Here is a 56,528-nt window from a genome sequence, read left to right as displayed (position 1 = left end):
TCGCCTCGCGGCGCCATGACGGATCTCACCTGACGCGCTCCAGACAGCCGGTCGTCTTAGCACTACCCAGCGACAGTATGGGGCATGACGCGTGATCGGCGGGAGAAGATCACGGTTACCGCGCCGAAAAGCGTGCGGTATGCGGGTTCCCGGGCGATATCTCCCGAGGGCAGGGCCCTCGGCGGCGCCCGCCGGCGCCGCCGGATCCGGTCAGGACGGGCCCCGGTCCCGCGGTCAGGACGGGCCCAGGTCCCGCGGTCGGGACGGGGCCCCGATCCCGGTCAGCAGGAGGTCCACGACGGTCTCCGCGTAGCCCTCCGGGAAGGTCTCCTGCGGGGTCTTGGTGGACAGCGACCCGGTCAGCATCGAGATGCCCGCCTCGATGTCGAGGTCGGCGCGCAGCTCCCCCGTCTCGACGCCGCGCCGCAGCACCTCGCGGATGACGGCGCGGCGCGGCTCGATGACGTCCTGCTTGTAGCGGGCGTACAGCTCGGGGTACTTCTCCGCGCCGCCGACCACGTTCCAGAAGCAGCGCGAGTACCGCTTCTTGCGTTCGGCGGCGAAGGTCCGCGCGATCTCCAGGAGGTCCTCGCGGGCGGACGCGCCGGACGGCGCGGGCAGCTCGCCCTTCGCCGCGCCGAGCGCGCCCACGATCAGCGCCTCCTTGCTGGGCCAGCGCCGGTAGATCGTCGTCTTGCCGACGCCGGCCCGGGCGGCGACCGCCTCGATGGAGACGCCGGCCACCCCGGACTCCGCGGCGAGCAGGTCGAGGGTGGCCTCGATGATGGCCTTCTCGGCCCGCTCGCTGCGCGGACGTCCCGGGGCGCGGTTGGTCGTCGTGTCGTTCATGGCATGCTCACGTTCTCACACGCGGGCCTTCTCCGGTTCGGGAGCCGCCTGCTCCGCCGGCTCGGCCTCGGCCGGGGCGGCGGCGCGTCCGGGCATCCACTTCAGCACGACCAGGGCGCCGAGGAAGGACACGACGGCCGCGGCGATCGACGCGGTGTGCATGGCGTGCACGAACGCGGTGTCGGCGGGGCCGATCAGGCCGTGGCCCGCGGTGCCCAGCCGGGCGGCGACGGCGTGCGCGCCCTCGATGGACTCGCCGGCGGCCTGCCGGGCGCCGGCGGGCAGCGCGGCGAGCCGGTCGTGCAGGTCGCCGCGGTAGACGGACGCGACGACGGAGCCGAGGACGGCGACGCCCATCGCGACCGCGACCTGCCGGGCGACGTTGTTGACGGCCGATCCGGCGCCGGCCTTCTCGCGCGGCAGCGCGGACATGACCGACTCGGTGGCGGGCGGCATCACGTTGGCCATCCCGGCGCCCTGCACGAAGAAGATCACGCCGAGGATCCACATCGGGGTGTCGGTGCCGACGAACTGGTAGCTCGCCAGCGCGACGGTGACCAGCAGCAGCCCGGACGTGCAGACGGCCTTGGCGCCGAACCGGCGGACCATGCCCGCGCTGCGCGGGGAGAAGATCAGCTGGGCTGCGGCGAAGGGCAGCACCATCGCGCCGGACTCCAGCGCGCTGAGCCCCCGCACGGACTGCATGTAGAAGCTGGTGAAGAAGAACACGCCGGTGGCGGCGAAGAAGCACAGCGCGATGGACGCGACGGCGGCCGACATGCGGGCGTCCTTGAACAGCCGGACGTCGAAGGCGGGCGAGGCGGTGCGGGCCTCGTGCCAGACGAACAGGGCGAGGACGGCGAGCCCGGCGAGGATCGGGCCGAGCGTGCCCAGGGTCAGCCATTCGCCCTTGTCGCCGCCCTGGATGATGCCGTACGACACCACGACCAGGCCGACGACCGACAGCAGGACGCCGATCGGGTCGAGCCGTCCGGGGTTCGGGTTGCGCGACTCGGGCACCAGGAAGGCGATCAGCGTGACGCCGGCGACGATGACCGGCACGTTGATGAGGAAGACCGAGCCCCACCAGAAGTGGGCGAGCAGCAGGCCGCCGGTGAGCGGGCCGATGGCGACGCCGAGGCCGACGGCGCCGGCCCAGATGCCGATGGCGCGGGCGCGCTCGTGCGGCTCGAAGACGTTGGAGATGATCGACAGCGTCTGCGGCATGATCGCGGCGCCGCCGAGGCCCATCAGGGCGCGGGCGTAGACGAGCTGGTCGGGCGACTGGGCGTACGCCGACGCCAGCGAGGCGAGGGCGAACACGGCCATGCCGCCCATCAGCACGCGCTTGCGGCCGATCCGGTCGCCGATCACCCCGAAGGTGAACAGCAGCCCGGCGAAGACCAGCGTGTAGGAGTTGATCGACCACTCGAGCTGGCTCTGGGTGGCGCCGAGGCCCTTCTCGGGGTCGGCGATGGTCTTGAGCGCGACGTTGAGGATGGTGTTGTCGAGCACCACCACCAGCAGGCTCACGGTCAGCACGCCGAGGATGTACCACCGGCGCCGCTGGACGGTCTGGGAGTCCACAGCGCTCCTTGGATCGTGGACGGAGGGAATGCGATACGGGTACGTCTCGTTTCGTAAGGAGCGTACGCCGCTCTACACCGATACGCAACCGTAGCGTTTCGTAATTTGTTCCGGCCGGCGCCCGGAAGATCCGGGAATCTCGGGGGCTACCCGAATCGTTTTCGAAGTGGCACCATCGGATCCGTCTGGGTACGCCACCGTGGCGCCTCAAGACCGGAGGTTCTGCATGTCTTCATCTGTAGCGCCGCCCGCGCAGCCGACCGCACTCTACGGCGGTACCGGCGGGCGAAGGGTCACCGTACGCGACATCGCGGCCGCCAAGGAGCGGCACGAGAAGTGGCCGATGCTCACCGCCTACGACGCCCTCACCGCGCGGATCTTCGACGAGGCCGGCATCCCCGTGCTCCTCGTCGGCGACTCCGCCGCCATGGTCGTCTACGGCTACGACTCGACGATCCCGGTCACCGTCGACGACCTGATCCCGCTCGCCGCCGCCGTCGTCCGCGGCTCCAAGCGCGCCATGGTCGTCGCCGACCTGCCGTTCGGCTCGTACCAGACCGGCGTCCCCGAGGCCCTCTCCGCCGCCACCCGGTTCCTCAAGGAGACCGGCGCGCACGCGATCAAGGTGGAGGGCGGCCGCCGCATCCTCCCGCAGGTCGAGGCGATGGTCTCCGCCGGCATCCCCGTGATGGGCCACCTCGGCCTCACCCCGCAGTCCGTCAACGTCTTCGGCGGCTACCGGGTGCAGGGCCGCGGCCAGGCCGGCGAGGAGCTGATGGCCGACGCCAAGGCGCTCGAGGCGTCCGGCGCGTTCTCCGTCGTCCTCGAGTGCGTCCCCGAGGACCTCGCCGCCCGCGTCACCTCGTCGCTGTCCATCCCGACGATCGGCATCGGCGGCGGCAACCAGACCGACGCGCAGGTGCTCGTCTGGCAGGACATGGCCGGCCTCACGCCGCACACCGCGAAGTTCGTCAAGAAGTTCGCGGACATCGGCACCGTGCTCGGCGACGCCGCGCGCAGCTACGCCGAAGAGGTCGTCAGCGGCGCCTACCCCGCCCCCGAGCACACCTACCACTGAGTCCGCCCGCCGGCCGGCGAGGGCCGGGAGGGCGGCGGCTACTGGTCCGGGTTGGAGCGGACCAGCTCGCCGCCGTTCGCCCGGCCCTCGCCGGCCTGGCCGTTGCGCGGCGCCGGGACGGCGGGCAGGGCGCCCGCCATGATCTCGTCCCGCAGCGTGTCGACGGCGGAGCGCAGCACGTCCGGGCCCGCCACGTTCATCAGCAGCAGCCCCAGGTTGAGGGCCATCTGCCCGTCGGTCATCTCGCTGCCCGCGAGCGCGTCCACCGCCGTGCGCAGGTCCGCCTGGTCCTCGGCGGAGACGTTCTGCAGCAGCCCGAGGCAGTACGTCGGCAGCGCCAGCCTCGACTTGGCGAACGAGACCCCGCGCATGATCTCCCCCGCCTCCTGCGCGCGGGTCTTGGCCTGCATCCGGTCGACGCCCCGGTCCGCGGCGGCCAGCAGCGACGTCAGCAGCGTGCTCGGCCCGACCGCGACGTCCTCGTCCCCGACCCGGACGGTGAACACCGCGCTGCGGAACACCATCATCGAGCCGAGGCTCGCGACCAGCACCTGCGTCGCCGCGGCCACGTCCGGCGCCGCCACCCCGAACCGCCAGCCGAAGGTGTGCAGGAGCAGCAGCGACCCGGCGCCCGCGCCCCCGTTGATCAGCACGTAGGCCCAGGTGCTCGGCACCCGGACCAGCGTGGTGGGACGGTCCCGGTACCGGCTGACCAGCTCGGCGACGCCGACCAGGCAGCTCAGCGAGACCGTGACGAGGTATCCGACCATCCGGTCCCGATCACCGCCCGGTCAGCCGGACGACCTCGTCGATCTCCCGCTCGATCGAGACCAGCCCGCGGTCGCGCAGCCGCTCCACCGCGCCCGCCACCTCCAGCAGCCCGAGCCCGGTCGCGTGCCGGATCTCCGCCAGCGACAGCGGCCCGTCCGCGGACCGCAGATGGTCGAGCACCCGCCCGTACACGTCACCGCCGCCGGCCTCGGCCGCCTCGCCCGCGTCGCCGCGCGCGTGCGGCGCCCCGGGGGCGTCCGGCGCGGCGGGCACCCCGGACCCGGCGGCCCGCCCCGGAGGGGCCAGGAACGTGCTCCACGGGTCCGCGGACCGGATCTGCCTCATCTTCACCTGCCCTGTCGCATGCCGATCATAGGCGGCGCCGGAGCCGGCGCGGCGGGACCGCCGCCACAGAACCCACGGCGGGCGCCGCCGTGCGCCGCGCCCGCCCGTCTCGTCCATGCCCCAACGTCAGCACTTGGACGCGCCGCGGTCGGCTACCGCTCCCGCCATTCTCGCCTTCCTGGCCGGAACGCGCCACGCCCTGTCCCCCGCCTCCCCGCGCGGCACCGACGCCCGGACCCGTCAGCCGAGCCGCACCCGCGGGTCGATGACGGCGTAGAGCAGGTCGACGACCAGGTTGAACACCACCACCGAGACCGCGGTGAGCAGCGTGACGCCGAGGACCATCGGCAGGTCGCCGCTCTGGATCGACGTGATCGCCAGCTCGCCCAGGCCGGGGATGCTGAAGGTGTTCTCCGTCAGCACCGCCCCGCCCAGCAGGAGGCCGAGGTCGAGGCCGAACACGGTGACGATCGGCGTCATGCAGGCGCGCAGGGCGTGCTTGACGACGACGGCCGCCTCCGGCAGCCCCTTGACGCGGGCGGTGCGGACGAAGTCCTCGTTCATCGTCTCGAGCATCCCCGCCCTGGTCAGCCGCGCGTACATGGCCGCGTACAGGAAGGCGAGCGTCACCCACGGGAGCACCAGCGCCCGGAACCACATCCCCGGGTCGGTGGTCAGCGGCCGGTAGCTGCCGCCGCCGGGCAGGATCCGCCACGTGTAGGAGAACAGGGCGAGCGAGACCAGGCCGGTGAAGTAGATCGGCAGCGACACTCCGCTCAACGCGACGATCATGGTCGCGCGGTCCCATAACGACCCCTTGCGCAGCGCCGACACCACCCCGGTGGCGATGCCCCCGGCGAGCCACAGGAGAGCGGCGCCCGACGCCAGCGACGCCGTCGCGGGCGCGCGGTCGAGGAGCGTCCCGAGCACCGGCTGGCTGCTCCGGAACGAGTAGCCCAGGCACGGCGCCGGGCAGTGGTCGGTGACCGGGCCCGCGTCGTAGTCCCGGCCGACCGCGATGGCCTTCAGGTAGTGCCAGTACTGGACGAGGACCGGCTGGTCGAGGCCGAGCCGCTGCTTGGTCGCCTCGATCGCCTCGGGCGTCGACGCCCGCCCGGCGTACGACGCGGCGATCTGATCGGTGGTCTGCCCGGCGAGCTTCGGCAGCCAGAAGAACGTGCCGAACGTCACCAGCGTGACCAGCAGGAGCATGACCGCGGCGCTCAGGAAGCGCCGGACGATGTAAGCGAGCACGGCAGTCCACCCCGTCGGCCCGCCGGACGGGCCCGGCCGTCGCCCGGCCGGCGCGCGTGGTCCGAGGGCCGGTCCCTCGACGGCCCATCACCGGCACCCTAACCGCGGAAGCGCGCGGCGGGCTTGGTCGGAAATGCCCAACAAACCGCCGCGGTCTTGGCCGGAAATGTCATCGGATCCGCGCAACGCGAAGGGTCGCTCCCGGCCCGGCCAGGCGCGACCCTTCGCGGACAGGCGCGACCCTTCGCGGACGGAGCGACCCTGCGCGGACAAGAGCGGCCCTTCGCGGGAGCGGCCCTTCGCGGACGGGGGCGCCCGTCAGACGTCGGTGATGCGCAGGCCGGCGTGGGCCTTGTAGCGGCGGTTCATCGAGATCAGGTTCGCGGTGAACGCCTCGACCTGCCCGGCGTTGTGCAGCCGGCCGCCGTAGACGCCGCGCATGCCGGGGATGCGCCCGGCGAGCGCCTGCACCAGGTCGGTGGCCTCGCGGTCGTTGCCGAGGACGAGGACGTCCAGCTCCATCTCGTCCACCTCGGGGTCCAGCAGCAGCTTGGCGGACACGTGGTGGAACGCGGCGACGACGCGGCTGTCCGGCAGGACCGACGCGGCCTGCTCGGCGGCGCTGCCCTCCTCGACCGGCAGCGCGAACGCGCCCTTGCCCTTCTCGAAGCCGAGCGGGTTCACGCAGTCCACGACGATCTTGCCGGCGAGCACCTCGCGCAGCGACTCCAGCAGCGCCTTGTGCCCCTCCCACGGCACCGCGACGACCACCACGTCGGCGCCGCCCGCGGCGGCCTCGTTCTCCGCGCCCGACACGGGCAGGTCCGCGCCGAGATCGTCGGCGGCCTGCTGCGCGCGCTCCGCCTTCCGCGACCCGATGACCACGCGGTGCCCGGCCAGCGCGAACCGGCGCGCGAGGCCCTTGCCCTGGTCCCCGGTGCCGCCGAGGATGCCGATGGTGAGGCCGCTGACGTCGGGGAGGTCGTAGGGAGTCCTCTGCTGCTGCTCAGTCATGCCGCCGAGTCTGCCAGGCGGCCCTCCGGCCGCTTCGCGTCGCCCTCCCGCTCGCGCGAAACCGGCGTGCCGCCCGCGTCCCGTGCGGCACCATGGACCGGTGGACGCCGAGCAGATCGTGATGTTGCGCGAGGTTCTGTCCGCCACCGGCTGGCTGGAGCGCACCCAGGACTTCGGACGCGCGCTGCGGGTCACCTCCCGCACCCCGGGCGGGTTGCTGCTGGTCGGCACGCCCGGCGGCGACCCGTGGCACCTGGCCGCGCACCTGGACGACGAGTCGCGGCTCGGCGACGCCCCGGGCCTCGCGCCCACCCTCGTGCGCTGGTCGCCGCCGCAGGACGCGCCGCCGCACCTCAGCATCGGGCTGTCCCGGCTGGAGGAGGCGCGCCGCGGCGAGACGCTGTTCGTCGTCGCCGAGGACGAGGCGCCCGTCCCGCTGCTGGAACGGGTCGACGACGCGCGCCGCGTCGGCGCCACGATCCTCGCCCTCGACGGCGGCGACCGCGAGCTGGAGGGGCTGGCGCACGAGGCGCTGACCGTCCCGGCGGACGAGGCGCTGCTGTCGTTCGACGGCGCGCAGCACCTGGTGAGCGCCGCGGCGGGCGAGGAGCCCGCGCGCGGCGCCCGCGGCCTGCGGCACCGCCTCGCCCGGCTGCTCGAGGCGGTCACCGGCCCGACCGTCGACTAGCCCCGGCTAGTCCTCTCCGTTGTCCTTGCGCCAGGCCTCGTTGCGCTCGCGGGCCAGCGCCAGCGCGCCGGCGGCGGCGCTCTCGGTCGGGTACGGGCCCATCCGGTCCTTGTTCGGGCAGCCGGGCCCGTGCTCGACCTTCATGTGCTTCAGGCAGAACCACCAGTCACCGTCGTCACCGGCCATCGGCGCTCCTTCCGATCCAAGGCTCGGCGGGATTCGTTGCCCGGATCCCGCTGACTACACTCCATCACTATGACGACCCAGCTTCTCCGTCCCGGCAACGTCTCGCCCATGCGCAAGGTCCCGGCGCAGATCCCGCGCCCGGAGTACGTGGGGAAGAAGCGGCCGAAGACCGGCGAGCCGGACGTCAAGACACCCGAGATCATCGAGCGGATGCGGGTGGCGGGCAAGATCGCGGCGCAGGCGCTGGAGGAGGTCGGCAAGCACGTCCGGCCCGGCGTCACCACCGACGAGCTGGACCGCATCGGCCACGAGTTCATGCTCGACCACGGCGCCTACCCCTCCACCCTCGGCTACCGGGGCTTCCCCAAGTCGCTGTGCACCTCGATCAACGAGGTGATCTGCCACGGCATCCCCGACGACACCGTGCTGCGCGACGGCGACATCATCAACGTCGACATCACCGCGTTCATCGACGGCGTGCACGGCGACACCGACGCGACGTTCCTGTGCGGCGACGTGGACGAGGAGTCGCGGCTGCTGGTGGAGCGGACCCGCGAGGCGACGATGCGGGGCATCCGGGCGGTCAAGCCGGGCCGCGCGCTGAACGTGATCGGGCGGGTCATCGAGTCCTACGCCAAGCGGTTCGGGTACGGGGTCGTCCGCGACTTCACCGGGCACGGCATCGGGACCACGTTCCACTCGGGGCTGGTCGTCCCGCACTACGACGACCCGAACGCCACGACGATCATCGAGCCGGGCATGACGTTCACCGTCGAGCCGATGCTGACCCTCGGCACCTACGACTACGACATCTGGGACGACGGCTGGACCGTCGTCACCAAGGACCGCAAGCGCACCGCGCAGTTCGAGCACACGCTGCTGGTGACCGAGGACGGCCACGAAATCCTCACCCTCCCGTGACCCTTCCGTCGACCTAGCGTCCCGTTCAGCCTGCGACCCGGCCGGGAGAATCCGCCTGATGAACGCTCCAGCGCCGTACGAGCCGAGGGTCCCGTCCGACAGCATGCCTCCCGGGCGGGCCGCGCTGAGCGTGACGTGGGCGGCGCTGCCGTTCCTGACGCTCGGGTACGCGACGCCGTTCACGTTCGCGGCGGCGGCGCTGTGGCGGCGCAGCGCGCACCTGCTGGTGTCGTCGGCGGTCTACATCGGCATCTTCTCGCTGATGCTGTACCTGCTGCCGGACATCGGCAAGCAGGACGGCACGCAGCAGGCCGTGGGGGTGCTGCTGTTCCTCCTCGCGGTGGTGGGGTGCGGGCACGCGTTCCTCATCCGGCGCCGCGTGTTCGACCCGCACGGGCTGGCGGGCATCGACAACGAGGCCGTCGTGGAGCGGGTGCGGCGGCAGCGGCTGCTGCGCGAGAAGGCGCGGGAGCTGGCGGCGAGCGACCCGGGCCTCGCCAAGGAGCTCCGGATCGGCCGCCCCGACCTGCCGCGCCAGTACCAGGACGGCGGGCTGATCGACGTCAACCACGCTCCGGCGGAGGCGCTGACGCTGCTGCCCGGCATCACCCCGGAGCTGGCCGGGAAGATCGAGCGGGTGCGATCGGAGACCGGCGGGTTCGTGTCCGCCGAGGAGATGTCGGCGGTGGCGGGCCTGCCGCCGCAGCTGACCGGCGACCTCGCCGACTACGCCGTCTTCATCCGCTAGCGGGCGTCCTCGTCGCCGCTAGGGCCGTCTTCATCGGCTGATCGCGGGTATGTGGCGGGCGTGACGGAGAAGAAGGGCAAGAAGGACGCGCGGAAGGGCGACCGGCTCGCCGAGTACCGCGGCAAGCGCGACCCCCGGAAGACCCCCGAGCCCGTCCCCGAGGAGAAGGCGCTGCCGCACGGCGACGACGACACGTTCGTCGTCCAGGAGCACCACGCCTCCAGCCTGCACTGGGACCTGCGGTTCGAGCGGGACGGCGTGCTGGTCTCCTGGGCCGTGCCGAAGGGCCTGCCGTGGAGCCCGAAGACGAACCACCTGGCCGTCCACACCGAGGACCATCCGCTGGAGTACGCGACGTTCGAGGGCGACATCCCGCAGGACGAGTACGGCGGCGGCACGGTGACGATCTGGGACCGCGGGACGTACGAGACGGAGAAGTGGTCCGAGCGCGAGGTGAAGGTCGTCATCCACGGCTCGCGGGTGTCGGGCCGGTACGTGCTGTTCAGGACGCGCGGCAAGAACTGGATGATCCACCGGATGGACCCGCCGGAGGACCCGGACGCCGAGCCGCTGCCGGAGTCGCTGCGCCCGATGCGGCCGGTGCGGCGGGCCCGGCTGCCGCGCGACCAGGACGCGTGGGGGTTCGAGTTCGCGTGGGGCGGCCGGCGGCTGCTTGCGTACGTGGAGGGCGGCCGGACGCGGTTCACCGACGGCCGGGGCCGCCCGGTGGACGGCCCCGGCGGGCTCGGCTCGCGGCTCGGCGGCCGGCTCGGCGCGCGCCCGGCGGTGCTGGACGGGGAGCTGGCCGTGCTGGACGGCCGCGAGACCTACATGATCTTCGACGTGCCGCATCTGGACGGGCGGCCGCTGCTGGACGTCCCGTACCGGGACCGCCGCGCCCGGCTGGACGAGCTGGACCTGTCGGGGCCGTCCTGGCAGACGGCGCCGTGGTACCCGGGCGACGGCGACGCGGTGCGGGCGACGGCCGCGGAGCAGGGGCTGCCCGGCGTCCTCGCGAAGCGGCTGGACTCCCCGTACGAGCCGGGCGAGGAGTCCGACGCCTGGCGCCTGATCGAGACGCCGTCGCGCAAGCGCTGACCTCCGGCGCGGTCACCGGCTCGGTCCACGGCGCCGCGGTGCGCGGCTCAGTACGCGACGGTGATGCGGCGGCCGATCGCGTCGTTCTTCTCCAGCTCGTCGACGAGCGCGACGGCGTAGTCCTCGGCGCTGATGCGGCTGTCGCCGGCGGCGTCGCGGAGCAGCTGGTCGCCGCCGAGGCGGAAGACCCCGGTCCGCTCGCCGGGCTCGATCACCGCCGCGGGCGAGACGTAGGTCCAGTCGAGGTCGCCCGCCTCGGCGCGGATGGCGTCGAGCAGGGCGGCGTGGGCCAGCGCCTCGGGCTTGTACGCCTCGACGAAGCCGGGCTCGTCGACGTGCCGGACGCCGGGCGCGACCTCCAGGCTGCCGGCGCCGCCGACCACGACCAGCCGCCGGACCCCGGCCCGGCGCACCGCGTCCAGCACGGCGCGGCCCGCCTCCAGCACCGGCCCCTCGGGGTCGGACCCGTCGCGGGGCGGCGAGATCGCCACCACCACGGCGTCGTGGCCCTCCGCGAGGGCGGCCACGGCGGCGGCGTCGGCCGCGTCGGCCTTCCGCGTCCCTTCGTTGCCGCTGCGGGTCACGCCGGTGACCTCGTGGCCGCGGTCGCGCGCCTCGGCGGCGATGCGCCGCCCGATCATCCCGGTGGCGCCGATCAGCAGAATCTTCATGTCGTCCTCCTGGAAGTCCGTGCCGAGTGACGGTATCCAGCGGATACTGGTTACTTCAACGTGCTATTGGTACCCTCTGGAAACCATGAGAGGCGACGCGTTCGATCCCGGCTGCCCGACCCGGCTGATCCTCGACCGGATCGGCGACAAGTGGTCGGTGCTGGTCGTGCTGAGCCTCGCCGACGGACCGCGCCGCTTCACCGAGCTCCGCCGCCTGATCGGCGGCGTCACCCCCAAGGTCCTTACCCAGACGCTGCGGGCCATGGAACGCGACGGCCTGCTCACCCGGCACGTCTTCGCCGAGGTGCCGCCGCGCGTCGAGTACGCGCTGACCCCGCTCGGCCTGTCGCTCGGCAAGCCGATCCAGGCGATCACCGACTGGGCCGAGGAGAACGTCGAGGCCGTCGTCGCCGCCCGCGCCCGCCACGACGGGCTCCCCGCCTGAGCGCGGAACCCGGGCGCCGCATTCCACATCAAAGGGACGTGGCATCCGCTTCGGCGCGCCGCCGCTGAAAACGATCAGTAGCGGGCTAGAGTCCCGCCCTGAACCGGGCGGCGGACGGTGTGCGGAAGGCGGGGGAACTGCCCATGATGGGGAAGACGCACGCGCTGAGCGGCGCGCTGGCGTGGCTGGCCGCGGTGCCGGTGCTCGGACAGGAGAGGCTGCTCGGCGACTTCGCGGTGTCGCTGTCGCCCGAGCAGGTCGCGGCGGGCGCGGTGGTGTGCGCGGGCGCGGCGATCCTGCCCGACATCGACCACCACAACGGGCGCATCGCCAACACCTACGGGCCCATCACCCACCACATGTGCAAGTGGATCGGGAAGATCTCGGGCGGGCACCGGCACGCCACCCACTCGATCCTGTTCGCGGTCGGCATCGGCTGGGCGATGGACACCCTCGCCACCCACTACGTGTACGCGTGGTGGGCCTGCCTGTTCATGATCGTCGGGCTGGGGCTGCGCGGCGTCGGCCTCGACTTCGAGGGCCGCGAGCCGCAGTCCGCGCTGGCCGACTGCGCGCTGGCGCTGATCGCCGTCTGGCTGATGCACAAGATCGACATGAGCTTCGTCGGGTTCGCGGTCACCCTCGGCTGCCTCGCGCACGTGGCCGGGGACTGCCTCACACCGCGCGGCTGCCCGGTGTTCTGGCCGCTGCCCTGGCGGATCGAGATGCCGGTGGTCCCCCGCACCAACGGCAAGGTCGAGCACTGGGTCGTCGGGCCGGTGCTGATGCTCGGCATCGCGATCCTCGCGATCCGGTCGGTGCTCGGCGACGTCGCGACCCGCTGGCTCACCAAGGGCTGATCAGCGCAGGTCGGCGAAGTCCCCGCAGTCCAGCGGGACGCGGTCGTGCCCGGACGCCTCGTCGGGCGCCTCCAGCAGCACGCCCTTCACCCCGGGGACGGCCTGGGCGGTGCAGGCGACCTGCGCGAGCGCCAGCCGCGGCCAGCGCGACCCGGGCCCCGGCCGCAGCCCCCGCGGACCCGGATCGTCCACCCACACGGTGACCGTGCCGGGCGGGCCGTCCTGCGTCACGCTGATCTCCTGCGGCCGGACGTCGGTGTACAGCCCGGCGCGGCGCTCCTCGGAGGTGACGGGGACGCCGAGCTGCGCGAGCGCGAGGTACGGATGTCCCGGCAGCCCCGGGCGGACGGCCGGGTACAGGGCGCGGTCCTTCACCAGGTAGACGGTGATGGTGGAGGCCCTCCCGTCGGCGACCGGCATGCTGCCCGCGCTGAGCACGCTCGTCGGACGGACGCCGCAGCCCGCCGCCGCCACGACCACCGCCGCCGCCATGGCCGCCATGGCGAGCGTCCGGCCCGCCCGTCCCGATGGCTTCCTCACGCGTCCTCCCCGTCCTCGCTCCCGTCCGCGCCGCCCTTGCCGTCCCTTTCGTCCTTGCCGTCGCCGTCCTCGGCGCAGTCCTCGTCGTCGTGGCGGGCGGGCAGCCACAGCGTGAACACCGCTCCCCCGCCCGGCCCGTTGGCGGCCTCCAGCGTCCCGCCGTGCAGGACGGCGTTCTCCTTCGCGATCGACAGCCCGAGCCCGCTGCCCTCGCTGCGGGACCGGGCCGCCTCCGCCTTCACGAACCGGTCGAAGACCACGCCGAGCAGGTCGTCCGGTATGCCGGGGCCGCGGTCGGCGACGGCGACCACCACGCCGGGCTCGTCCCGCCGCTCCGGGCCGAAGCGCAGCGTGACCGGCGGGCCGCCGTGCTTCAGCGCGTTGCCGACCAGGTTCGCCACGATGACGTCGAGCCGGCGCGGGTCCGCCCGGACGAACAGGTCCGCCGGCCCCTCCACCGCCACCCGGCCCGGCCAGCCGCGCGCCGACAGCGTGCCGGCGACCGCCTCCGCGACGTTCACGTCGTCCAGCACGAGCGCGGCGGCGCCCGCGTCGAACCGGCTGATCTCGATCAGGTGCTCCACCAGCCCGCCGAGCCGGCGGGTCTCCTCCGCCACCAGCCGCGCCGCGCCCCCGTCGTCCCCCGCCTCCTCCGCCAGCACGTCCGTCATCGCGATCATCGAGGTCAGCGGCGTGCGCAGCTCGTGCGAGACGTCGGCGACGAACCGCCGGGACGCCGCCTCCATCGCGCGCAGCTCCGTCACGGTCCGCTCCAGCGCGGCGGCGGCGTGGTTGTAGGTGTGCGCGAGATCGGCGAGCTCGTCGTGGCCCCGCACCCGGACCCGCGTCGACAGCCGCCCGTCGCCCAGCGCGCGGGCGGCCGCGCCGAGTCTGCGCACCGGACGCAGCACCCCGCGGGTCGCGAGCAGCGCGAGCAGCAGCGCCGCGAGCAGCGCGGCGGCGTCCGCGACGACGAGCGCCCGGGTCAGCGAGCGCAGGTCCGCCGCCTCCCGGGACAGGCTCACCGACACGAACACCATCGGCGGCGTGGTCCGCTGCGGCTCGTCCACCGTCGTGCTGTAGCCGGTCGCGCGCGCGCCGACCAGCAGGTACGGATGCCCCTCCAGCCCCGGACGGGACTTGACCACGATCCGCTGGAACACCACGCCGTGCGTCGCCCGGCGCGCGAAGTCCCTGCTCACCGGCACGTCCAGCGAACCGGGCGGGGGCACCGGGACGCTCCCGTCGAGCGGCACGGGCACCGCCACCACCGTCCGCCCCGGCGCGGAGAGCACCCGTTCCACCTGGTCGGCGATGAGCAGCTCGGTGTCGGGCGGCATCTGCTCCGGGATCTGCTGCGCCAGGGTGTTGCGGATCTGGGTCAGCACCGCGTCCTGCGTCCGCTGCAGCATCACCCGCCGCAGCAGCACGTACGAGATGCCGGACGCCAGCACCGACGCCAGCAGCGCCACCACCGTGAACGCGGCGACGAGCCGGATCCGCAGCCCGGTGACCCGGCGCAGCAGCCTCACGGCGCCGTGAACCGGTAGCCGAAACCGCGCACGGTCTCGATCAGCCGCGGCTCCGCCGGCTCGTCCTCGATCTTCGCGCGGACCCGCTGCACGCAGGCGTCCACCAGCCGCGAGTCCCCCGGGTAGGTGTGCTCCCACACCTCCGCCAGCAGGTGCTGGCGGGTCAGCGCCTGCCCCGGCCGCCGCGACAGCTCCAGCAGCAGCCGCAGCTCCGTCGGGGTGAGCCGGACGTCGGTCCCCGCCTTGGTGACCTTCAGCGACGCGCGGTCGATCACGAGGTCGCCGTACGCGGCGATGTCGGCGCGGGTCTCGGCGCGGCGCAGCACCGCCCGGATCCGCGCGTCCAGCACCCGCGGCTCGACCGGCTTCACCACGTAGTCGTCGGCGCCCGCCTCCAGGCCGAGGACGACGTCCAGGTCGTCGCCGCGCGCGGTGAGCAGGATCACCGGCAGCGGGTCGCCGCGGCGGATCCGCCGGCACACCTCGATCCCGTCGATGCCCGGCAGCATCACGTCCAGGATCGCGATCTCCGGGCGGCGGGCGCGCAGCGCCTCCAGGCCGTCCTCCCCGGTGGCGCGGGAGGTCACGCGGTGCCCCTGGCGGGTCAGCGCCAGCTCCAGCGCGGTCCGCGCCGACGGATCGTCCTCAACGAAGAGAATGCTCGCCACCCCGACATTATTGGTCGCACCGGTCACGTCCTCCCACTCATGTCACAGGATCCGGACATTCCGCCGACACGACGATGACGTCCGGCCCGGACGGTGGGGCCCATGACCCTCCAGATCGCTCCGGTCCTGCGGCCCGCCCCGGACGCTCCCCCACGCACCCGGCGCCACCGCGCCCTGCCGTGGCTGCTCGCCGCCGGTTTCGCCGCGCAGGTCTGCGTCCGGCTGTGGTTCGCCCGCGCGCGCACGGGTCCCGTCGCCAACCCCGACGAGACCGGCTACCTGCTCGCCGCGCGCCTCCTGTCCGGCGGGCACGGCGGCGACATGTCCGGAAACACCTTCTACCAGGGCGGATACGCGGCATTGCTCGCCCCCGCCTACGGGTTCTCGCACGACCCCGTCACCGTCTACACCATCGCCCTGGCGATCAACGCGGTGATCGGCGCGGCCCTGTTCCCCCTCGGCTACGTCGCCGCCCGCCGGTTCGGCCTGCCCCCGCGCACCGCGCTCCCCCTCGCCTGGGGCGCCGCACTCCTCCCCGCCACCGCCTTCTTCGGCGAGTTCGTCCTCGCCGACGCCGTCCTCCCCACGATCGTCCTCACGTGGCTGTGTCTATTGCATTGCCCTTGGCGTCAGGCGCTAGAGCGCCTTCCTTCGGCGGGCAATGCGCGCGATCGCTGCATCGCTCCGACTCGCCTGGCGGCTCGCTGCGCGATCAAGTTCTCGCAGGCTCGAACTTGGCTTCGCACGCGATCGCGACGGTTCCGGTCGCCGCGTGGCCGGGGTCACGGGCTGGGGCTTGCTGGTCAGGCCGCGTCTGACGGGCCGCTCCGTTTCCGGGGCGCGGCGATGGTTCGGGATGCGGGGGCGGCTAGTTCGGTGGCGGTGTTCGCGGCGGCGGTGCACAGCCGCGGCGAGGTCGTCCTGGCCGTCCATGTCGTGACGCTGGTGGCGCTCACGGTCACCGGGGCCGTGCGGAGGCGCTGGGCCGTCGCCGGCGCCGGAGCCGCGGGGCTGGCGGTCGCCGCGGGCGGCTACTTGGTCGCGGCGGCCGTCAACGGGTACGTCCGCGCCGAGCTGTACCCGGCGGGGGCGCGCGACCTCGCGGAGAACCTCGGCGCGCGGTTCACCACGGGCGCGGGGCAGGCGTGGGCGCTGTCGGGCGCGGCCGGGCAGATCTGGTACCTGGCCGTCTCCACGTGGGGGCTCGGCGGGGTCGGCCTCGCGGCCGTCGTCGCCGTGCTGGTGCGGCGGCAGGCGGACGCTGCGGACCGGGTCATGGCGGGCGTGCTGCTCACCGTGACGTTCGGGATCGCGTACGCGTCGTCCGCCGCGCTGCCGGACGAGCACCGCGTGGGCAACTACGCGTACGGGCGGTACCTGTCGTGCGTGGCGCTGGTGTACGCGCTGGCGGGTGCGGCGGCGCTGTTGCAGGTGGGCCTGCGCAGGGCGGTGGGGCTGGTCGCGGCCGCGGCCGCCATCGTCGGCGCGGCGGGGCTGTGGGTGCACCTCTACGCGGGCGAACGGCTGCACACCTACAAGTTCATCGGGTTCGACTTCCCCGAGACGTCATTCCTGACGGGCGACCGCGGCGCGCTGCACCTGACGGCGGCATCGTTCGCCGCGCTCGGGCTGCTGTGCGGGTTCGTCGTGCTGGGCCGCGTCCCCAGGGCGGGGACGGCCGTGGCGGCGTGCGCGCTGGCGGCGACGAACCTGGCCGCGCTCGTCTTCCTGTTCGGCATGCATCCGGACCGGGTGCGGCCCGCGCCGCCGCTGCCCGGCGCGCCGGAGGGCGGCGTCGTCGCGGACGCGTCGGTCGGCTGGGAGGTGCGGACCATGCTCATCCATCCGGTGTGGTGGACGCGCATCGGCCGCATCGACGTCCGCCGCGAGCAGCCCGCGTCCGGCGTCTGCACGGTCCTGGTGCAGACACCGGACGGGACGTCCCCCGACGCGTCGTGGCCTGGTCACCCGGCGGGATGGCAGCCCCACGCGAACACGTCGTGGGGGACGATCCACTGGGTCGCGTGGCACGACCCGTCCTGCGGTCAGTAGCGGGTGACCAGCGCGATGCGGCCGTGGTCGACCAGGAAGCCGTCGGAGACGAACGTCACCTCGCCGCCGTACTCCAGGGCCGTCTCGATGACGTCGTCCACCACGTCGTCGACGACGTCCGCGCCCTTGAGGACGCCCGGCATGCCGTCGACGGGGACGAGCTCGCCGTCGGTGCGCACGGCGGGCGCGTAGTAGCCGCGCTCGACGACCAGGTGCTCGCCGCGGCCCTCCTCGACCAGCCGGGCGACCTCGAGGAGGCCGCCGGCGTAGCGCTGGATGCTGCGCGCCGCCTCCAGCTCGGCGAGCACCCCGACCTCGCGGAGGTCCTCGTAGGCGTGCAAGGCGGGCCGGGCCGCCTCGATGAGGGCGCTCGGCGCGGCGCCCTCGTAGCTGCCGTCGACGCGCCCGGCGACGCTGATGTGGGAGCCGGCGGCCTCGTCGAAGAACGCCTGGTGGCGGGTGACGCCGGCGACGAGGACGGGCCGCCGGTCGCGGGCGAGGACGTGGTCGAGGGCGGCGACGACGTCGCGGGCGGCCCGCCGGTGCGGCTCGTCCTCGCTGTCGCGGGCGCTGCGCCGCGCCATCCGCCCCGCGGCGACCTCGTCGACGGGTTCGGGGACGACGGGGAACCCGTCGCGGGTGTGCTCGGTCAGTTCCTCGCCCTGCCCGCCCCAGAGCCGGGTGCGCTGGTCCGACAGCGACAGCAGCCAGTAGCGCGGGGAGCGGGTGTAGGCGGCGACGAGGTCGCGGGTGGCGAACCCGGTGTCGACGACGACGCGCTCGTCCACCGGCTGGGAGATGGTGAACGCGTGGTGCTCGCCGTCGGGCGCCGCGAACAGGACCAGGCCGTCGGAGGCGTGCCGCAGGTCGATCTCGGCGGCGGCCCGCTCCAGCGCGTGCACGACGTGGTCGGCGGTGCCGCCCGTCACCCGGATGTCGTCGTGCAGCCGGCGGCGGGCCTCGGCGAGCAGGTTGCGGAGCCGGATCGGGTCCTGCCGGTTGCCGGGCGCGGACCGGTGCGTCGGCATCAGCACCGAGACGGCCGGGTAGGGGCGGGGCTTGCGCAGGTCGGACAGGGTCGAAGCGTCCATGATCCCCCGATCGTCACCTTTTGTATCTACTGCCTCTTTTGTAGCTACTCGCAGGTAAACGAGGTGTAAGCGGCGATTGAGGATCCGGCGGGGTCCGCTCAGGGCCGGGCGCGGAGGCCGTCCAGCACCACGCGGGTGACGGGGTCGCCCGCGCGGGCGCCGGGGCGGCAGACGGCCATGCTGATGATCTCGATCACCTCCGCCGGGCGGATGTCGCTCCGGACCGCGCCCTCGTCCTGCGCCGCCGCGGCGAGCTCCGCCAGCCGGGCGTCGACCTCGGCCTGGAGCTCCAGCCGCTCGGGCGGCGCGGGCCCGTCCCCGGCGAGGGACTTGATCAGCGCGAACGGCTCGCCGGCGCAGTGCTCCACGGCCAGCGCCAGCGCCTCCCCGGGCGGGACGCCCCGCAGCTCGGTGATCCGGTCGCGGAACCGCAGCAGCGCGGACACGGCGATCTCCTCGACGAGGGCGCGCCGGTCCGGGAAGTGCCGGTAGAGCGTGCCCACGCCGAGGCCGGCGTCGCGCGCGATGTCGTCCATGCTCACCGCGCACCCGCGCGCGGCGAACAGGTCCAGCGCGGACGCGACGATGCGCTCGCGGTTGCGGCGGGCGTCGGCGCGCACCGTCCCCTCCTCCGGTCAAGCGGAACTCCGGATTCAGGTTACCCTGTCCCCGTAAGAAGAAGCGGAACATCAGGTTCACATTAGGAGCGGTCCATGCGCATCGGAATGTTCGCCATCGCCGCGGGGGCGCCACTGGACGGCGTCGTCGCCCAGGCCCGCCTGGCGCGCGACGCGGGGCTCGACAGCGTCTTCTTCGGCCATGTCCCGTCCTGGGACGCCCTCATGGCCGCGGCGCTCGCCGGCCGGGAGACGCCCGGCCTGGAGGTCGGCACCGCGATCGTCCCGACCTGGCCGCGGCACCCCCTCGCCCTCGCGAGCCAGGCCCTCACCGCGCAGGCGATGGCCGGCGGGCGCTTCACGCTCGGGATCGGGCCGAGCCACCCGCCGGTCATCGAGGGCGGGCACGGCATCCCCTACGAGCGGCCCGCGCGGCACGTCCGCGAGTACCTGTCGGCGCTGCGCCCGCTGCTGCGCGGCGAGGACGTCGAGTACCGCGGCGAGACGCTCACCGCGGTGGGGACGGTGGACGCGCCCGGCGCGACCCCGCCGCCGGTGATCGTCTCCGCGCTCGGCCCGGCGATGCTCCGGACCGCCGGCGAGCTCGCCGACGGGACCGTGACGACCTGGACCGGCGCCGCCGCGATCGCCGACCACATCGTGCCGTCGATCACCCGGGCCGCCGAGGCCGCCGGACGTCCCGCGCCGCGCGTGCTGGCGGGCGTCGTCGTCGCGCTCACCACCGACCCCGACGGCGCCCGCAGGGACCTCGCCGAGCAGTTCGCCGCCGCGTCGGAGTTCCCCGGCTACCGCGCGATCCTCGACCGGCAGGGGCTGTCCGGCGTGCACGAGACGGTCGTCGCGGGCGACGAGGCGGCGGTGGAGCGGGAGCTGCGCCGCTTCGCCGACGCCGGCGCGACCGACCTGCTGATCAGCCCGCGCGGCGACGCGGCGCGGGTGCTGGAGTTCGCCGCGTCGCTGCGATGAGCGGCGGTCACAGCGACGCGCGGAGCTCCCGCTTCAGGACCTTGCCGGCGGCCGACACGGGGATCTCGTCGACGAAGCGGACCTCGCGCAGCTTCTTGTAGTGCACGACGGCAGCGTTGACGTGCTCCATCAGCTCGTCCGCGGTCACCTCGCCGGAGCGGACGACGAACGCGGTCGGCAGCTCCCCCGCCTGCGGGTCGGGGCGCCCGACCACGGCCGCGCCCGCGACGGCGGGGTGCGCGAGCAGCTTCTCCTCCAGCTCGCGCGGGTACACGTTGTAGCCGTTGTAAAGGAGCATGTCCTTCTTGCGGTCGACGATGGACAGGTAGCCGTCCTCGTCGAGCACGCCGACGTCGCCCGTGCGCAGCCAGCCGTCCGGGCTCAGCACCGCCGCGGTCTCGTCCGGGCGGTTCAGGTAGCCGGCCATGACCTGCGGGCCGTGCACGCACACCTCGCCCTCCGCGCCGGGCGGCAGCGCGGGGGTCGACTCGTCCACCGCCGGGGCGTCCGCCGCGACGATCTTCACCCGGACGTCCGGGACCGGCACCCCGACCGTGCCGGTCTTCCGCACACCGGACCGGTGCGTCGGGTTCGCGGTCGCGCCCATCGTCACCTCGCTGAGCCCGTACGCCTCGACGACCACCGCGTCCGGGAACGCCTCGCGCAGCCGGGCGATCATCTCGTGCGACAGCGGCGCGGCGCCCGACCGCACGCCCCGCACCGACGACAGGTCGCGGTCCGCGAACGACGGGTCGGCCAGCAGCGCGGAGAACATCGCGGGCGCGCCGCCGAGCGCGGTGGCGCGGAACTTCTCCATGTCCGCCAGGAACGCCGGGACGTCCAGGCGCGGGTGGCTGACGATCGTCGTCCCCGTCATGAACTGGGAGTTGAGGTAGCCGACTGTGCCCATCGCATGGAACCAGGGCGCGACGCTGACGATGACGCCCTCGCCAAGCGGCGTCGGGTACTCCCCCTCCGGGCCGACCGCGCGGATCGTCAGGCCGCCGTGGCCGTCGAGTTCGGGCACCGATCCGGTCCCGGAGCAGGCGAACTGGAGGGTGTTCACCACGACGTTGCGGTGCGGGAGCATCACGCCCTTCGAGCGGCCCGTCGTCCCGCCGGTGTAGGCGATGTGCGCAAGGTCGCGGCGGACGTCGATCTCGACCTCGGGGAACTCCTCCGGACGTCCCGCGCCGACCTCCTCGAACGCGACGCCGCAGCCCGCGAACGCGCCGTCGCACAGCCCCGCCACGTCCGCCGGGGCGCCGGCGCCGCCCGAGCCCGCGACGACGACCGTGCGGACCTTCGTCCGGCCGAGGGCCTGCGCGACCGATCCGGCGAGCAGGTCGAGCGTGACGACCACCGCCGCGCCGCAGTCGGCGAGCTGGAAGGCCAGCTCGCCGGGCGGCAGCAGCGGGTTGCACGGCGAGAACGTCGCGCCCGCCAGCAGCGTCCCGTAGTAGGCGATCGCGAACTGCGGGACGTTCGGCAGGTGCAGCGCGACGACGTCGCCGCGGCCGATGCCCCGCGCGATCAGCCCGTGCGCGAACCGGGCCGACGCGCGCGCCAGCTCGGTGAACGACAGGTCGCGTCCGGCGTGGTGCAGGGCCGTCCGGTCGCCCCAGCGCCGCGCCGCGCCCGCGAGGATCGCGCCGACCGGGACGTCCGGGTAGTCGAGCGAGTGCGGCACACCAGCGAACCAGTGCGGGGTGGTCTCGGAAGACGTCGCGCCCATCGTCGTCCTTTCCAGAGGCTCGTTCTAGAATCTCGTTCGCCCACTCTAGGAGACGGGCCGGGCGCCCCGGTGCGGCGGGTCAGCGCAGCCGCTCGACCACGGGGCCGAAGTCGTCCATGAACGGCCCGTGCACCGTCACGTACGAGAAGCCGAACCGCTCGCGCCGCTCCCGCACCTGCTCGGCGATCTGCTCGTGCGTGCCGATGAACGCGAACGGCGTGTCCAGCACCTCCTCGACGGTCATGTGCGGCGCGCGCGCCGCCTGGAGCCGCTCGGCCGCGGCCCGCCGGTCCGGGGTGACCTCGACGATCTGGACGAGCACGTTCCACTCGATCGCGTCCGCCCGGTCCCCGGCGTGCGCGCGGGCGAACGCCACCCGCTCGGCCGCCTGCTCGGCCGTCCCCAGCCGGAACGTCCCCGGCGGCTCCCCTTTGATCTGGTAGAGCCCGGCGATGCCGACGATGTCGGCGTGCTCGGCGGCGGCCCGCAGCACCGTGTCGCCGGTGCCGCCCACCAGCAGCGGCGGGCCGGACCCGCCGAACCCCGACCGCTGCACCGGCGCGAGGTCGGCGAGCCCGTAGTGCTCGGCGACCGGCCTGCGCTCGGCGTAGTCCGGGCCGCCGAACAGCCGCCCGAGCTCCCCGATCAGCGCGGTCATCCGCTCGACGCGGGCGGCGAACGGCTCCCACGCGATCCCCGCCGCGTCGAACTCCCACTTCATGTGCCCGGCGCCGAGGCCGACCTCGACCCGGCCGCCGGTGAGCCGGTCGGCGGTCGCGATCTCGCGGGCCAGCAGGTGCGCGTTCCAGAACGCGGCGTTCAGCACCAGCGTGCCGACCCGCAGCCGCTCCGTCGCGTCCGCCGCCGCGACCATCGTCGGGAACGGCGCGGGCGACCCGAGGTGGTCGGGGACCTGCGCCACGTCGTAGCCGTACCGCTCGCCCCGCCGGCACCGCTCGACGAAGTCCCCCGGGGAGGCGATGTCGAAGAAGTTGAACCCGAACCGGAAGTCCCTCATGCCGACGATCATGCCCGCCCGGCGCGCGCCCGCGAACCCCCTCACGCCACGGGCGAACCCCCTCGCGCCACGGCCGGTCAGCCGGGGGTGATGAAGCCCGTCTCGTAGGCGAGGATGACCGCCTGCGTCCGGTCCCGCGCCTGCAGCTTGGCGAGGATGTTCCCGACGTGCGTCTTCACCGTCTGCGGGCTCACGAACAGCTCCCCCGCGATCTCGGCGTTGGAGCGCCCCTTCGCCACCAGGCGCAGCACGTCCGCCTCCCGCTCGGTCAGCTCGCCGTGCCAGCGCGCCGCCCGCCCGCCGGCCGCCGACGGCCCGTGCGCGGCGGCCAGCTCCCGGATCGCCGCCGGGAACAGCAGGGTGTCGCCGTGCGCGACCATCCGGACCGCCTGCAGGATCTCCTCCGGCCGCGTCCGCTTCAGCAGGAACCCGTTCGCGCCCGCCTTCAGCGCGTCGTAGACGTACTCGTCGTTCTCGAACGTCGTCACCACGATGATCTTCGGGGGCTCGCGGACGGTGTCCAGGATGTGGCGGGTCGCCTGGATCCCGTCCAGCCGCGGCATCCGCACGTCCATCAGGATCACGTCCGGGCGCAGCCGCGCCACCGCGTCCGGCACCTCCGCGCCGTCGGACGCCTCGCCGACCACGGCCAGGTCGTCCTCGGCGTTGATGATCGCCGCCAGCCCCGCCCGGATCAGCCGCTCGTCGTCGACCAGCAGCACCTTGATCGTCATGTCCCGGACCCTCTCACGAAGCACCGCCCTCTCATCAATTCGCACGCGGCGCTCTCCGGACCGGGCGCCGCCCGGTCAGGAGACGCGGCCGAGCGGCAGCGACACCCGCACGCGCCAGCGGTCGCCGTCCGGCCCCGCGGTCATCTCGCCGCGCAGCACGGTGACGCGCTCGCGGATGCCGCCGAGCCCGCGTCCGCCGCCGTGGCCCGACCCCACGCCGCGCGCCCCCAGCGGGTTGCTCATCTCCATCTCCAGCCGCTCCCCGGCGACGCCGAGGCGCAGCCGCACCGGCACCTTGCCCGCGTGCCGCAGCGCGTTCGTCAGCCCCTCCTGGACGATCCGGTACGCCTCCCGGGAGACCGCCGCGGGCACGTGCTCGACCTGCGGGTCCACCTCCGCGTCGAGCCGCACGCCAGCGAGCCTCGTCTGCTCCAGCACGCGGCCGAGGTCCTTCAGCGTGGGCTGCGGCGCCGGCCGGGACCGGTCCTCGCGCAGCAGCCCGAGCACGTGGTCCAGGTCCTCCAGCGCGGCGCGCGCCGACTCCTCGATCGCGCCGAGCGCCTCCCGCGCGAACTCCGGGTCGGTGTCGAGGACGCGCCCTGCCGCGCCGGCCTGCAGCGTCACCACGCTGAGCGCGTGCCCCACCGAGTCGTGCAGCTCGCGCGCGAGCCGGTTGCGCTCGGCGAGTCGGACGGCCCGCGCCTCCAGGTCCGCGAGCCGCTCCGCGGCGGTCGGCCCGAGGAACCGCGGCGCCAGCCGCGCCAGCAGGACGCCCCCCGCGACGATCAGGACGAGCAGCACCGCGACCCCGGCGATCCCGGCGGGCGGCGCCGCCCACTCCGCCCACGTCCCGAGCCGGCCCCACCTGCCGACGAGCCGCTCGTCCCAGGTCACCAGCGGCGCCATGACCAGCACGAACGCGAACGGCGGCACGGCCAGGCTGAGCCCGCTGACGACCACGCCGGCGAACAGGTGCAGGGTGAACCACGCGCCGGACCGCGTCCGGCTCTCCCAGGTGCCCGCCGGGCCCGGCGCCAGCGCCTCCGCGGGCCCCCGCAGCAGCTCCTTGGCCAGCGAGCTCTCCAGCAGCCGCACCGACGGGACGAGCCCGGTGACGAACGCGGCGGCCGCCGGGAACACCAGCAGCGCGAGCACTCCGGCGGCGGGCCCGTTGAACGGCAGCAGCGCGGCGAGGGTCATGCCGAGGAACCAGTACGGCATGAGCAGCGCGCCGCCCACCACCAGATGGGCCCAGCGCCGCCAGGTCGTCCGCTCGATCAGCGGGTGCAGAACACCGGACACGTCCCGATCCTGGCAGAACGGCGGCGCCGTCCCCTCCCCCGCGCGACCCGGCCGGGATCCCCCGCGCGGGGGATCCGCCGGCCGGTGTACGGGGTCACGACTCGGGCTGGCGGGCGGCCTTGCGGCCCTGCTCGCCCGCGAGCCGGTCGCGCTCGGCGAGCTTGGCCAGGCGCGCGTTGTAGGCGGCGAGCTCGTCCTCCCCGTCGCCCGCCTCGCCGCGCGCGGTGCGCTCGGCGGCGCGGTCGGCCTTGCGGTCCATCCGGCGGGCCTGCCGCTGGTCGTCGGCGTACCACTGGAACGCCATCACCAGCAGGACGACGAACGTCGGCACCTCGCCGAACGCCCACGCGATCGACCCGGCGGTGTGCTGGTCGTGCAGGATCGTGGTGCCCCACGGCGGGTTGACGGCGTTGTACCAGCCGGTCGCGAGCGCCTGGTTCAGGCTCATCAGCGCGATGCCGAAGAACGCGTGGAACGGCATCGTGACGAACAGCAGCAGCAGCCGCATCGGGTGCGGCAGCCGGCGCGGCGCCGGGTCGATGCCGAGCAGCACCCAGAAGAACAGGCAGCCGGACGCCAGGAAGTGCACCATCATCGCGATGTGCCCGAGGTGGTCCCGCATGAGGTCCTCGAACAGCGGCGTGAAGTACAGCGCGAACGTGCTGCCCATGAACAGGATCGTGGCGAACGCCGGATGGGCGACGAACCGGACGAACCGGCTGTGCAGCATCGCGGTGAGCCACTCGCGCGGGCCGCGGTCGCCGCGGACCCGGGCGGGCTTGAGCGCGCGCAGTGCCAGCGTCGTCGGGGCGCCGACGACGAGGAAGATCGGCGTCAGCATGTTCAGCACCATGTGCTGGGCCATGTGCACGCTGAACAGGATCGGCGCGTACCGGGCGACGCCGGTCTGGGTGACGACGACGATCGTCAGCAGGCCGAAGAACCAGGAGACGGTGCGTCCGACCGGCCAGGAGTCGCCGCGCCGCCGCAGCCGCAGCACCCCGGCCAGGTACAGCCCGCCCAGCACGACGACCAGGACGCCGAAAAACAGGTCGAAGTGCCACAGCGTCGCGAGCCGCTCCAGGTTGATGTGCGGCGGCATGTCGAAGCCGAGCTGCGTCTTGATCGCCGACTCGGTGCCGGTCTCCGGCGGCGGCGCGGTGCGCGCGAGCGCGACGGCGAGGCCCATGGTGGCGGCCATGACGGCGGCCTCGACGGCGGCGAGCCGGGCGAACGCGCGGGGCTTGCGGTCGTGCAGCGCCGGGATCGTCCGCTCGCGGTGCCACCAGCCGAACCAGCCGAGCACCGCGAACGCGATGATCTTGCCGAGGGCGAGCCGGCCGTAGTCCGTGGTGAACAGCTCCGACGGGCTCGGCAGCCGGGAGATCACGTTGACCATGCCGCTGGCGCCCACGGTGATGTAGCACCACAGCGCCATCCGGCTGAACCGCTCGGCCATGATCGGCAGCTTGTCGCGGCCGAGCAGCGCGTGCGCGCCGACGACCGCGAGGCCGCCGACCCACGGCGCGATCGCGGCGACGTGCAGCGCCACCCCGGTCACGGCGACCTCGTGGTTGGCGGCCGACGCGGAGTGCCCGGTGAGCGGCGGCGGCAGCAGCGCGATCCCGGCCATCGCCAGCAGCCCGAACGCGGCGGCGGGGGTGGTCGTGGTGCGCGCGAGCAGCGCCACCACCACGGCCAGCAGCACCACGATCATCAGCGCGGTGCCCTGCTCCAGCGAGCCGACGTAGCTGCTCAGCTCGTTGCCGCCGATGACCTCGGTGACCGGCTGGCCGAGCACGTCGGCGACGGTGAACACCAGCGTGGCCGCCGCGGCGGCGGCCCATCCGGCCGCCAGCCACGACGCCGCGCGCAGGTAGCCGACCGAGTCCCGGGACAGCTTCGGGGTCTCGCGCGCGCCCTCGACGGGCAGCAGCGCGGCGCCCGCGAGGAGCGCGCCGACGGTCAGCGCGGACAGCAGGTCCATCGCCGTCCGCGACACCGGCAGCCCCCACCGGGTGGCGGCGCCGGCGTCCCCGATGCCGGGGATGACCTGCTCGGTCACCGCCCCGCCGAGGACGAGGGCCGCCACCAGGACGGCGGCCGCCGCGACGACCGCCAGGACGGCGGCGCGTAGGACCCGCAGGGCGCCCTCACTCACCGCCGGCCCCGATCACCGGCGAGCCCGTTCACTGGCGACCCCGTCCACTGCCGACCCCGATCACTGGCGTTCCTCACTCACTCGCGGCGGGCGCCGCCCCGTGCTTGCGCTTGGCCCGGTAGACGATGGCCACGCCGATGCCGATACCGACCAGCACGCCGGCGCCGATCAGGCCCCACGTCACCATCCCGGACCCGGAATCGGAGTCGGACTCGGCGGCCTGCTGCTGGTCGATCTTCAGGGGCTGCTCGTTGCTGGTCGCGGCGGCGCCGGTCTGGTCGACCGCGCCCACGCCGCCCTTGGTCGGCGCGGCCTGCGGCTGCTCGCCGGTGCTCCCGTCCCCGCCCGCGGCGGTCGCGGTGAACGTGAGGCCGTCGGCCTGGACGGGGTGCCCGTCCGCGCCGACCACCCGGTAGGCGACCGTGTACGACCCGGCGGGCAGCGCGCCGGTCAGCCTCTGCGTGACCGTGGTGCCCGCGTGCTCGGCGGCGCCGGACTGGAAGGCCTTGCCGTGCGCGTCCCTGACGACGACCTTCGCGGTGCTGATCTTGTCGCTGAAGACCAGCTTCACCTCGGTGACCCCGGCGGCGGACTCCCCCTTGCCGGGCGTGCTGCTCACCAGCTGGGTGTGGGCGAGCGCTGGGGTGGCCGTCACCGCGCCGAGCGCGGCGGCGAGGACGGCGACGAGACCGAGGCGGCGCAGGGGCCCGCGGGTCGTGAGGGTTCTCATGGGGTGGCCGGGTTCTCTATGTGGGAATGAGGGCCCTTCTAGCGTACTGACGCGGCGCCGATGGCACGTCCGGGGTCGGAGAAGCCCCTCAGAGCGTGCCCAAAGCGTGATCGCGGCCGTGCTCGGCGAACTCGGCGCGCAGCTTCGCGGCCCGCTCGGCGGTCAGCGGCTCGTAGGCCAGCGCCCGGCCGGGACGCACCCACACCGGCCGGCCGTCCGCCGGTTCCCACAGGAGGCGGCGCAGCGGCCGCTTGTGCACCTTCCCCGTCGCGGTCAGCGGCATCGGCCGGACGATCCGGACGAACCGCGGCGCCCACTTCGTCCCGAGGTCGGGCTGGGCGGCCAGGAAGTCGGCGAACCCGTCGGGGTCGAACGCGGCGCCGTCGTGCAGTTCGAGCGCCGCCATCACCTGGTCGCCGGTGCGCGGGTCCGGGACGGGGTAGACGGCGCACATCACCACGGCGGGCCAGCGCGCCAGGATCCGCTCGACCGGCGCGGCGGCGAAGTTCTCGCTGTCGACGCGGAGCCGGTCGGCGCCGCGTCCGGCGAAGTAGAAGTAGCCGGCCTCGTCGCGGTAGCCGAGGTCGCCGCTCCAGTAGACGCCGCCGTGGACGCGTTCGGCGTCGGCCTCTGGGTCCTTGTAGTAGCCCTCGAAGGCGCCGGCGGCGTTGAGCCCGGCGAGCTCGCCGATGGCCTCGCCGGGGTTGAGCAGCCCGCCGGCGGCGTCGAAGCGGGCGCGCGGGCATTCGGCGCCGGTGGCGGGGTCGAGGACGGCGACCTCCAGGTCGGGCGGCGCGACGCCGAGCGCGTCGGGCGGCGAGTCCGGGGTCTTGCGCAGCGAGATCGCGCCCTCGCTGGAGCCGTAGCCCTCGATGATGCGGCACCCGAACCGGCGCGCGAACCCGGCCATGTCCTGCGCGGACGCCTCGGTCCCGAACGCGCACCGCAGCGTGTTGTCGTGGTCGTCGGGTGCTTCCGGGGTGGCGAGGACGTAGGCGAGGGCGCGTCCGACGTAGTTGAAGTAGGTCACGCCGAACCGGCGCACGTCGGGCAGGAAGCCGGACGCGGAGAAGCGGCGCCGCAGCGCGACGGTGGCGCCCGCGTGCACGGCCATCGCGAGGTTCGCCATGACGGCGTTGCCGTGGAACAGCGGCATCGCGACGTAGGTGACGGAGTCGCGCTCGATGCCCATCATCGCGGAACGTTCCGCTATCGCGGCGAGCCGTCCCTGCCCGCAGGCGACCGCCTTCGGCGCGCCGGTCGACCCGGAGGTGAACAGGAGCAGCAGCCGGTCCTCGGGCCGGGCGCCCGGGTCGCCGTGCTCCGCGCGGGCCTCCGCCTCGCGGAGCGACGCCGCGTACGGGTCGGAGTCGACGACGAGGACCCGGTCCGGCGGGACGGCGTCGCCGAGCGCGTCCAGCAGCGGGAGGTGCGCGGTGTCGGTGACGATCAGGTCGCAGTCGGTGTGCCGGACGTCGGCGGCCAGCTCGGCGCCGCGCCGGGTCGGGTTGATCCCGACGACGGTGGCGCGGCCGAGCGCCGCGGCGAAGATCCAGAAGACGTACTCGGGGACGTTCTCCAGCAGCACCCCGACGTGCCGCGGGCGGCCGGGCGGTTCGGGGCAGGCGTCCGGCAGCAGCGCGGCGCGCGTGCGGGCGGCCGCCACGGCCCGCGCCCAGCTGTAGGTCTCGTCCTCGAACCGGAGCCCGGGGTGCCCGTCACCGGCCCGTTCCAGCAGAAGGTCCGCGAAGGTCGGGCTCGCCACGTCCGCGACCCTGCCACCCAAGCTTTTGCTTGGTCAAGGGGGGGACGATCAATTGCACCCGCAGTCGCAGTCGCAGCAGTCGCAACCGTCACAGCAGTCGCAACCATCGCAGCAGTCGCAGTCGCATCCGCTGCAGCCGCTGCAGCCGCTGCAGCAGTCGCAGCCGTCGCAGCAGTCGTCGCAGTGCCGGGTGCACCAGCAGCGGTCCCCGCAGTCCTTGCCGTGGTGCTCGCTCCAGTCGGGCTGGAACACCCCGCAGGTCAGGCACACCGCCGTCCCGGTGAAGCACGGGATCGGCCATCCCGGCCGGCGGCCCCGCGGGCGGTGCCCGAAGTTCGCGCCGCCGCCTCCCCCGCCCCCGTGCGGCGGGATCCAGCCGCCCCCATCGCCGTGCCCGCCGCCCTGCGCCGGCGGGTAGCCCTGGTGCAGCGGGTGGCCCTGCGGCGGGTACGGAGCGTTCCCGTAGGGCGGCTGCGGCCCCGGACCCGGCGGCGGATAGGGCCCCGGCCCCTGCGGCGGGTAGGCCGCGAAGACCCGGTCGACCGAGCGGCGGACCTCCCGGTCCAGCAGCGCCCGGACGAGCCGCGGCTTCTCCATCTCCAGGTCGGCCAGCGCGAGCCGCAGCCCGTGCAGCGCGTCGTCGGCGTACCGGCGGGCCTCGGCGGGCGTAGTGCCGGTGGCCAGGAGCGGGTTGAACGCGCCGGCGGCGTGGTCGTCCGCCACGTCCTCGACGGCGTCGATCAGGTGGGCGAGGCGGCCGAAGTAGCGGCCCGCTTCAGCGAGCGACTCGGCGTTGGCCTCCTTGCCCGCGAGTACCGCGGTGTGCGCGAACACCGCCGCGACGGCGGTCTCGGTGGGCTCGGTGAGATCGAGCAGCCGCAGCCCCGGCTCGGCCTCCAGTACGGACTGCCGCGCGACGGCGTCGCGCAGCACCGACGGGTCGAACCCGACGGCGGCGCCCGTCCGCGCGCCCGCCGCGTCCCAGCGGGAGGCGGCGCGGCCCGCGGCGGCGGCGACCAGCCGGCGCGCGTACGCGCCGTCGCCGTCGGCGACGTGGTCGCGGGTCTTCCCGGCGGCCAGCAGCAGCGACGCGGCCGCCGCGAGCCGCGCGCCCTCCGCCTTCGCGGTCACGACCTGGGCGGTCTTCATCCCGCGCAGCGCGCACGGCCCGGCCTTGCGGCGCGGCGACAGCTCCGGCGCCTGCGCCTCCACCAGCACCGAGACGAGCAGCCCGTCGCAGTTGGTGACGAGCCGCGCCGCCTGGCCGTGCTCGGCCCGCAGCGTCAGGCACAGCCCGCACAGGTGCGCCATCCAGTCCTCGAACAGCGACCCGCACAGCACGTGCTTGCACGGACGGACCACACCGAACACCGGCATCTCCCCATCTCAGGCGACTCGCAGCATTATTCACGGACGCCGCAGCCCCCGAGATGGTTCATCCCGGAAGATCGAAGATGCCGGGATCAGACCCCGACGCAGGTCAGGGCGCGGCGGTAGGCGGCCATCCGCGGCTCCCGCGTGCCGGTCTCGGCGAGCACCTCGGCGAGGTCGAACCACGCCTGCGCCGCCTCCCGCGAGGACTCCATGTCCTCCAGGCACGTCGCGGCCCGGGTGAGCACCTCCACCGCGCGGTCGCGGTGGCCGAGCCGCACGCACGCCTCGCCGAGCACCGTCAGCGCGCCGGCGGTGACCCGGCGCGGCGCGTCCCCGAGCAGCTCGAGGGCGTCCTCGGCAAGCCGGACCGCCTCCGCCGGGCGGCCGAGCGCCGTCTCGGCGCGGGCCAGCTCGGTCAGGCACCGGGCCACGTCGATCTCCCCGGCGGACCCGGCGTTGATCTCCTCGCTCACCCGGGTGAGCAGCTCGCGGGCCTGCACCGCCTGGTCGGGCCGGGCGCGCAGCAGCAGCCCCGCGTAGACGACGCGGAGCCGGTTGAGGTCGCGCGGGTCCTCGCCGTCGCCGGCCAGCATCAGCGCGCGCTCGGCGAGCCCGACGCCCTCCTCGTACTCGCCGCGGATCTGCGCGACGTTGGCGGCCTCCCAGTAGGCGACCGTGCGGGCGCGCGCGCTGCCGATCCGCTCGGCGCGCTCGACCAGCTGCGCGGCGAGCTGCCGGGCGCGGACGAGGTCGCCGCGCTCGATGAAGGCGGCCAGCAGCGCCGCGCCGAGGTGGACGGCGGCGTCGGTGGAGTCGGCGCCGGTCGCGATGAGGTGCCGCAGCGCCTCCTCGGCCGCCTGCACGCCCGCGCTGATGTCGCCGCGCTCGCGCAGGCAGCGGCTCAGCGCGACGTGGACCCGGGCCCAGTGGTCGAGGTCGGTCTCGGCGGAGGCCTCCTCGGTCAGCGCGCGCAGCCCGGCGATCGCCTCCTCCAGCTCGCCCGCCGCCTCCAGCGCGAGGGCGTGCCCCCAGCGGGCCTGGTGCAGCATCTCCGGCAGCGCCACGGCGTCGGCGTTGGCCAGCACCTCGGCGAACCGGGCCCGCGCCTCGGCGGCGGCGCCGTTGCGCAGCGCGATCTCGGCGTAGTCCAGGGTGACGCGCAGCTCGTCGACGACGTCCTCGCTGACGCCGCTGACGAGGTAGGTCGCCGAGCAGTTCAGCTTCACCGCGAGCAGGTCCACCACGCTCGGGGCGGGGACCCGCTTGTCGCTCTCGATCAGCGAGATGTAGCTGTCGGACAGCTCGGGGAAGGCCAGCTGCGCCTGGCTCACGCCCTGCCTGATCCGCAGGGCGCGGATGCGCTGCCCCAGTGTCTCCCGATCCATGTGACCCCGCTCTTCCTTGTGGTCGCCTACAGGGTGCTCGCCGGGCGCGTCGCGCGCAGGGCGAGGAAGAAGTCGACTCGGTCCTCAAGTGTGCCGAGATCCCGGCCGGTGAGGTCCTCGATTCGGCGGATTCGGTACCGAAGCGTGTTCACATGGACGTGCAGCCGGGTCGCGCTCCGGCTCCACGACCCCGAGCAGGACAGGAACACCTCCAGGGTGTGCAGGAGCTCGGCCTGCCTGCTGCTGTCGTACTCCTCCAGCGGGCCGAGCATCCGCTCCCGGAACGACCAGCGGGTCCGCTCCGGGACGGCGGCCAGCAGCAGCGCGTAGGAGTCCGCGTAGGCGTCCCCGTACGCATCGGGGGCCGGCGCGTCCGCCGAGTCTCGCATTCGCACCATGGCAGGCTATAGCGGACCGTTCCCGTCACGCAGCGCTGGTTCTGAATCACATCCCGGCACCGCCGCCCCGGTCCGGCGGGCACGGCCCGGCGGGCGGGATGCGGCAGGCGCGCCGGGAACGCCGCCGGGCACCGGCCCCGCGCCGTCCGCCGGACGGGCCGTGCCGGTGGACGACGGCGCGCCGCCCGGCGGCTAACCTGTGCTCGCACTTTCCGGGAACGACGCTGGTGAAGGCGGAGCACGCGCGAATGTCCAAGATCAACACGGCGAAGGCCGACGCATCGCCGCCGGCCGGCGGGCGCGGGCCGCTGGACCGGCTGTTCGACCTGTCCGCGCGGCGGACCACGGTGGCCCGCGAGCTGCGCGGCGGCGTCACCACGTTCTTCGCGATGGCCTACATCATCCTGCTGAACCCGATCATCCTCGGCGGGGCCAAGGACGTCACCGGCGCGACGCTGTCGATCCCACAGCTGACCACGATGACCGCGCTGTCCGCCGCGATCACCACGGTGATCATGGGGCTGGTCGGGAACGCGCCGCTGGCCCTCGCCGCCGGCCTCGGCATCAACGCGGTGGTGGCCTTCCAGGCGGCGCCGGTGATGACCTGGCCGCAGGCGATGGGCCTGGTGGTGATCGAGGGCGTGATCATCGTGCTGCTGGCGCTCACCGGCGTCCGCGAGCGGATCATGAACTCGATCCCGCTGGCGCTCAAGCACGCCATCGCGGTCGGCATCGGCGCGTTCATCGCGCTGGTCGGGCTGTACGACTCGGGGTTCGTCACCTCGAGCAAGACCAGCCCGCCGCTGTCGCTCGGCACCGGCGGGCGGCTGGAGACCTGGCCGACGCTGGTGTTCGGCCTCACGCTGCTGCTGATGATCGTGCTGTACGTGCGCAGGGTGCCCGGCGCGATCCTGATCAGCATCATCACCGGCACCGTGCTCGCGGTGGTCATCCAGTCGTACGCGTCGGTCCCGGACGGCGGCTGGGGCGTCGTCACGCCCGACCTGCCGGACAAGGTGTTCGCCGCGCCCGACTTCGGGCTGTTCGGGAAGGTCGACCTGTTCGGCGGGTTCGGCCGGGCGGGCGTGATCACGGCGCTCGTGGTCCTGTTCACCCTGGTGCTGTCCGGGTTCTTCGACGCGATGGGCACCATCCTCGGCATCAGCGACGAGGCCGGCCTCACCAACGAGCGGGGCGAGGTGCCGCGGCTCGGCCGGATCCTGTCGGTGGACGGCCTGTCCGCCGCGCTCGGCGGCGTCACCAGCTCGTCCGCCAACACCGTGTTCGTGGAGTCGGCGGCGGGCGTCGGCGAGGGCGCCCGGACCGGCCTGGCCAACATCGCGACCGGCGCGCTGTTCGCGCTCACCCTGTTCCTCACCCCGCTCGCCGCGGTCGTGCCCGCGCAGGCCGCCGCGCCCGCGCTGGTGGTGGTCGGCGCGCTGATGATGACGCAGGTCGCCAAGGTGACCTGGGACGACCTGGAGATCGCGATCCCGGCGTTCCTCACCATCGTGCTGATGCCGTTCACCTACTCGATCACGATCGGCATCGGCGGCGGGATGGTCACCTACGCGATCATCAAGCTGGCCCGCGGCAAGGTCCGCGAGGTGTCGGTGTGGCTGTGGCCCGTGGTGGTGCTGTTCCTGCTGTTCTTCGCGATCCACCCGATCGAGACGTGGCTCGGGGTGAAGTAGCGGCGGGGGCCCGCGAGATTCTCACGCGAATGTCGGCCCATTTGAAAGTCTCGGGCGCGGTTCCGGGTGTCAAATAGTGCCGTCATGGCGTAAGCAGAAGGTAGGGCCTTACCCCCCGGCGTGAAAGGCGTGGCTGTGGTGTCCGCGGACCGTCCCCCCGACCCTCCCGCCCACGGCCACGTCCTGCTGGCGCCGGGACGGTTCCCCGGCACGCTGACCGCGGCGCAGGTGGCCCGCCATCTCGCCGCCGGGCTGCGCCGCGCGCGACCGGACGTCCCGCTCGTCGAGCTGCCCGTCGCCGACGGCGGGGACGGCACCGTCGAGGCGGCCTTCGCGGCCGGGTGGGGCCGTGTGGAGGTCGAGGTCTGCGGGCCGACCGGCCGTCCGGTGACCGCGCGGCTGGCCGTCCGCGACCGCACCGCGCTGGTGGAGCTGGCCGAGGCGTCCGGGCTGCGCCGGCTGCCGGGCGGCAAGCCGCGCCCGCTCACCGCGTCCAGCCTCGGCACCGGGCAGCTGGTGGCGCACGCGCTGCGGCTCGGCGCCCGCCGGATCGTGCTCGGGCTCGGCGGCGGCGCCTGCACCGACGGCGGCGCGGGGCTCGTCCAGGGGCTCGGCGGGCGGCTGCTCGACGCGCTCGGCAAGGACCTGCCGCCCGGCGGCGCGGCGCTGCGCTCGCTGCACGCGCTGGACCTGCGCGCCCTGCCCGACCTGTCCGGCGTCGAGGTGGTCGTCGCGGGCGACTCCGCGGGCCCGCTGCTCGGCCGCGGCGGCGCCGCCGCGGTGGACGGCCCGCCGCGCGGCGCCACCCGCGACGAGGTCCGGGTGCTGGACGCGGGGCTGCGCCGCTGGGCCGACCTGGCGGAGGCGGCGTCCCGCCGGGCCGCCCGCGACCTGCCGGGCGCGGGCGCGGCGGGCGGCGTCGGGTTCGCCGCGCTGGCCTTCCTCGGCGCGACGATCGAGCCGGGCGCCGCGCTGATGCTGGACCTGCTCGACCTCGCCGGGCGGGCGCGCGGCGCGCACCTGGTCGTCACCGGCGAGGGCACCCTGGACACCCGGTCGCTGCGCGGCACCGCGCCGATCGGCGTCGCGCGCGCCGCGGCCCGCGCCGGGGCGCCCGTGGTCGCGGTGGCCGGGCGCCGCGGGCTGACCGGCGAGCGGCTGCGCAAGGCGCGGATCCAGGCGGTGTACGCGCTGGACGACATCGAGCCGGACGCCGAGCGCCGCGTCCGCCGGGCGGGGCCGCTGCTGGAGCAGCTGACGGTCGCGATCGCCGACGAGTGGCTGCCCGCGCCCCCGCGCCACTGACCCGGCCGGCACGTTTCGTCGAAAGACGTTCGACAGTTCCGGGACGGACGGCTGGACCCGCGTCTAAGATCGTGGAGGCGGCGGCATCCGGCAAAACTCCACAGCGGCACGAGGCGGGCGCACATGGCGGACGAGCAGTACGACTGGGCATCACTCGGCATCGACGTGACCAAGCCGAGCATCGCGCGCACTTACGACGTGGTCCTGCGCGGCAAGGACAACTTCGAGGTCGACCGCGCGTTCGTGGACGAGATCGTCAAGATCGTCCCCGAGATCTACGACGTGGCCGCCTACAACCGGCAGATCCTCGGCCGCGGCGTGCGGTACCTCGCCGGCGAGGCGGGCCTGCGCCAGTTCCTCGACCTCGGCTCCGGGCTGCCGACCGTGCAGAACACCCACCAGGTCGCCCAGTCCGTCGCGGCGGAGTCCCGCGTCGTCTACGTCGACAACGACCCGATCGTGCTGGCGCACGGGCGGGCGCTGCTCGCCGAGAACGAGCGCACCACCGTCGTCACCGCGGACGTCCGCGAGCCGGAGGAGATCCTCGCCCACGAGGAGGTGCGGCGGCTCATCGACTTCGGCGAGCCCGTCGCGGTGCTGCTCGTCGGCATCCTGCACCACCTGCACGACGACGAGAAGCCGCAGCGGGTCGTCGACACGCTGATGGACGCGGTGCCGTCCGGCAGCCACCTGTTCATCACGAGCTTCTGCGCGTCCAGCCAGGAGGCGGTCGACGCCGAGGTGCAGTACCAGGGGCTGCTCGGCACCGGCCGGTTCCGCACGCCCGAGGAGATCGAGCGCTGGTTCGCCGGCCTCGAACTGCTGGAGCCGGGCGTGGTCCCGCTGCCGCTGTGGCGCCCCGACGGGCCCGTGCCGAACGAGCTGACGGTCGGGCACCGGCTCATGTACGGGGGCGTCGCCCGCAAGCCCTGACCCGGGGCTCCGGCGCCGACCTGGAATGCTTTACACCTTGTCATCGAAAAGGGCGATGACTTTTCACCCTGCACATGGCACCGGGGGCTCCGCACACCGCACGCTGTAGGCGTACATCCCGGCGTACGTCCTGGTCAGCGTTGACGGAGGAGCCCCCGTGAAGATCGGCGTCCCGCAAGAGATCAAGAACCACGAGTACCGCGTGGCCATCACCCCGGCGGGCGTGCACGAGCTCACCCGGCACGGCCACGAGGTGTTCGTCGAGAGCGGCGCCGGCCTCGGCTCCCACATCCCCGACGACGACTACACCGCCGCGGGGGCCAAGATCCTCGACGGCCCGGACGAGGTGTGGGCCGAGGGCGACCTGATCCTCAAGGTCAAGGAGCCGGTCGCCGCCGAGTACCACCGGATGCGCGCCGGCCAGACCCTCTTCACCTACCTGCACCTCGCCGCGTCCCGCGAGTGCACCGACGCGCTGCTGTCCGCCGGGGTGACCGCGATCGCCTACGAGACCGTCCAGCTGCCGGACCGGTCGCTGCCGCTGCTGGCCCCCATGTCGGAGGTCGCCGGGCGGCTCGCCCCGCAGGTCGGCGCGTACAACCTGATGGCCTCCAACGGCGGCCGCGGCGTGCTGCCGGGCGGCGTGCCCGGCGTCGCCCCCGCGAAGGTCGTGGTGATCGGCGGCGGCGTCTCCGGGCTGAACGCCGCGCAGATCGCCGTCGGGATGGGCGCCGACGTCACCGTCCTGGACCTCAACGTCGACCGGCTCCGCCACATCGACGCGATCTACCAGGGCCGGATGCGGACGCTGGTGTCCAACGCCTACCTGGTCGAGCAGGAGGCGCGCGCCGCCGACCTGGTGATCGGCGCGGTGCTGATCCCCGGCGCCAAGGCACCGAAGCTGATCTCCAACGACCTCGTCGCCGGCATGAAGACCGGCTCGGTGCTGGTCGACATCGCCATCGACCAGGGCGGCTGCTTCGAGGACTCCCGGCCCACCACGCACGACGCCCCCACCTACACGGTGCACGGCTCCACGTTCTACTGCGTCGCCAACATGCCCGGCTCGGTCCCCAACACCTCGACGTACGCGCTGACCGGCGTCACCCTCCCCTACGCCGTGCAGATCGCCGACAAGGGCTGGCGCCGCGCGCTGCACGAGAACGCCGCCCTCGCCAAGGGCCTCAACACCCACGCCGGCGAGCTCGTCTACGACCACGTCGCCGAGGCCCACGGCCTCCCCTACACCCCCCTCGCCTCGATCCTCGATTAGCGGCGGCGTGCCCCCTGGGCATTAGGGTGGGGCGCATGGGGGAGCTGATCTTGCTGCGGCACGGTGAGACCGAGTGGAGCCGGGACCGGCGGCACACCGGGCGCACCGACCTGCCGCTGACGGCGCGCGGCGAGGAGCAGGCGCGGGCGCTTCCCCCGCTGCTCGCGCCGCGGCGCATCGTCCGCGTGGTGGCCAGCCCGGCGGAGCGGGCCCGCCGCACCGCCGAGCTGGCCGGCCTGACGGTGGACGAGACCGACCCCGACCTGTGGGAGTGGGACTACGGCGGCTACGAGGGGATCACGACGGCCGACATCCGCAAGGACCGGCCCGGCTGGTACCTCTGGAACGACGGCGTGGTCCCGGGCGACGCCGAGCATCCCGGCGAGACCGTCGAGCAGGTCGGGAAGCGGACCGACGCGGTGCTCGCGCGGGTGCGGCCGCTGCTGGCGGACGGCGACGTGGCGCTCGTGGCGCACGGGCACGTGCTGCGGGTGCTGACCGCCCGCTGGCTCGGGCTGGAGCCCGCGCTCGGGCGGGCCTTCGCGCTCGCCACCGGGACGCTGTCGCTGCTCGGGACCGAACACGGCCACCCGGTGATCACCTCGTGGAACGTCCCGGCCGATCCGACCGCATAAAATACCCCTCGGGGGATCTCCCCCGGCGGGGCGTCCCAGGGACCCGCGCGGCCCCGGAGTGATTGCGAGGACGGAGATGGCGACCAGCGAGACCCCCACCCGCGGGTACACCGCCACCAAGGACCAGCTGCAGACCCGGCTCGCCCGGATCGAGGGGCAGGTCCGCGGCATCGACCGCATGGTGGCCGACGACCGCTACTGCATCGACATCCTCACCCAGATCAGCGCCGTCCAGGCGGCCCTGGACAAGGTCGCGCTCGGGCTGCTGGACGGGCACGTCCGGCACTGCGTGGCGGAGGGGACGCAGGAGGGCAAGGGCGAGGAGATGTCGACCGAGCTGATGGCGGCGGTCGGGCGGCTCATGCGCCGCGGCTGACCCCGCCGCACAGCGGGTCGTCGTTCCCGGCCCGCTCCATCATCTCCACCAGCGTCCGCCAGCCGTGCAGGAAGTGCTCGCGCTCGGCGGGGCCGAGCGCCTCCAGCGTCATGCGGAGCGGCCGCAGGCGCCGCCAGGCGAACCGCTCGACGAGCGCGCGGCGCTCCTCGTGCAGGCTGACGATCATGCGGCGGCGGTCCCGCTCGTCGGGGCGCCGGTCGACGAAGCCGCCCCGCTGCAGCTCGCCGACGAGCTGGCTGACGGTGGCGGGGCTGAGCGCCATGTGCCGGGCGAGGACGCCGACCGGGACGGGGCCGTTCAGCACCAGGCCGATCAGCACGGGGACGTGGCGGGGGCCGAGGCCGGCGGCCTTGACCAGCCCGATCAGCTCCTCGGCCTCCTCGTGCGCCCTGCGGCCCTTCATGCCGCGGAACATCCGGCCCATGATCTGGACCATCGTCTCCAGATCGGTGTCCACGGCGGTGTCCCCGGTGCTGTCCGTGCCGGCGCGGGCCGCCGCGCCGTCCGGCGCGCCACCGGCCGTGACGGCCGCGCCTGATTTCCCGGACATACCTTGAAGTTCAACACATTCCGTGCTGCAGTGTAAATACGTTGAACTTCAAGGCGTTTCAAGCATTTCACAACGGGGACACGGGGCAACCGGAACACACACGAGGGGGCCGACCATGGCCGAGAGCCCGCCCACCGACCTGGCGCCGCCGGGCGCGTCCGCCGCGACCGAGCGCCTGGATCCGCAGGTCATCCTGCTCGGCCTGGTGATCGTCTCCGGGACCGTCATGGCGATCCTGGACACCACCATCGTCAACGTGGCCCTGCAGACGCTCGGCAAGGACTTCCACGCGAGCCTGTCCACCATCCAGTGGACGATCACCGGCTACACCCTCGCGCTCGGCACGGTGATCCCGATCACCGGCTGGGCGGTCGACCGGTTCGGCGGCCGCCGGGTGTGGATGCTGTCGATCGTGCTGTTCGTCGCCGGGTCGGTGCTGTCCGGCGCGTCGTGGAACATCCAGTCGCTCATCATCTTCCGCGTCCTGCAGGGCCTCGGCGGCGGCATGCTGATGCCGACCGGCATGGCCATCCTCACCATGGCCGCCGGACCGCGGCGGATGGGCCGCATCATGAGCATCGTCGGCGTGCCGATGCTGCTCGGCCCCGTGCTCGGCCCCGTGATCGGCGGCTGGCTGGTCGAGGACGTCGACTGGCGCTGGATCTTCTTCGTGAACCTCCCGGTCGGCGCGCTCGCCTTCGCCCTCGCCTGGTGGAAGGTGCCGCACGAGCAGGAGGGGCAGGGCGGGGGCGGCTCCACCGCGCTCGACCTGCGCGGGCTGTTCCTGCTGCCGCCGGGGTTCGCGCTGCTGATCTACGGGCTGTCCACCGCCAACAGCAACGGCGGTTTCGGGAGCACCTCCACGATCGCGTGGCTGGTCGCCGGCGCCGTCCTCGTGGCGCTGTTCGTGCTGCACAGCCTGCAGCGGCGGGAGCGCTCGCTGATCGACGTGCGGCTGTTCACCGACCGGACGTTCGCGACCGCGTCCGTCGCGGTGTTCCTCGTCGGCATCGCGCTGATGGGCTCGATGCTGCTGATCCCGCTCTACTACCAGACCGCCCGCGGCGAGGGCGCGCTCGCGGCCGGGCTACTGCTGGCCCCGCAGGGCCTCGGCGCCGCCACCGCGATGCCGTTCTCCGGCGTCATCACCGACAAGCTCGGCGCCGGCCGGATCGTGCCGTTCGGCATCGTGCTGCTGGTGGTCGGGACGATCCCGTTCGCGCTGGTCGGCGCGAACACCTCCTACTGGTTCCTCGGCGCCGCGCTGTACGTCCGGGGCCTCGGCCTCGGCTGCACCATGATGCCGACGATGTCGGCCGCGCTGACCACGCTGGCCCGCTCGGCGGCGTCGCGGGCGAGCAGCACGCTGAACATCCTCGTCCAGCTCGGCGGCTCGGTCGGGGTGGCGCTGCTCGCCGTGATCCTGTCTCGCCAGATCAGCTCGCGGCTGCCGCAGGCGGGCGGCAACGGCGGCGCCGCCGGGGTGGGCGAGATCCCCGACCGGATCCGCGAACAGGTCGCGCCGAAGCTCGCGGACGCGTTCGGCACGACGTTCTGGGTGTCGATGGTCCTCACCGCGGTGCTGATCGTCCCGGCGCTGCTGCTGCCCAAGCACGGCAAGGACGACAGAGCGGACGCCACGGCAGGCGACGCTCCCCCGCCGATGGCCTGACCGGCCCCACGGCTTCCCCGGAAATCGTCCTGGGACCGCCGTCTCAGGAAGCCATCGACCAGGTGGCCAGGTCCGCCTCGTGCGCGCGCGTGAGGCGCCTGGCCCGCTGGGCGTCCGGCGAGTACCGGAACCGCTCCGGGACGACGTGGGTCGTCCGGTACAGGCCCTTGAGCGCCAGCGTCGCGGCCAGGTCGGACGTCGGCAGGCCCGGCAGCCCGTACATCCGGCGGGCCCAGCGCGGCAGCGTCGACACGACCAGCATCGCGACGCCCGGCGCCGCCAGCTTCAGCGGCATCAGGTGCTGCGGGACGGCCGGGCTGAACATCCGCTTCAGGCCCTCGCGGGCCTCCCGGCACGCGAAGATCCGCCGCCGCATGTCCGCGTAGTAGTCCTTCATCTCGGCGACCGAGCCGGGCACGTCCGCCGGGTCGAGGCCGACGACCTCGGCGGCGCAGCGCTGCTCGTCCACGAACGCGTCGGCGTCGGCGGCGGTCAGCGGCACGCCGGCGCGGCGCGCCACGTCGAGGTAGGAGTCGACCTCGCCCATGTGCACCCAGAGCAGGTTCTCGGGGTCGTCCACCGGGAACGTCTCGCCGGTGCGCAGGTCGAGGCCGGTGAGCTTGGAGTGCAGCTTGCGGACGCGGCGGCCCACCCGCTCGACCTCGTCGTGCGTCCCGTAGGTGCGCACGCGGACGAACTCGACGGTCCGGCCGAGCCGCGCCCACGCGGCGTCGGGGTTCATCAGCTCGGAGTTCTGCGCCGTGCCCCACATCGTCCGGGGGTGCAGCGCCTGCAGCAGCAGCGCCCGGATCCCGCCGACGATGAGCACCGGCTCGCCCATCACCCGCCAGGTCACCGAGCCCGGGCCGAACAGGCCCGTGTCCTCGCGCCGGTCCTCGCCGTCCCCGGCGCCGCCCTCCCGGACCTCGAACTGCTCGCGCACGTCGCCCCGCCTTCCTCTCCGCGGCCGAGGAAACCACGCCGGCCCCGGTAAATGAAGACTTACCCGGCTATGGCGTGCGTCACACGGCCGCGGCGCGGTCCGAGACACGGACCGAGACACGGTTCAGGGCGCGGTCGGGGCGGCGCTCAGTCCTCCGGCTCGTCCACCGCCTCGTCGCGCTCGCCCGGCTCGGTCTGCTCGGCGACCCAGGCGAGGTAGTCCAGGCTGCCCGCCACCACCGGCGTCGCGATGATCTCCGGGGTGTCGTAGGAGTGCAGGTCGGTGATCAGGGTGGCGAGCTCGTCGAAGCGGTCGGCGGTGGTCTTGAACACCACCATCCACTCCTCGGCGTTCTCGATCTCGCCCTCCCACCAGTAGGTGCTCGCGATCGGGCCGACGAGCTGGGCGCACGCGGCGAGCCGCTCGGCGACCGCCGACCGGGCCAGCCCGGCCGCCTCGGACCGGGCGTCGGTGGTGGTCGTCACCTGCACGTAAGACTGCGCCATGCCCCCACTACTTCCCGCTCGCCCGGCCCGCACTCGTCACGGGCGGGCGCACTCGTCACGGACCGGCGTGCTCGTCACGGGCCGGCGGGGCGCACGACGAGGGCGCTGCCGCCGCCGCGCCGGACCGGCTCGGCGACCGCCTGGACGAGCCCGGGCCGCAGGAACTCCAGCCCGGTCGCCGCGCCGATCACGCCCGCGGGCGGGCCGGGGAACACCTCCAGCCGGTGTCCGCGCGCCGCGAGCGCCTTGCCGTACTCGTCGATGAACGCCTGCTCGGCGAAGACCTGCGGGGTGTTGCGCTGGGTGGCGCGCGGGGCGGCCAGCGCGGTGGGCAGGTCCATGCCGAGGTCGAGCCGGTTCACCAGGATCTGCAGCACGGTCGTGATGATGGTCGACCCACCGGGGGTGCCGAGCGCCAGCTTCGGCCGGCCGTCCTTGAGCACGATCGTCGGCGCGATGCTGCTGCGCGGCCGCTTGTGCGGGCCGGGCAGGTTCGGGTCGGGGAGGCCGCCCGGCGCGGACGGCGTGAACGAGAAGTCCGTCAGCTCGTTGTTGAGCAGGAACCCGCGTCCGGGGACGGTGAGGGCGCTGCCGCCGAACTGCTCGATCGTGACGGTGTAGGAGGCGACGTTCCCCCACTTGTCCGCGACGACCAGGTGCGTCGTCTGCGGTCCCTCGGCGGCCAGCACCCGGGTCTGGGTGCCGGGCGGGACGCACGGCTGGTACTGCCCGTCCGGGCTGCCGGGCGAGACGGGCGCGGTGGCGGCCTGGTCCGGCTTGATGAGGCAGGCGCGCTCGCGGGCGAACCCCTGGGACAGCAGCTCGTCCAGCGGCACCTTCACCTTGGCGGGGTCGCCGACGTAGGCGCCGCGGTCGGCGTAGGCGAGCTTCGACGCCTCCAGGTAGTAGTGCAGCGCGGTGACGGGGTCGCGCGGGTCGAGGCGGAAGTTGCCGAGGATGTTGAGGGCCTCGCCGACCGTCGAGCCGCCGGACGACGACGGCGGCTCGCCGTACACGTCGTACCCGCGGTAGGAGACGTGCGTCGGCTGCTTGGACAGCGCCTTGTAGGCCGCCAGGTCACTGGTCTTCAGGACGCCGGGGCGGACGACGCGGGTCGCCTTCGGGTCGACCGGCGGCTTGGTCACGGTCTGGACGATCTCCTTGCCCAGTTCCCCGTCGTAGAGCCAGCCGATGCCGTGCTTCGCGAGCTGCTTGTAGGTGTTCGCGAGGTCGGGGTTCCTGAACACCGATCCCACCGCGGGGAGCTTCCCGCCGGGCAGGAACAGCTCGCGGGTCGGAACGATGTCGCGGAAGCGGGCCTCGTTCGTCGCGGTCTGGTCGTAGAACTCCTGGTCGACCACGAACCCGTGCTCGGCGGTCCTGATGGCCGGTTGCAGCAGCGCGCCCAGCTTGCGGGTGCCGAACCGGTGCAGCGCCAGGTCCCACTGGGCGAGGGTGCCGGGCACGCCGACGCTGAGCCCGCTGGTGACGGCGTCGGCGAAGGAGAGCGGCTTGCCGGTCGCCGGGTCGATGAAGTAGTCCTCCTTCATCGACGCCGGGCCGAACTCGCGGCCGTCCAGCGCGTACACCTTGCGGTCCTTGGCGCTGTAGTACGTCATGTATCCGCCGCCGCCGATAGCCGAAACGTACGGCTCGGTGACGCCGAGGGTCGCGCCCGCCGCGACGGCGGCGTCCATCGCGTTGCCGCCCCGCTTGAGGATCTCCAGGGCGGCGCGGCTCGCGTCCGGGTCGACGGTGGAGACGGCGCCGCCGTAGCCGGTGGCGACGGGCTGCTTGGCCGGCGGGCGCTGCCCGGGCGGCGCGGCCGGCGCGGGCGGGGCCGCCGAGGCGGCCGCGGGGACGGCGAGCGCGGCGGTGACGGCGAGGGCGGCGGCGAACGCGGTGCGGCGGAGGGCCTTCGAGGGCGAGGGGCGCTGTGCTGGGCGGGACACCGAACCTCCTGTGGGACGCGGCGTCCCTACGGTGTCACCGATCTTCACCGATCGCCACCGTCCGCACCGGCCGACCCCGGCCGTTCCCCCGGCCGCGCCCGGCCGCCGCCGCGAGACCCCGCTCGCCGGGAGGCCATCGATCGAAAGCGCTTTCCTTCGAAATGGCGGCATTTGGTGGGAACGGTCCACTAGAAACGGACTCGGCATCCGCCTCTCACCTGCGGCTCCTTCCGCCATACTGGCGGACCGGGGTTTGGCAGCATCCGACAACAGACGCTCGACAGCAATCCGCTGGAAAACGTTGCGATTATGGTCATACCTGGTGAATTCTTAGGGACTTCGACCACACCGTCTCTCGCGAACAGCGGCGCGGGTTCGGGCCAGGGGGGATACCTATGACCTGGGACGTCCGCATGCGCAACAACATGTTCCGCAGGCTGCCGGTGGAGCAGGCGACCGGCCGGCTGTACGGCGGCCGGCACCGGCTCCGGGTGGTGTACCGGACCCGGGACCTGATCGTCCTCGGGCTCGGCGTGATGATCGGCTCCGGCATTTTCAAGATCTCCGGAGAGCAGGCCGCGACCACCGCCGGCCCGTCGGTGATCATTTCCTTCCTGATCGCCGGCGGCGTCTGCCTGCTCGCCGCGCTGTCCTACGCGGAGCTGTCGTCGATCGTCCCGGTGGCGGGCAGCGCCTACTCCTTCAGCTACGTCGCGTTCGGCGAGATCTGGGCGTGGGTGGTCGGCTGGGCGCTGGTGCTGGAGCTGCTGCTCGCCGCGTCGGTCGTCGCGCGCGCCTGGTCGCTGTACGCCACGCAGGCGCTCGCCGACTTCGCCGTGCCCGTGCCGTCCTGGCTCGCCGGGATCATCGGGCAGGAGAAGGGCTTCGACCTGTTCGCGTTCGGCATCCTGGTGCTGCTGATCACCATGCTGGCCACCGGCAGCCGGATGAGCCTGCGCAGCCTGTGGTTCATGGTGATGGCCAAGCTGATCGTGATCGGGCTGGTCGTCGCGACCGGGCTGAAGTTCTTCCACGCCGGCAACCTCACCCCGTTCGTGCCGCCCGCGCGGCCCGCGCCCGACGGCGCCACCACCGTGCTGGACGCGGTGCTCGGCGCGGTCACCGGCAGCAAGCCGGAGGTGTTCGGGATCTGGGGGGTCTTCGCCGCCGCGCCCGCGATCGCGTTCGCCTACATCGGCTTCGACCTGATCGCGACCGCGTCCGAGGAGACCGACGACGCGCCCCGCAAGGTGCCGCGCGGCATGCTGACCAGCCTGGCGATCGCCGTCGTGCTGTACGTCGCGGTCGCGGTCGCGATGGTCGGCATGGTCTCCACCGACCGGCTCGACCCCGCCAAGCCGCTGCTGGCGACCGCGTTCGGCCTCGTCGGCGCGGACTCCATGGGCAAGATCATCGACGTCGGGGCGGTGCTGGCGCTGACCACCGTGATCCTGGTGGTGCTGATCAGCCTGACCCGGGTGGTGTTCTCCATGTCCCGGGACGGCCTGCTGCCCCGCCCGATCGCCGGGATGAGCCGGTACCGGGTGCCGTCGCGGGCGACGCTGGTCGCGGGCGGCGCGGCGGTCGTGATGTCGCAGACCATCAACGTGCTCACGCTCGAGCAGATGGTCGTGATCGGGACGCTGTTCGCGTTCCTGTTCGTCTCGGCGGCCGTGCTCGCGCTGCGCCGCGACCGCCCCGACCTGCACCGCCCGTTCCGCGTCCCGGCCGCGCCGGTCACCGCCGCCGCCACGATCCTCGCGACCGGCTGGCTGATGCTGAACCTCAAGGTGCAGACGTGGGGGTACTTCGCCGTCTGGATGGCCGTCGGCATCGTGATCTACCTGGTGTACGGCCGCCGCAAGAGCCAGATGAAGCTGCTGCTGGACGCGCCGCCGCCCGAGCGCCCGGCCGCCGCGCGGACGCAGGCGCCGCCGCCCGGCGTGGCGCCCTTCGATGGGTCCTTCGCGGGGCCCGGGCAGGGCGGCGGGTTCCCGGCGCCGCCGCCCGGCCCGTACGGGGCGGGGCCGCGGCCGAACGTCCCCGCGCCGGAGAGCCCCTATCCGACGGGCCGGTACTCGGTGGGACGCCGGCCGAGCGGCCCGTACGACCGTGAACCGTACGAGCGCGCCCCCTACGAGCGGGAGGCGCGCGCGCAGGGCGGCCCTGGGCAGGGGCGGTACGCGCGGGACGACGCGGCGGAACCGTCGGCCGATCCGTACGCGCTCGATCCGGGAGTGCCGAACCCGTTCGCGTCCGGTCCGCATCCGACCGGGCGGTACTCCGCCGAGCAGTTCGGCTCCAACCCGTACGAGGGCGGACGGTACGGCACCGGCCCCCACACGCGGGACCCGTACGTCCAGGAGCCCTACGTCCAGGAGCCCTACGAGGACGAGCGCGAGGAGCCGCCGTACCCGGGCGGGCGCCACCGCCGCTGACGATCACCCGCAGAGCGCCGTCTCCCCAGGTGGGAGGCGGCGCTCTGCGCATGCGCGGAGAAACGGGTGGACAGAGCGCCGCACTCCGGGTTATGTTCTTCTCATATCGAGATGAACTCAACCTGAGACTTACTCAGTCCGAGACCATGGAGGGGCCCGGATGTCCCCGGAACCGATGCGCGACGAGAGCGCGTTCCTCGCGAGCTACGACCCGCGCGCCTACGACCCCGTCGCCGTGACCGTGGACGTCGTCGCCCTCACCATCCGGGACGGCGCGCTGCACGTCCTGCTCGTCCGCCGCGGCGGCGCGCCGTACGAGGGGATGTGGGCGCTGCCCGGCGGGTTCGTCCACGCGGGCGGCCGGCGCGAGGCCGAGGACCTGCCGGACGCCGCCGTCCGCGAGCTGGCCGAGGAGACCGGCCTCAGCGGGAAGGACGGCGCGCTCGGGCGCGTCCACCTGGAGCAGCTCGGCACCTACGGCACCCCCGGCCGCGACCCGCGCATGCGCGTCATCTCGGTCGCCTACCTGGCGTTCGCGCCCGAGCTCCCCGACCCCGAGGCGGGCGGCGACGCCGCCGACGCGGCCTGGGTCCCGGTGGACGCGCTCGGCCTGACCGAGTCCGGCGACCAGCGGCCCGGCACCACCCGGCGGCTCGCGTTCGACCACGCGCGGATCCTCACCGACGGCCTGGAGCGGGCCCGCGACAAGCTCGAGTACACCCCGCTCGCCACGGCGTTCTGCGGTGCCGAGTTCACCATCCCCGAACTGCGCGCCGTCTACGAGGCGGTCTGGGGCGAGGAGCTGCACGCCGGCAACTTCCACCGGAAAGTGCTGTCGGTGCCCGGCTTCGTCGAGAGCACCGGCGCGACGTCCGACAAGGGCGGCCGGCGCGGCGGCCCCCGGCCCCGCCTCTACCGCGCGGGCGACGCCCGCCTCCTGCACCCCGCACTGCTGCGCCCCAGCCGCGAGGAAGAGATCAGGTGATGCCCCTATGACCAGGCACAGCGGGACGACCCGGGACCTCGACGAGGCGCTGGCCCGGCTCGACCGGGTCCGCGTCCCTGCCGACCTGTTCGGCGACGACGCCGCCGAGGCGGCGCGGCGCTACCGGCGGCTCGTCCGGCTCGTCCACCCGGACGCGACCGGCGGCCGCACCCGCGACGCGTTCGTCCGGCTGAACGCGCTGTGGCGGACCTACAACCGGTCCGACCCGACCGTCGTCACGACCCGCCGGCACTCCTACCGCATCGCGGGCGACCCCGTCTCCGGCGACCTCGCCGAGCTGTACCGGGCCGGGACGGACACCCGGCCGGGCGAGGTGCTGCTGAAGATGCCGCGCGACCCCCGCGACGGCGACCTGCTCGAACGCGAGGCCGTCGCGCTGCGCCAGCTCCCCAAGGACGGCGACGGGCGGTTCCTGCCGTACGTGCCGTACCTCGTCGAGTCGTTCCGCCACAAGGACGCCGCGACGGGGACGCAGCGTCAGGCCAACGCGGTCGCCGCGCTCGACGGCTTCCGCACGCTGGCCGAGGTCAAGGCCGCCTACCCCGGCGGCGTCGACCCGCGCGACGCCGCGTGGATGTGGCGGCGCCTGCTGGTCGGGCTCGGGTTCGCGCACCGCGCGGGCGTCCTGCACGGCGCGGTGCTGCCCGACCACGTCATGATCCACCCGGAGGAGCACGGGCTCGTCCTGGTCGACTGGTGCTACTCCGTCCCCGGCTGCTACTCCTACGCCGACGCGACCGGCCGCGTCCCCGCCCTGGTGGAGCGGTACCGCGACTGGTACCCGCCGGAGGTGCCGGCGCGGCGTCCCGCCAGCGAGGCCACCGACCTCTACATGGCCACCCGGTGCATGACCGACCTGATGGGCGACCAGGCGCCCAAGGCGCTGCGCGGGTTCGCGCGCGGCTGCCTGCTGACCGCGCAGAACCGCCGCCCCCGCGACGCCTGGCGGCTGCTGGGCGAGCTCGACGAGCTGCTCGAACGGCTCTACGGCCCGCGGCGCTTCCGCCCCTTCCACCTGCCCGTCACCCACTGAAGGAGACCACCCATGGGAAGCGGAAACTGGTCCACCGACGTCTACGCCGCGCGCGCGAGCTACCGCGCGTCGACCGGCGCCAGCGCGTTCGCCTACAGCGACGGCGGCGCCACCACCGTCCACCCCGACCTCGACCCGAAGGGCGTGAAGGTCCGGGAGAGCCGCGACTCCGACGACCACCCCGAGTCGCTGGCGATCGGCGTGCTGTTCGACGTGACCGGCTCGATGGGCGGCGTGCCGCGCACCCTGCAGACCAAGCTGCCCGACCTGCTCGGGCTGCTGCTGCGCAAGGGCTACGCCGCCGACCCGCACATCCTGTTCGGCGCGGTCGGCGACGCGACCTGCGACCGGGCGCCGCTGCAGATCGGCCAGTTCGAGGCCGACAACCGGATGGACGACGACCTCGGCAAGATCCTGCTGGAGGGCGGGGGCGGCGGCCAGATGCGCGAGTCCTACGAGCTGGCCATGTACTTCATGGCGCGGCACACCTCGATCGACTGCTTCGACAAGCGCGGGAAGCGCGGCTACCTGTTCATGATCGGCGACGAGCTGGCGTACCCGAAGATCAAGCGGCGCGAGGTCGCCAAGGTCATCGGCGACGACCTGGAGCGCGACCTGCCGATCGAGGACGTCCTGCGCGAGCTGCAGCGGATGTACGAGGTGTACTTCATCATCCCCGAGGGCGCCTACCACTCCGGCAGCCGCGAGCTGAAGGACTTCTGGCAGGGGCTGCTCGGCCAGCACGTCCTCCACCTCGACGACCTCGACGCGGTGTGCGAGACGATCGCGCTGACCGTCGGGCTCGCCGAGGACGCCATCGACCTGGACGAGGGCCTGGACCACCTGGCCGAGGCCGGCTCGGACGCGGGCGCGTCGGTGTCGCGGGCGCTGGCCCGGCTGGACGCGTCGCGCGCGCCGGTCGCGGTGTCGGCGACGCCGCCCGGCCTGGACGCCGCCGGGCCGTCCGCCACGACGCGGCTCTGAGGCGGGCACCGCGATGGGGCACGTCATCGTCGTCGACCTCGGGTTCGGGGACGCGGGCAAGGGCACGGTCGTCGACCACCTCTGCCGCACGTCCCCGGTGACGGCGGTCGTCCGGTTCAACGGCGGCGCGCAGGCGGCGCACAACGTCGTGGCCGACGACGGGCGGCACCACACGTTCGCCCAGTTCGGCTCGGGGACGTTCGTGCCGGGCGTCCGGACGCACCTGTCGCGGTTCATGCTGGTCGACCCGCTCGCGCTCGCCGCCGAGGCCGACCACCTGCGGCGGCTCGGCGTGACCGACGCGCTGGACCGGCTCACCGTCGACCGGGACGCGCTGCTCACCACGCCGTACCACCGGGCCGCCAACCGCGCGCGCGAGCGGGCGCGCGGCGCGGCCCGGCACGGGTCGTGCGGGATGGGCATCGGCGAGACCGCGTCGTACGCCCTCGCGCACGACGACGCGCCGCGCGCGGGCGACTGCCTGTCCCCCGCGCGGCTGCGGCGCCGGCTCGGCGCCCTGCACGACTGGTACCGGACGATGTTCCCGTCCGGCGAGGACGTCCCGGACGTCGCCGCCTGCGCGGACGCGTTCACCGCGTTCGCCGGGCGGGTGCGGATCGTCGACGGCGGCCACCTGCACCGCCTGCTCCGGTCGGGCGACGTGGTGTTCGAGGGCGCGCAAGGCGTGCTGCTCGACGAGTGGCACGGCTTCCACCCGTACACGACCTGGTCGACCACCACGTTCGCCAACGCGGAGACGCTGCTGGACGAGGCGGGCGGCGCGGGCGAGGCGGGGGGCGCGGGGGCGGCGGCGCGGCTCGGCGTCCTGCGGACGTACGCGACGCGCCACGGCCCGGGGCCGTTCGTCACCGAGGACGCGGCGCTGACCGCCGCGCTCCCCGAACCGCACAACGGCACGGGCCCCTGGCAGGGCGCGTTCCGCGCCGGCCACCTCGACGCCGTCGCGCTCCGGTACGCGCTGGAGGTCGCCGGCGGCGTGGACGGCCTGGCGGTCACGCATCTGGACGTCGCGGGGGCGCGTCCCGACCTGCGCGTCTGCTATGCCTACGCGACGCCGGACGGGCGGGTGGACCGGCTGCCGAAAGGTGGGGGCGACCTGGACCGCCAGGCCGCCCTCACCCGCCGACTGGCGTCGGCGCGGCCGGTCTACGCGCCGCTGGGCCGCCGTCCGGTCGAGACGATCGAGGACGCGCTCGGCGCCCCGGTCGTGCTGACCTCGCACGGCCCCGCGGCGTCGGACAAGCGCGCCACCGGTCAGCCGTTCTCGCGGAACCCGGGCACCTTGCGCAGGACCGCGTAGAGCACCGCCGCGAGGACGAACCCGACCGCGAACGTGATGTCGCCGAACGACGGGTGGTGGCTCGGCACGATCCCGACGTACTTCTCCTGGTTGGAGAACAGCCAGACCGACACCACCACGGCGGCCGCCATCGCCGCGGGCCCGGCCCAGCTGCGGCGCCGGACGTCGAACACCATCGCGTCCACCCGCGCGTCCGCGGCCCGCGCCGACCAGACCCCGCGCCGCAGCACCAGGTCGGCCAGCACCACGCCCAGCCAGGGCCCGATCCAGTACGCGATGACCAGCAGGAACGCCTCGTAGTCGTGGCCGGCGTCGTCCAGGCCGAAGTAGGCGACGACGAGCCCGACCGCGCCGAACGCCCCGGCGACCAGCGCGCGCTGCAGCCGCACCGGCAGCGGCAGCCGGATCCCCGTCGCGACGAACGACATCGACCCGGAGTAGATGTTGATCGCGTTGGCGCCGACCGCGCCGATCGCGATGACCAGCAGGGTGAGGTTCGCGACGAGCGAGGGCAGGTGCCCGGTGAACGCGCCGGTCGGGTCGGCGAGCGCCTTGCCGCCGAGCGTCGCCGACGCCGCGCCGACGATCTGCAGGACGGTGCATCCGGCGAAGACGCCGAGCCCCGCCCACAGGCCCGCCGCGCGCGGGCTCGTCGTCGCCGGCAGGTAGCGGGTGTAGTCGGCGGCGTAGGGGTTCCAGCCCGCCGCGTAGCCGAAGCTCGCGCCGACGACGATGAGGAACGCGCCGATCCCGCCCGCGCCGGCGCCCTCCGGCGCGGGCTCGCCGAAGTCCGCCTTCGCCAGGATGATCAGGGACGCGATGCCGAACACCACCGCCAGGACCGGGAACGCGTACCGCTCGTAGGCGTGCACGAGGTTGTGCCCGAAGAACGCGACGCCCGCCTGCAGCGCGACGACGATCGCCAGGCACAGCGGCTTCGGCATCCCGGTGAGGGTGTTGAGCGCCAGCGACCCGCTGACGCTGTTCACCGCGAACCAGCCGACGCCGCCCGCCACCGAGTTGATCGCGGACGGCAGCATGTTGCCGCGGTGCCCGAACGGCACCCGGCCGAGCACCATCTCCGGCACCCCGTAGCGGGGGCCGCGCGCCGACAGGACCGCGTGCGTCGCCGAGCCGAGCAGCGTGCCCGCCACGATCGCGGCGGTGGCCTGCCAGAACGTCAGCCCGAACGCGGCGACCGCGAGCACGCCGAGGAACACCGTCGCGAACTCCAGGTTCGGCGACGTCCAGGTCCACAGCAGGTTGAGCGGCCGGCCGTGCCGCTGGTCGAGGGGGATGAAGCCGACGCCGCCCGGCTCGACGGCGGCGACCCGGGCGCCGTAGTCGCCCTCGCGGACGACCACGCCCGCGGGCGCGCCTTCCTTTGTTTCCGTCATGGGGGGACCTTTCCGCGTGCTCAGGCGAGGGTGATGGCGTCGAGGCGTTCGAGGAGGAAGTCGTGCGCGCGCACGGCCGCGCCGCCGGCGGTGCGGCCGACGGGCGGGGCGAGCGGCTCGACGCGGGCGTCCGGGTCGCACTCGTAGAAGAAGATCAGCGACACGAGCTCCTCGTCCGGGGCGCTCGGGTCCGGCGGCAGGACGCGGTGCCGGTTGGACTTCCAGCGGCCGCCGGTCCAGTGGGCGAGCAGGTCGCCGACGTTGATGGTGAAGGAGTCCTCGACCCACGGGGCGTCCACCCAGCCGGCCTCCTCGGAGTGCACCTGCAGGCCGCCGACCCCGTCCTGGCGGTCCAGGACCGTGACGGTGCCGAAGTCGGTGTGCGGGCCGATCCGGAACTGGCCGGGCTCCGGCTCCCCGAGCTGCGACAGCGGCGGGTACCGGTTGATGTTCAGCGTGAAGGACGGGTGAAGGGCGTGCGCGGTGAAGAAGCCCGACGGCAGGCCGAGCGCGACCGCGCACAGCGCGAGCAGGTCGTCCGACAGCCGCTTCATCCGGGCCAGGTAGCGGGTCAGCAGCGCCTCCAGCTCCGGCACCTCGCCCGGCCACACGTTCGGCAGGAACCACTCGGCGTCGAAGAGCGGGTCGCCGATCGGGCGGTCCGCGCCGACCGCGAACGTCTCCTTCAGGTCCGGGGGCGTCGCGGTGCCCTCGGCGTACCCGTTGGCCTCGACGCCGGGCGGCAGCCAGCCGCGCTCCCCCACGGTCGCCGCGTACCGCCGCTTGGCCTCCTCCGGCAGCGCGAAGAACCGCTTCGCCGCGGCGCGGATGGCGTCCCGGTCGGCGGCGGGCACCCCGTGCCCGGTGACCACTAGGAAGCCGATCTCGCTCAGCGCGGCGTCGACCCGCGCGGCGACGGCGGCGCGGTCGCGCTCGCCGCCGTGGAACCAGGGGTCGAGGTCGATGATCGGGACGGCTTTCATGGAACGTTCCTTTCCCGGTGGGGTGCGGCGCTGCGCTCACTATCGCTTGCGATCAAGACCGGATCACCCCCCGAAACGGACATGAAACCGTCACTTCACGAGATTTAACCTGGCCGGAACACGCGGTGGCGGATGCCCTCCCGAGAGCCTCCCGAGAGCCGCCGGACGGCCTCCGGATGGCCGACATCGGACGCCCATTGACCCCGGGCCGCGGTGAGACCAAGATCTCCCCGAACGCCGCGGATCTTCCCCGGAGGTGGACGATGCGTGTCCTGTCCCTGCGCGCCCTCTCGGCGGGCGCCGCTCTGGTCCTGTCCGCGGCCCTGCTCGCCGTGACGCCGGCGTCCGCCGCCCCCGCCCCGGCCGCGCCCGCCGGCGACGGCTGCGACCCGATCGACCCGGCGTCCTGCCTGCTGCCGTTCCCGAGCAACTGGTACACCAAGCCCGACCCGCGCACCGCCACCGGCCTGCGGATCGACATGCGCACGACGCTGAAGAACGCGCTCGGCCTGCCCGTCTCGCCGGACGAGTGGAACCGCGCCGACGGCTTCTCCCCCGGGTCCGAGCTGCTCAGCCGCGTCCCGGGCGTCGACCTCGCGCGCACCGGCGCCGCCCCCGTCACCGACATCGGCGCGTCGCTCAAGCCGGACGCGCCGATCGTCATCGTCGACACCGCGACCGGGCAGCGCCGGCCGTACTGGGCCGAGCTCGACGCCAACGCGCCCGACGACCGCAAGGCGCTGATCGTCCACCCCGCGAAGAACCTCCTCGAGGGCCACCACTACGCGGTCGCGCTGCGGAACCTGCGCGACGCGTCCGGGAACCTCATCGAGCCGAACGCCGCGTTCGCCAAGATCCTCGGCCCGGCGCTGCCGTCCACCGACCCGCTCTCCGTCCGGCAGAAGGCCGAGAAGAAGGTGCTCGCGGACCTCGCCAAGCGCGGCGTGGGCCGGGACGGCCTGTACTTGGCCTGGGACTTCACCGTCGCCAGCGCGCGCAGCATCGCCGGGCCGATGCTGCACATCCGCGACGACGCGCTCCGCAAGCTCGGCAACCGGTCGCCGTCGTTCCTGGTCACGCAGGTGACGAACAACGTCGACGACAAGATCGCCCGCGAGGTGAAGGGCGTCGTGTGGGCGCCGAGCTACCTCGACCAGTACGGCGGGCTCCCCGGGTCCGCGTTCCACTACGGCAAGGACGGCCTCCCGTCCCAGCTGCCGGGAAACAACCAGGCCGTTCCGTTCCAGTGCGAGATCCCGAAGGCCGCGTTCGGCAAGCCCGCGAACCCCGCCCTCTACGGGCACGGGCTGCTCGGCAGCGAGGGCGAGGTCGACGCCGGGAACGTCAAGGCGATGGCCGCCGAGCACGACTTCGCGTTCTGCGCGACGAGATGGATCGGCATGTCCGAGGAGGACGTCCCGAACGTCGTCTCCGCGCTCGCCGACATCAGCCGGTTCCGCACCGTCGCCGACCGGCTCCAGCAGAGCATGCTGAACTTCGTGTTCCTCGGCCGCGCGATGACCCGCGGCTTCGCGGCGAACAAGGCGTTCCAGGACGACTCCGGCAAGCCGCTGATCGCGCCGGGCGCACCGCTCACCTACGACGGCAACAGCCAGGGCGGGATCATGGGCGGCGCGCTCACCGCGGTCTCCCCCGACCTGCACCGCTCCGTCCTCGGCGTCCCCGCCATGAACTACAGCACGCTGCTCAACCGCAGCGCCGACTTCCCCCAGTACGCCAAGGTCCTCGACCTGTTCTACCCGGACAAGCTCGACCAGCAGATCGGCCTCGCGCTGATCCAGATGCTGTGGGACCGCGGCGAGGCCGACGGGTACGCCTGGCACATGACCGACCACCCGTACCCGGGCACCCCGAAGCACCAGGTGCTGATGCACGTCGCGTTCGGCGACCACCAGGTCGCGACCGTCGCCGCCGAGGTCGAGGCCCGCACCATCGGCGCCCGGATCCACGCCCCGACCGTCCGGCCCGGACGCAGCCTCGACGTCGTCCCGTACTGGAACATCCCGACGTTCGGCGCGTCCACCGGCGGCTCCGCGATGGTCGTCTGGGACAGCGGCTCCCCCGCGCCGCCGACCACGAACACCCCGCCCACCGAGGGCCGCGACCCGCACTCCGACCCGCGCAGTAACGCCGACGCACGCAGGCAGAAGGCGATCTTCCTGACCACCGGGCAGACCGTCGACGTCTGCGACGGCGGCCCCTGCGTGATAACGCCCTGACCGGCTACTGAGAGAATCGGAGCATGCTCCAGGTCTGTCCGAACGGGAGCCGGGCGCAGGGCGTCCCGGTCACGCCGGACGAGCTCGCGGCGGTCGTCCGCGCGGCGGTGGACGTCGGCGCGCAGGACGTCCACCTGCACCCCCGCGACGCCGCCGGCGCCGACACGATGGACCCCGGCCACGTCGCCGCCGCCCTCGAAGCCGTCCGCGAGGCCGCGCCGGGCGTGCCCGTCGGCGTCACCACCGGCGCCTGGACCGCGCCCGACCCCGCCGAACGCGCCGCGCTGATCCGGTCCTGGACCGTCCTGCCCGACCACGCGTCGGTCAACTTCCACGAGGACGGCGCCGAGGACGTCGCCGCGGCCCTCCTCGACCGCGGCGTCGGCGTCGAGGCCGGGATCTTCTCCGGCACCGAGGCCGCCGCGCGCTTCCTGCGCTGGCCGCGCGCCCGCGAGGTGCTGCGCGTCCTCGCCGAGGTCACCGACACCGGCCCGGAGACCGCGACCGGCACCGCGAAGGATCTCCTGCACGCCCTCGGCACCGGCCACGGGCGGCCCGTCCTGCTGCACGGCGAGGACGGCGGCGCCTGGCCCGTCCTCCGGCTCGCCGTCCGCTTCAACCTCGACGTCCGCGTCGGCCTCGAAGACGTCCTCACCCTCCCC

At 73.9% G+C, this 56,528-nt stretch carries 52 protein-coding genes and 1 pseudogene (2 of these 53 only partly in view); 23 read left to right on the top strand and 30 right to left on the bottom strand.

Translation table 11 applies throughout. From position 1 onward, the window contains the following. The 3 genes from AB0C78_RS24205 to AB0C78_RS24195 form a co-directional block, all read right to left on the bottom strand. Positions 1 to 17: the start of a SpoIIE family protein phosphatase gene (locus AB0C78_RS24205; protein WP_360751562.1), read on the bottom strand. Its footprint begins 2,089 nt before the window's first position; 17 of the gene's 2,106 nt are visible here — the first part of the coding sequence; it begins with the start codon at positions 15 to 17; the stop codon falls past the left edge of the window. A gap of 217 nt (positions 18 to 234) precedes the next feature. Next, positions 235 to 849 (bottom strand): TetR/AcrR family transcriptional regulator, encoded by a 615-nt coding sequence (locus AB0C78_RS24200; RefSeq protein WP_360751559.1) that lies wholly within the window; start codon positions 847 to 849, stop codon positions 235 to 237. 15 nt (positions 850 to 864) lie between these two features. Continuing rightward, positions 865 to 2,436, bottom strand: coding sequence for an MFS transporter (locus AB0C78_RS24195; RefSeq protein ID WP_360751556.1), 1,572 nt, complete (start codon positions 2,434 to 2,436; stop codon positions 865 to 867). 226 nt (positions 2,437 to 2,662) lie between these two features. On the opposite strand from AB0C78_RS24195, the gene panB reads away from it, so the two are divergent. Next, complete coding sequence (gene panB / locus AB0C78_RS24190) at positions 2,663 to 3,514, top strand: 3-methyl-2-oxobutanoate hydroxymethyltransferase (protein ID WP_151540550.1); 852 nt, start codon at positions 2,663 to 2,665, stop codon at positions 3,512 to 3,514. Positions 3,515 to 3,552: 38 nt separating this feature from the next. Here panB and AB0C78_RS24185 read toward each other — a convergent pair whose 3' ends face one another. The 4 genes from AB0C78_RS24185 to npdG all read right to left on the bottom strand — a co-directional run bounded on the left by AB0C78_RS24185 (position 3,553) and on the right by npdG (position 6,898). Further along, complete coding sequence (locus AB0C78_RS24185) at positions 3,553 to 4,284, bottom strand: hypothetical protein (RefSeq protein WP_360751553.1); 732 nt, start codon at positions 4,282 to 4,284, stop codon at positions 3,553 to 3,555. Positions 4,285 to 4,294: 10 nt separating this feature from the next. After that, positions 4,295 to 4,630 carry a hypothetical protein gene (locus AB0C78_RS24180; RefSeq protein ID WP_360751550.1) on the bottom strand — a complete coding sequence of 112 codons (336 nt, stop codon included), beginning with the start codon at positions 4,628 to 4,630 and terminating at the stop codon, positions 4,295 to 4,297. A 240-nt stretch (positions 4,631 to 4,870) separates the two neighbouring features. Beyond that, positions 4,871 to 5,884, bottom strand: coding sequence for an ABC transporter permease (locus AB0C78_RS24175; RefSeq protein ID WP_360751547.1), 1,014 nt, complete (start codon positions 5,882 to 5,884; stop codon positions 4,871 to 4,873). A 318-nt stretch (positions 5,885 to 6,202) separates the two neighbouring features. Further along, entirely contained in the window at positions 6,203 to 6,898 is a 696-nt protein-coding gene (gene npdG / locus AB0C78_RS24170; RefSeq protein ID WP_360751544.1) for an NADPH-dependent F420 reductase, read from the bottom strand. 100 nt (positions 6,899 to 6,998) lie between these two features. Between npdG and AB0C78_RS24165 the strand changes: the two genes are divergently transcribed. After that, entirely contained in the window at positions 6,999 to 7,586 is a 588-nt protein-coding gene (locus AB0C78_RS24165) for a hypothetical protein (RefSeq protein ID WP_360751542.1), read from the top strand. Positions 7,587 to 7,592: 6 nt separating this feature from the next. Here AB0C78_RS24165 and AB0C78_RS24160 read toward each other — a convergent pair whose 3' ends face one another. Beyond that, positions 7,593 to 7,772: a hypothetical protein gene (locus tag AB0C78_RS24160; protein WP_151540555.1), complete on the bottom strand. Its 180-nt coding sequence runs from the start codon at positions 7,770 to 7,772 to the stop codon at positions 7,593 to 7,595. Between the two features lie 69 nt (positions 7,773 to 7,841). Here AB0C78_RS24160 and map point away from each other — a divergent pair, with 69 nt between their 5' ends. The 3 genes from map to AB0C78_RS24145 are packed head-to-tail and all read left to right on the top strand — an operon-like array spanning position 7,842 to position 10,539. Further along, complete coding sequence (gene map, locus AB0C78_RS24155) at positions 7,842 to 8,693, top strand: type I methionyl aminopeptidase (protein ID WP_360751539.1); 852 nt, start codon at positions 7,842 to 7,844, stop codon at positions 8,691 to 8,693. Between the two features lie 58 nt (positions 8,694 to 8,751). After that, positions 8,752 to 9,441, top strand: coding sequence for a helix-hairpin-helix domain-containing protein (locus AB0C78_RS24150; RefSeq protein ID WP_151540557.1), 690 nt, complete (start codon positions 8,752 to 8,754; stop codon positions 9,439 to 9,441). Positions 9,442 to 9,501: 60 nt separating this feature from the next. After that, complete coding sequence (locus AB0C78_RS24145) at positions 9,502 to 10,539, top strand: DNA polymerase ligase N-terminal domain-containing protein (RefSeq protein ID WP_360751537.1); 1,038 nt, start codon at positions 9,502 to 9,504, stop codon at positions 10,537 to 10,539. Positions 10,540 to 10,586: 47 nt separating this feature from the next. On the opposite strand, the gene AB0C78_RS24140 is transcribed toward AB0C78_RS24145, so the two are convergent. After that, on the bottom strand, positions 10,587 to 11,210 hold the full coding sequence (locus AB0C78_RS24140) for an NAD(P)H-binding protein (RefSeq protein WP_360751534.1): 624 nt from the start codon (positions 11,208 to 11,210) through the stop codon (positions 10,587 to 10,589). 85 nt (positions 11,211 to 11,295) lie between these two features. Between AB0C78_RS24140 and AB0C78_RS24135 the strand changes: the two genes are divergently transcribed. Both AB0C78_RS24135 and AB0C78_RS24130 read left to right on the top strand, forming a co-directional pair. Further along, positions 11,296 to 11,655: a helix-turn-helix domain-containing protein gene (locus tag AB0C78_RS24135; RefSeq protein WP_360751532.1), complete on the top strand. Its 360-nt coding sequence runs from the start codon at positions 11,296 to 11,298 to the stop codon at positions 11,653 to 11,655. Positions 11,656 to 11,798: 143 nt separating this feature from the next. Further along, positions 11,799 to 12,515 carry a metal-dependent hydrolase gene (locus tag AB0C78_RS24130; protein ID WP_360751530.1) on the top strand — a complete coding sequence of 239 codons (717 nt, stop codon included), beginning with the start codon at positions 11,799 to 11,801 and terminating at the stop codon, positions 12,513 to 12,515. Here the strand turns inward: AB0C78_RS24130 and AB0C78_RS24125 are convergent, their stop codons facing one another. Genes AB0C78_RS24125 through AB0C78_RS24115 form a run of 3 tightly spaced genes read right to left on the bottom strand, consistent with a single transcriptional unit; the run spans position 12,516 to position 15,255 of the window. Further along, positions 12,516 to 13,055 (bottom strand): hypothetical protein, encoded by a 540-nt coding sequence (locus tag AB0C78_RS24125; RefSeq protein ID WP_360751528.1) that lies wholly within the window; start codon positions 13,053 to 13,055, stop codon positions 12,516 to 12,518. It lies immediately after the preceding gene. Then, positions 13,052 to 14,587 carry a HAMP domain-containing sensor histidine kinase gene (locus tag AB0C78_RS24120; RefSeq protein ID WP_360751526.1) on the bottom strand — a complete coding sequence of 512 codons (1,536 nt, stop codon included), beginning with the start codon at positions 14,585 to 14,587 and terminating at the stop codon, positions 13,052 to 13,054. Before AB0C78_RS24120 ends, AB0C78_RS24125 begins: the two co-directional genes overlap by 4 nt. Next, positions 14,584 to 15,255, bottom strand: a complete 672-nt coding sequence (locus AB0C78_RS24115) for a response regulator transcription factor (protein ID WP_151540563.1) — start codon at positions 15,253 to 15,255, stop codon at positions 14,584 to 14,586. The genes AB0C78_RS24120 and AB0C78_RS24115 overlap by 4 nt, the downstream gene beginning before the upstream one ends. 102 nt (positions 15,256 to 15,357) lie before the next feature. Between AB0C78_RS24115 and AB0C78_RS24110 the strand changes: the two genes are divergently transcribed. Then, a complete protein-coding gene (locus AB0C78_RS24110) occupies positions 15,358 to 17,307 on the top strand; it encodes a hypothetical protein (RefSeq protein ID WP_360751524.1) in 1,950 nt (649 codons plus the stop codon). Here AB0C78_RS24110 and AB0C78_RS24105 read toward each other — a convergent pair. Both AB0C78_RS24105 and AB0C78_RS24100 read right to left on the bottom strand, forming a co-directional pair. Further along, entirely contained in the window at positions 17,301 to 18,398 is a 1,098-nt protein-coding gene (locus AB0C78_RS24105; protein ID WP_360751522.1) for a hypothetical protein, read from the bottom strand. The genes AB0C78_RS24110 and AB0C78_RS24105 overlap by 7 nt on opposite strands. A 98-nt stretch (positions 18,399 to 18,496) precedes the next feature. Next, positions 18,497 to 19,018: a helix-turn-helix domain-containing protein gene (locus tag AB0C78_RS24100; RefSeq protein ID WP_360751519.1), complete on the bottom strand. Its 522-nt coding sequence runs from the start codon at positions 19,016 to 19,018 to the stop codon at positions 18,497 to 18,499. Positions 19,019 to 19,111: 93 nt separating this feature from the next. Here AB0C78_RS24100 and AB0C78_RS24095 point away from each other — a divergent pair, with 93 nt between their 5' ends. Next, positions 19,112 to 20,002, top strand: coding sequence for an LLM class F420-dependent oxidoreductase (locus AB0C78_RS24095; RefSeq protein WP_360751517.1), 891 nt, complete (start codon positions 19,112 to 19,114; stop codon positions 20,000 to 20,002). A 7-nt stretch (positions 20,003 to 20,009) separates the two neighbouring features. Here AB0C78_RS24095 and AB0C78_RS24090 read toward each other — a convergent pair whose 3' ends face one another. From AB0C78_RS24090 to AB0C78_RS24045, 10 genes and pseudogenes are all read right to left on the bottom strand, one after another. Beyond that, the gene (locus tag AB0C78_RS24090; RefSeq protein ID WP_360751515.1) at positions 20,010 to 21,737 is read right to left on the bottom strand and encodes an AMP-binding protein; all 1,728 of its coding nucleotides are present in this window, start codon (positions 21,735 to 21,737) and stop codon (positions 20,010 to 20,012) included. 79 nt (positions 21,738 to 21,816) lie between these two features. Then, the gene (locus AB0C78_RS24085) at positions 21,817 to 22,755 is read right to left on the bottom strand and encodes a TIGR03621 family F420-dependent LLM class oxidoreductase (protein WP_360751512.1); all 939 of its coding nucleotides are present in this window, start codon (positions 22,753 to 22,755) and stop codon (positions 21,817 to 21,819) included. Positions 22,756 to 22,832: 77 nt separating this feature from the next. Next, the gene (locus AB0C78_RS24080; RefSeq protein WP_360751567.1) at positions 22,833 to 23,489 is read right to left on the bottom strand and encodes a response regulator transcription factor; all 657 of its coding nucleotides are present in this window, start codon (positions 23,487 to 23,489) and stop codon (positions 22,833 to 22,835) included. Between the two features lie 75 nt (positions 23,490 to 23,564). After that, positions 23,565 to 24,791, bottom strand: coding sequence for a histidine kinase (locus AB0C78_RS24075; protein WP_360751509.1), 1,227 nt, complete (start codon positions 24,789 to 24,791; stop codon positions 23,565 to 23,567). 94 nt (positions 24,792 to 24,885) lie between these two features. Beyond that, positions 24,886 to 26,952, bottom strand: coding sequence for a cytochrome c oxidase assembly protein (locus AB0C78_RS24070; RefSeq protein WP_360751507.1), 2,067 nt, complete (start codon positions 26,950 to 26,952; stop codon positions 24,886 to 24,888). A 73-nt stretch (positions 26,953 to 27,025) separates the two neighbouring features. Beyond that, a complete protein-coding gene (locus AB0C78_RS24065) occupies positions 27,026 to 27,682 on the bottom strand; it encodes a copper resistance CopC family protein (RefSeq protein ID WP_360751505.1) in 657 nt (218 codons plus the stop codon). Between the two features lie 88 nt (positions 27,683 to 27,770). Beyond that, positions 27,771 to 29,447, bottom strand: coding sequence for an AMP-binding protein (locus AB0C78_RS24060; RefSeq protein ID WP_360751503.1), 1,677 nt, complete (start codon positions 29,445 to 29,447; stop codon positions 27,771 to 27,773). Positions 29,448 to 29,495: 48 nt separating this feature from the next. Next, positions 29,496 to 30,818, bottom strand: a complete 1,323-nt coding sequence (locus AB0C78_RS24055; RefSeq protein ID WP_360751500.1) for a DUF5685 family protein — start codon at positions 30,816 to 30,818, stop codon at positions 29,496 to 29,498. A 92-nt stretch (positions 30,819 to 30,910) separates the two neighbouring features. Then, positions 30,911 to 32,206 (bottom strand): helix-turn-helix domain-containing protein, encoded by a 1,296-nt coding sequence (locus tag AB0C78_RS24050; RefSeq protein WP_151547179.1) that lies wholly within the window; start codon positions 32,204 to 32,206, stop codon positions 30,911 to 30,913. Between the two features lie 26 nt (positions 32,207 to 32,232). Further along, positions 32,233 to 32,541: pseudogene (locus AB0C78_RS24045) on the bottom strand (helix-turn-helix domain-containing protein); the annotation flags it as partial. Positions 32,542 to 32,852: 311 nt separating this feature from the next. Between AB0C78_RS24045 and AB0C78_RS24040 the strand changes: the two are divergent. The 6 genes from AB0C78_RS24040 (at position 32,853) to AB0C78_RS24015 (ending at position 38,820) form a co-directional block, all read left to right on the top strand. Beyond that, positions 32,853 to 34,298, top strand: coding sequence for an NCS2 family permease (locus AB0C78_RS24040; RefSeq protein ID WP_360751497.1), 1,446 nt, complete (start codon positions 32,853 to 32,855; stop codon positions 34,296 to 34,298). Between the two features lie 135 nt (positions 34,299 to 34,433). Continuing rightward, positions 34,434 to 35,603, top strand: a complete 1,170-nt coding sequence (locus AB0C78_RS24035; RefSeq protein ID WP_360751495.1) for a glycerate kinase — start codon at positions 34,434 to 34,436, stop codon at positions 35,601 to 35,603. Between the two features lie 123 nt (positions 35,604 to 35,726). Then, positions 35,727 to 36,536: an SAM-dependent methyltransferase gene (locus tag AB0C78_RS24030; RefSeq protein WP_360751492.1), complete on the top strand. Its 810-nt coding sequence runs from the start codon at positions 35,727 to 35,729 to the stop codon at positions 36,534 to 36,536. Between the two features lie 157 nt (positions 36,537 to 36,693). Then, on the top strand, positions 36,694 to 37,809 hold the full coding sequence (ald, locus tag AB0C78_RS24025) for an alanine dehydrogenase (protein WP_360751489.1): 1,116 nt from the start codon (positions 36,694 to 36,696) through the stop codon (positions 37,807 to 37,809). 35 nt (positions 37,810 to 37,844) lie between these two features. Further along, positions 37,845 to 38,444, top strand: coding sequence for a histidine phosphatase family protein (locus AB0C78_RS24020; RefSeq protein ID WP_360751487.1), 600 nt, complete (start codon positions 37,845 to 37,847; stop codon positions 38,442 to 38,444). A 76-nt stretch (positions 38,445 to 38,520) separates the two neighbouring features. Continuing rightward, positions 38,521 to 38,820, top strand: a complete 300-nt coding sequence (locus AB0C78_RS24015; RefSeq protein ID WP_151546637.1) for a metal-sensitive transcriptional regulator — start codon at positions 38,521 to 38,523, stop codon at positions 38,818 to 38,820. Here AB0C78_RS24015 and AB0C78_RS24010 read toward each other — a convergent pair. Next, positions 38,804 to 39,391, bottom strand: coding sequence for a MarR family winged helix-turn-helix transcriptional regulator (locus tag AB0C78_RS24010; protein WP_360751484.1), 588 nt, complete (start codon positions 39,389 to 39,391; stop codon positions 38,804 to 38,806). The genes AB0C78_RS24015 and AB0C78_RS24010 overlap by 17 nt on opposite strands. A 115-nt stretch (positions 39,392 to 39,506) precedes the next feature. Between AB0C78_RS24010 and AB0C78_RS24005 the strand changes: the two genes are divergently transcribed. Then, positions 39,507 to 41,063 carry a DHA2 family efflux MFS transporter permease subunit gene (locus tag AB0C78_RS24005; protein ID WP_360751482.1) on the top strand — a complete coding sequence of 519 codons (1,557 nt, stop codon included), beginning with the start codon at positions 39,507 to 39,509 and terminating at the stop codon, positions 41,061 to 41,063. 43 nt (positions 41,064 to 41,106) lie between these two features. Here the strand turns inward: AB0C78_RS24005 and AB0C78_RS24000 are convergent, their stop codons facing one another. The 3 genes from AB0C78_RS24000 to ggt form a co-directional block, all read right to left on the bottom strand. Beyond that, complete coding sequence (locus tag AB0C78_RS24000; RefSeq protein WP_360751480.1) at positions 41,107 to 42,006, bottom strand: oxygenase MpaB family protein; 900 nt, start codon at positions 42,004 to 42,006, stop codon at positions 41,107 to 41,109. Between the two features lie 146 nt (positions 42,007 to 42,152). Next, positions 42,153 to 42,512, bottom strand: coding sequence for a divalent-cation tolerance protein CutA (cutA, locus tag AB0C78_RS23995; protein WP_151546635.1), 360 nt, complete (start codon positions 42,510 to 42,512; stop codon positions 42,153 to 42,155). Positions 42,513 to 42,586: 74 nt separating this feature from the next. Then, positions 42,587 to 44,464 (bottom strand): gamma-glutamyltransferase, encoded by a 1,878-nt coding sequence (gene ggt, locus AB0C78_RS23990; protein ID WP_360751477.1) that lies wholly within the window; start codon positions 44,462 to 44,464, stop codon positions 42,587 to 42,589. A gap of 395 nt (positions 44,465 to 44,859) precedes the next feature. Between ggt and AB0C78_RS23985 the strand changes: the two genes are divergently transcribed. The 5 genes from AB0C78_RS23985 to AB0C78_RS23965 all read left to right on the top strand — a co-directional run bounded on the left by AB0C78_RS23985 (position 44,860) and on the right by AB0C78_RS23965 (position 51,246). Then, complete coding sequence (locus tag AB0C78_RS23985) at positions 44,860 to 46,902, top strand: amino acid permease (RefSeq protein ID WP_360751474.1); 2,043 nt, start codon at positions 44,860 to 44,862, stop codon at positions 46,900 to 46,902. Positions 46,903 to 47,062: 160 nt separating this feature from the next. Further along, positions 47,063 to 47,887, top strand: a complete 825-nt coding sequence (locus AB0C78_RS23980; RefSeq protein ID WP_360751472.1) for an NUDIX hydrolase — start codon at positions 47,063 to 47,065, stop codon at positions 47,885 to 47,887. A 7-nt stretch (positions 47,888 to 47,894) separates the two neighbouring features. After that, entirely contained in the window at positions 47,895 to 48,941 is a 1,047-nt protein-coding gene (locus AB0C78_RS23975) for a molecular chaperone DnaJ (RefSeq protein ID WP_360751470.1), read from the top strand. Positions 48,942 to 48,953: 12 nt separating this feature from the next. Then, positions 48,954 to 49,925, top strand: a complete 972-nt coding sequence (locus AB0C78_RS23970) for a hypothetical protein (RefSeq protein ID WP_360751467.1) — start codon at positions 48,954 to 48,956, stop codon at positions 49,923 to 49,925. Positions 49,926 to 49,938: 13 nt separating this feature from the next. Next, complete coding sequence (locus AB0C78_RS23965; RefSeq protein WP_360751464.1) at positions 49,939 to 51,246, top strand: adenylosuccinate synthetase; 1,308 nt, start codon at positions 49,939 to 49,941, stop codon at positions 51,244 to 51,246. Here AB0C78_RS23965 and AB0C78_RS23960 read toward each other — a convergent pair. Continuing rightward, positions 51,201 to 52,643, bottom strand: coding sequence for a cytosine permease (locus tag AB0C78_RS23960; protein WP_360751461.1), 1,443 nt, complete (start codon positions 52,641 to 52,643; stop codon positions 51,201 to 51,203). The two genes, AB0C78_RS23965 and AB0C78_RS23960, sit on opposite strands and share 46 nt — an antisense overlap. Positions 52,644 to 52,663: 20 nt before the next feature. Continuing rightward, entirely contained in the window at positions 52,664 to 53,626 is a 963-nt protein-coding gene (locus AB0C78_RS23955; RefSeq protein WP_360751458.1) for a 2-oxoglutarate and iron-dependent oxygenase domain-containing protein, read from the bottom strand. A 263-nt stretch (positions 53,627 to 53,889) separates the two neighbouring features. On the opposite strand from AB0C78_RS23955, the gene AB0C78_RS23950 reads away from it, so the two are divergent. Beyond that, positions 53,890 to 55,866, top strand: a complete 1,977-nt coding sequence (locus tag AB0C78_RS23950) for a hypothetical protein (RefSeq protein WP_360751457.1) — start codon at positions 53,890 to 53,892, stop codon at positions 55,864 to 55,866. A 23-nt stretch (positions 55,867 to 55,889) separates the two neighbouring features. Beyond that, positions 55,890 to 56,528 carry the 5' portion of a 3-keto-5-aminohexanoate cleavage protein gene (locus tag AB0C78_RS23945; RefSeq protein ID WP_360751454.1) on the top strand. 66 nt of this gene lie beyond the right edge of the window, so the window shows 639 of its 705 coding nt (coding positions 1–639); the start codon lies at positions 55,890 to 55,892; the stop codon falls past the right edge of the window.

It is taken from the genome of Actinomadura sp. NPDC048394 (assembly GCF_040651755.1).
Classification (GTDB): domain Bacteria; phylum Actinomycetota; class Actinomycetes; order Streptosporangiales; family Streptosporangiaceae; genus Spirillospora; species Spirillospora montaniterrae.
Note: the sequence above shows the minus strand (reverse complement) of the source record. Positions and strands in the feature narration are given on the sequence as shown.

Coding starts and splice junctions, on each gene's coding strand:
- AB0C78_RS23950 (WP_360751457.1), top strand. CDS start 53,890: ATGCGTGTCCTGTCCCTGCGCGCCCTCTCGGCGGGCGCCGCTCTGGTC.
- AB0C78_RS23955 (WP_360751458.1), bottom strand. CDS start 53,626: ATGAAAGCCGTCCCGATCATCGACCTCGACCCCTGGTTCCACGGCGGC.
- AB0C78_RS24090 (WP_360751515.1), bottom strand. CDS start 21,737: ATGGGCGCGACGTCTTCCGAGACCACCCCGCACTGGTTCGCTGGTGTG.
- AB0C78_RS23960 (WP_360751461.1), bottom strand. CDS start 52,643: ATGACGGAAACAAAGGAAGGCGCGCCCGCGGGCGTGGTCGTCCGCGAG.
- AB0C78_RS24185 (WP_360751553.1), bottom strand. CDS start 4,284: ATGGTCGGATACCTCGTCACGGTCTCGCTGAGCTGCCTGGTCGGCGTC.
- AB0C78_RS24130 (WP_360751530.1), top strand. CDS start 11,799: ATGATGGGGAAGACGCACGCGCTGAGCGGCGCGCTGGCGTGGCTGGCC.
- AB0C78_RS24080 (WP_360751567.1), bottom strand. CDS start 23,489: ATGACGATCAAGGTGCTGCTGGTCGACGACGAGCGGCTGATCCGGGCG.
- AB0C78_RS24010 (WP_360751484.1), bottom strand. CDS start 39,391: ATGTCCGGGAAATCAGGCGCGGCCGTCACGGCCGGTGGCGCGCCGGAC.
- AB0C78_RS24050 (WP_151547179.1), bottom strand. CDS start 32,206: ATGGATCGGGAGACACTGGGGCAGCGCATCCGCGCCCTGCGGATCAGG.
- AB0C78_RS23985 (WP_360751474.1), top strand. CDS start 44,860: ATGACCTGGGACGTCCGCATGCGCAACAACATGTTCCGCAGGCTGCCG.
- AB0C78_RS24020 (WP_360751487.1), top strand. CDS start 37,845: ATGGGGGAGCTGATCTTGCTGCGGCACGGTGAGACCGAGTGGAGCCGG.
- cutA (WP_151546635.1), bottom strand. CDS start 42,512: ATGGCGCAGTCTTACGTGCAGGTGACGACCACCACCGACGCCCGGTCC.
- AB0C78_RS24095 (WP_360751517.1), top strand. CDS start 19,112: ATGCGCATCGGAATGTTCGCCATCGCCGCGGGGGCGCCACTGGACGGC.
- AB0C78_RS24005 (WP_360751482.1), top strand. CDS start 39,507: ATGGCCGAGAGCCCGCCCACCGACCTGGCGCCGCCGGGCGCGTCCGCC.
- AB0C78_RS24040 (WP_360751497.1), top strand. CDS start 32,853: ATGTCCAAGATCAACACGGCGAAGGCCGACGCATCGCCGCCGGCCGGC.
- AB0C78_RS23965 (WP_360751464.1), top strand. CDS start 49,939: ATGGGGCACGTCATCGTCGTCGACCTCGGGTTCGGGGACGCGGGCAAG.
- panB (WP_151540550.1), top strand. CDS start 2,663: ATGTCTTCATCTGTAGCGCCGCCCGCGCAGCCGACCGCACTCTACGGC.
- AB0C78_RS23975 (WP_360751470.1), top strand. CDS start 47,895: ATGACCAGGCACAGCGGGACGACCCGGGACCTCGACGAGGCGCTGGCC.
- AB0C78_RS24015 (WP_151546637.1), top strand. CDS start 38,521: ATGGCGACCAGCGAGACCCCCACCCGCGGGTACACCGCCACCAAGGAC.
- AB0C78_RS24110 (WP_360751524.1), top strand. CDS start 15,358: ATGACCCTCCAGATCGCTCCGGTCCTGCGGCCCGCCCCGGACGCTCCC.
- AB0C78_RS24030 (WP_360751492.1), top strand. CDS start 35,727: ATGGCGGACGAGCAGTACGACTGGGCATCACTCGGCATCGACGTGACC.
- AB0C78_RS24105 (WP_360751522.1), bottom strand. CDS start 18,398: ATGGACGCTTCGACCCTGTCCGACCTGCGCAAGCCCCGCCCCTACCCG.
- AB0C78_RS24150 (WP_151540557.1), top strand. CDS start 8,752: ATGAACGCTCCAGCGCCGTACGAGCCGAGGGTCCCGTCCGACAGCATG.
- AB0C78_RS24180 (WP_360751550.1), bottom strand. CDS start 4,630: ATGAGGCAGATCCGGTCCGCGGACCCGTGGAGCACGTTCCTGGCCCCT.
- map (WP_360751539.1), top strand. CDS start 7,842: ATGACGACCCAGCTTCTCCGTCCCGGCAACGTCTCGCCCATGCGCAAG.
- AB0C78_RS24140 (WP_360751534.1), bottom strand. CDS start 11,210: ATGAAGATTCTGCTGATCGGCGCCACCGGGATGATCGGGCGGCGCATC.
- AB0C78_RS24085 (WP_360751512.1), bottom strand. CDS start 22,755: ATGAGGGACTTCCGGTTCGGGTTCAACTTCTTCGACATCGCCTCCCCG.
- AB0C78_RS23980 (WP_360751472.1), top strand. CDS start 47,063: ATGTCCCCGGAACCGATGCGCGACGAGAGCGCGTTCCTCGCGAGCTAC.
- npdG (WP_360751544.1), bottom strand. CDS start 6,898: ATGACTGAGCAGCAGCAGAGGACTCCCTACGACCTCCCCGACGTCAGC.
- AB0C78_RS24065 (WP_360751505.1), bottom strand. CDS start 27,682: ATGAGAACCCTCACGACCCGCGGGCCCCTGCGCCGCCTCGGTCTCGTC.
- AB0C78_RS24200 (WP_360751559.1), bottom strand. CDS start 849: ATGAACGACACGACGACCAACCGCGCCCCGGGACGTCCGCGCAGCGAG.
- AB0C78_RS23970 (WP_360751467.1), top strand. CDS start 48,954: ATGGGAAGCGGAAACTGGTCCACCGACGTCTACGCCGCGCGCGCGAGC.
- AB0C78_RS24160 (WP_151540555.1), bottom strand. CDS start 7,772: ATGGCCGGTGACGACGGTGACTGGTGGTTCTGCCTGAAGCACATGAAG.
- AB0C78_RS24135 (WP_360751532.1), top strand. CDS start 11,296: ATGAGAGGCGACGCGTTCGATCCCGGCTGCCCGACCCGGCTGATCCTC.